Consider the following 57671-nt stretch of genomic DNA (forward strand, 5'->3'; position numbering starts at 1 on the left):
CTTGACGAGCTGCGTGATCTGCCGCCGTCCTGCTGCTGCGGGTGTCGGTGACCGACAAGTCTTCGCCGACAGTGAAACCGGCGTTATGCGCGTCCTCGACGGCGTACAGCACCCTACGCTTGGCAGCGTCGATGTCGCCCGCCCCGCGGCGGGCGATCCCGGATGCCTCACGTAGTTGGTCCGACTTGCCGCTAGCCGTCGCCTTGTCGGCGGTGGTCCGGTTGAGCAGCGCATCGTGCGCTTGCCCTTCCCAGTTCATCGAAGCCGACTGGTGCCACACCTGCCAGAATGCGTCGTCCCACCGATCAGCGGTGGCCGTCCAGTGATCAGCTGCTTCAATGAGATGGGCTGTGTCCCATGCTCGAATCTCCGAGAGAGTCGGCAATTCGACGGTGGCTAGCATTACGCCTCCAGCGCCGTGGCTATGTCATCCAGTTTGGTCGCTGCTGCCGCGTCTTGGGCGGCGTACACGGTGGCCGCAGCGGCGGTCTTGATTGCTGTGATCCGTATGCGTGCCGCGAATGCCTGCTCGGTTACAGCCGCACCGGCGTGTATCTCGTTGACAACTGCGGCGCTGGCCTGACTAGAGGCAGCCGGAACATCGGGTGCAGCACCTACTATGTCGCCTGCTACGTCGTGCCACCGGGCCGCTATGACCCGAAGGTCGTCCTCATTCACTCGCAGCGGCTTCATGGCGGCAGTATAGAAGCGCTTCGCATTGTTCAGTAGTTGGTCGGACAGGTATGAGGCAGTCGTAATGAACGCTGCCGGCCGCCACCGGGGCTTGCGGCGGCGGGGAGGGGCGCGGTCGATACGGGTGAGCCCGCGTCCGCGGGGCGGGGTTTGCGGCGGGCGTCGGGGACTTGGGCAATCAGCCGACCAAACCACTGCTGCTTCTCAACCTCGCCGTGCGCTTCCACTGAAACCTCCGCAAAGCCTCGGTATTGCGACGACCGCTGGAATCCGCCCATGCCGTTGACACTTGGTGCCCGCAAGCCCGCCGAGACCGTCGTCTTGAGGGCAGTGCGCTCCTTGTTCAGCTCTCTGACCAGCACTTTTCTAGTGGAGCTGCCGGGAATCGAACCCGGGTCCTACGGCATACCCTCAAGGCTTCTCCGTGCGCAGTTCGCTATGCCCTTACTCGGATCTCCCGGTCACGCGAACAAGCCGGGACGGCGATCCCAGTCGCTGTTGGTGTCCCGATGAGTCCCGCGACCGAGCTCATCGGCGCAGCCCTCTAGCTGATGCCAGGGTCCGGGTCGAGGGCGGTCCCGGCCTGACAGACTAGCCGTCGCTTAGGCAGCGAGGGCGTAGTCGCGCTGTGTAGAAACGGCGCTTATTTGTTCGCAACGACGCTTACGGTGGTCTCTTGCCTGCACCGGCACGCTTCCCTTGATTCGATGCGCGAAGTCGAAACCTTTCAGCCCCTCGCATCCCCGCCGACTTTCGGCGGGCATATCAATGGTACGCCGAAGGTCTCAACAGCGGGTCACCGCTGAAACATTCCCACCGGCGACCACCGGCGACCGGTCAGATCACGTAATTGAGGTGCTCGACGATGCGGGTGGCGACCTGGCGGTCGCCGCCGAGTGTGACGCCTTGCAGGCTTTGTGTGCGTCCGCCAACGAGCCGCGTGAATAACAGCCCGTCCAGGCTAATCGTCACGGTCGGCTGCTGACCGCCGAAGTCGTTGACCACCCGCCCGCGGCCATCGACGACGACGCAGATGGTGCGCGCCAGCGGCCCGGTCAGCTCGATGGCCACCCGGGATCCCTCAGGCGCCTGGCCGAGTTTGCCCACGACATAGCCCATGCTGGCCGCGACCTCGTCCAGGGCGAGGCCCGCCGCGGGGGTACGAAGATCGTCGGCGGTCGGTGGCCGTCCCAGCGCGTCGCGGATGTCGTGTTCATGCATCCAGCAGTCGAAGGTCCGCACCCGCATGAACCGCCCGTAGCTGTCCGGGCCCGCGGGCGTCTGAGTCACGGCGTTCCAGTCGCGGTCGGACATGCCGGCCAGAAACGTGCGACGACCGGCGGTCACGGCCCGGAACCGGGCGAGCAGTTCGGCGCCCGGCTCGTCACGAAGATGGCGTACCCAGCGCTCGTTCATCGCGCCGACATCGTTGCGGACATGCTCAAGTGAGTGCACGTCGATGTCGGCGTCGGGTGCGGGAATCCCGGCCAGTGCCGACTCGGTGCCGATCAGGTGCGACACCACAGCGTGCACGTCCCATCCGGGCAGCGGGGTGGGCACCCGCCAGCCGGCTTCCGGCAGTCCGTCGAGCAACCGGCAGATCGCGTCCCAGGAAGCGAAGAGGCCCGAAAGCACCTCAGACTTGTCGAGTTCGGTGAGCGGGCGGGTCACCCGTCTGATCCTAGGCGGCAAGTCATCCGGCGATCATCGCGACCGACACCGCGGCTAACCCCATACCGACCGCCTGCCAGCGGGTGACCCGCTCGCGCAGCACGATGACGGCCAGCACCACCGTGGTCGCCGGATACAGCGAGATCAAGATGCTGGCCAACGACAACAGCCACTTCTGCAAGGCCAGCAGCATGGTGACGTTGGCGCAGGTGTCCAGCAGCGCGACGACCACCGCCAGCCGCAACGGTGTACGTGGAGGCAGCTGCAAGTTGCCGCTGATTGCGGCCATCACGAAGACCAGCACCGTGGCCGAGGTGCGCGCGAAAAACAGCGGCCAAAGGCGGGACTCCACGGGCGCTTGATGAAGCAGCACGAAATCGAGCCCGAACGCTACACCGGAGGCCGCCGTCAACCATGCCACTTTGGTGGTGAACCGGTGGGTCCGCACGTCGGCGTCGTCGGGCGACTCCCGGCCCACCAGGATCACGGCGACCATGGCTAACACCACGCCGACTGAGGCCACATCCCCGGGTCGCTCGCCCAACGCGACTCCTACCGCAACCGGGACGGCCGCATTCAGCACTGCCGCCAGCGGTGAGACCACCGAGATCGGGCCGGCGGCCATCGCTCCGTAAAACAACCACACGCCGAACGCCTGACTGACCCCATACAACGACCCCCAATAGACAGCGCCGGGATGCACCGGGCCGCCCGCGGTCAGCGCCACCGCCCCCAGCAACACCGCCGCAACCGGATAGGAAACCAACATCACCCGCAGCGCGGCAGCGCGCCGCACTGCCATTCCCCCCACGAAATCACTGACGCCGAAGCTGACCGCCGACAACTGGGCGTACGCGGCACCGATCAGCGCATGCCCCTGGTGCGCCGTCCCATCTCGCGCAGCACTTCCCGTTGGGCGTCACGGCGGGCGATGTCTTGCCGTTTGTCGTATGCCCGCTTACCGCGCGCCAGCGCAAGTTCCACTTTGACCCTTCCCCCGGAGAAGTACAGCGACAACGGCACGAGCGTGAGGTTAGCATCCCGGACCTTGCCGACGAGATGGTCGATCTGACGGCGGTGCAGCAACAGCTTCCGGTTGCGCCGGGGGTCATGGTTAGTCCAGCTGCCATGGTGATACTCCGGGATGTGCACGTTGCGCAGCCACACTTCACCGTCGTCGACGGTGGCAAACGCATCGGTCAGAGACGCTCGCCCCTCCCGCAGGCTTTTCACCTCGGTGCCCACCAGCACTACTCCGGCCTCGAATACCTCGATCACCGAAAAGTTGTGCCGGGCCTTGCGATTGGTGGCAATCACGTGCCGGCCGCCGGTCGCGCCGGCGCCCCGTTTCGATCGCCCGGCCCCTCCTCGCGCCGCTGTACGGCCGGAATCGTCGCGCCGCGGGTTTTTGGCCACAGCTACCGTCGCACGTACACACGCAGCGTGACGTATGCGGTGACACCGGCCATTGCCACCCCCACCAGCAGCAGGATCGGCGAAATATACAGGACGTCGGCGTAATCGATCCTGGCAATCAGATGCGCTTGGTAGAACTGGTTGAGCGCGTTGTCGAGGAATAGTGCCCGCACCACGATCAGCCCGATGACGGCGATGATGACGCCCACGGTCGCGGCCAGCATCGCTTCGACCAGAAATGGCAGCTGGGTGTACCAGCGGCTGGCGCCGACCAGCCGCATGATGCCCACCTCGGTGCGGCGGGTATACGCGGCGACTTGAACCATGTTGGCGATCAACAGTATTGCCCCAATGGCTTGTACTAGCGCGACCGCGAACGCGGCATTGCTCAAGCCATCCAGCACAGCGAAAAGCCGGTCGATCAGATTTTTCTCGTTGAGGACGCTGAGCACTCCCGGCTGGCCCCGCATAGCGTCGTCGAACTCCTTGTTCTGCTCGGGGTTTTCCAGCTTGATGATGAACGACGCGGGAAAGGAGTCCTTGCCGGCGACGTCCTTGAACTCGGGAAACTTGCGGATGGCGTCATCGTAGGCATTGTCGCGGTTGACGAAGCGCACCGATTTGACGTCGTTACGCGCCTCGATCTTCTCCCGTAGCGCCTTGCACGCCTGGCTGGTGCACGTCGGGTCGTTAGCGGAGATGTCGTTGGTCAGAAAGACCTGCGACTCGACCCGGTCCAGGTAGATGCTGCGGGAGTGGTCGGCCAACCGGACCACCAGCAAACCACCGCCGAACAGACCGATCGAGATCGCCGTCGTCAGGATCATCGCGACGGTCATCGTGACATTGCGGCGCAGGCCCGTCAGGACCTCGTTGAACAGGAAACCGAAGCGCACTTAGCGGTCCACCCCGTAAACGCCGCGCTGTTCGTCGCGGACCAGCCGGCCCAGTGACAGTTCGACCACACGCTGGCGCATGGAGTCGACGATGTGATGATCGTGGGTGGCCATCAACACGGTGGTGCCGGTGCGGTTGATTCGCTCCAGCAAATCCATGATGTCTTTGCTGGTTTCCGGGTCAAGGTTACCGGTCGGCTCATCGGCCAGCAGCACCAGCGGCCGGTTGACGAACGCCCGCGCGATCGCGACCCGCTGTTGTTCACCACCGGAAAGCTCATTGGGCAGCCGGTTGGCCTTCCCGGCCAGGCCAACCATGTCCAGCACATCGGGTACCACCCGGTTAATCACCTCGGTGCGCTTGCCGATCACCTCCAGTGCGAAAGCGACATTTTCGAACACCGTCTTTTTTTGCAGCAGCCGGAAATCCTGAAAAACACAGCCGATCACCTGACGCAATTTCGGGATGTGGCGGCCCGGCAGTGTGTTGACGTGAAACTTCGACACCCGGATATCGCCGCGTGTCGGTGACTCCTCGGCCAGCAGCAGTCTCATGAATGTCGACTTACCCGACCCGGACGGGCCGATCAGGAAAACGAACTCCCCCTTGTCGATCTTGACAGTGATATCGTCCAACGCCGGGCGCGCCGACGATTTGTACTGCTTGCTGACGTGGTCGAGGGTGATCATCACGGCTCGCCAGTGTAACCATGCGTGTCCCCGGGGCACGCCGACACCGCGTGCCGCGAACCGGCACAGCACACCGACACTGCGTGCCGCCAGATGGTGCGAGCACGGGCGGTGCCGAGGAGGGATTCACGAAGAGCCCGATGACGTCACGGCGCCGGGCCGGGCCCGGGCGGTGCAGTGGTCGGAGGTGGCGGCGGGCCGAACGGCGGGGGGAGCATCAACGGCGGCGGAGCCGGCACCGGTGAGCTGGTCGAGGGCGTCGGCGACACCGTTGTGGGTGCAGTGGTAGTGGGCGTCGTGGTGGGTGTCGTAGCCGGCGCCGTCGTCACCGTGACCGTGACGGGTGGCTGCTGCAACCTGCTGCGCGGCACCCACGTGTAGTTGGGGTCGGGAATGAAACCCGGTGGCACCACCTGGGTAGCCGGTGGTCGCGGGGGCCTTTCCGGCGAGGGGCGGTAACTGTCATAAAGCCACCACACCGCCAGGAACGCGACGACCAACAGCACAGTTGAGGTGCGGACGTGGCCGCCGAACAGATACCCGGGCCAGCGTCGCGCGGCGTCGCTGGGCGGCTTCAGCCAGTTCAGAGTGAACCTCACCGCGGCGGCCCCGGTCCCTGGGTTTCGTCCTCCGCGCCGCCGGCGGTGGCCGGGTGCACGATCGCCCCTACCGCCGGAGGAGCGTCGGCGGCAGTCACGACGCCGGCGCGGGAGAGCGCATGGACCACCAGCGCCCGCAACCGCCGGCCCGCCTCGAACTGCTTGCCGGGCAGGGTGCGGGCCACCAGCTGCAAATTCACGGTGTCAACCTCGATGCTTTCCACCCCCATGACCGTGGGCGCATCCAGCAACAGCGCGCCGAGCACCTCGTCGTCGCGGGCCCGTTCACACTCCTGGTGCAGCACCTCGTTCACCAGGTTGAGGTCGGCGCCGGTCGACACCGGGACGTCGACAACTGCGCGTGCCCAGTCCTTGGACAGATTGACCGATTTGACGATCTGGCCGTTGGGCACGGTGAACACCTCGCCGTCCGGAGAGCGCAGCTTGGTCACCCGCAACGTCACGTTTTCGACGGTGCCGGCCGCATCGGTCGCAGACCCCGCGATGGTGAGCTCGACCAAATCGCCGAACCCGTACTGTTTTTCAGCGATGATGAAAAAGCCTGCCAGCAAGTCTTTGACCAGCTGCTGAGCCCCGAAACCCAGTGCGGCGCCCAGCACGGTGGCGGGTGCGACCAGCCCACGCACGGGAATTTGCACAATATCGGTGATTTGCACGACGACCACGACCCCGATCAGCACGATCGACACCCAGGAGATCACCGCCGCCACCGCCTGGCGGTGCTTAGTGGCCTCCGAGCGCACTAACGCGTCGCTCTCGGTGAACCGCATGTCGAGTCGCCGGGTGATCTTTTGTGCGGCCCAGTTGACGAACCGCGCCGCCAGCACCGCCCCGATCAGCAGCAACATGATGTGCAGTCCTTTGGTGACGACCCAGTCCCGGACATCACCGCGCCAGATATCGTGCCAAGGCTGGGCGAAGGACACGAAAAGTTTTGGTTCAGTTGTCATCTCGCCTGTTGCGCCAACGGATCCCGGCTTCCAGGAACCCGTCGATATCGCCGTCTAACACAGCCGCCGGGTTGCTCACTTCGTAGTCGGTACGCAGGTCTTTGACCATCTGATACGGGTGCAAAACGTAGGAACGCATCTGGTTTCCCCATGAGCTGCCGCCCTCACCCTTCAATGCGTCCAGCTCCGCACGTTCTTCTAATCGTTTGCGTTCCAACAACCTTGCTTGCAGAACCCGCAACGCCGAGATCTTGTTCTGCAGCTGCGATTTTTCGTTTTGGCAGGTCACGACGATACCGGTGGGGATGTGTGTGAGCCGAACAGCCGAGTCCGTGGTGTTCACCGATTGGCCGCCGGGTCCGCTGGACCGGTAAACGTCGACACGGATGTCGCCCTCGGGGATATCGATATGGTCGGTGGTTTCCACTACCGGCAGCACCTCAACCTCGGCGAACGACGTTTGGCGGCGGTGCTGGTTGTCGAACGGGCTGAGCCGCACCAGCCGGTGGGTGCCCTGTTCGACCGACAACGTGCCGTAGGCGAAGGGGGCGTGCACAGCGAAGGTCGTGCTTTTGATGCCGGCCTCTTCGGCATAGGAGGTGTCCAGCACCTCCACCGGGTAGTTGTGCTTCTCGGCCCAGCGGATATACATCCGCATGAGCATCTCGGCCCAGTCGGCGGCGTCCACCCCGCCCGCACCGGAGCGGATGGTGACCAGCGCCTCGCGTTCGTCGTACTCGCCCGAGAGCAGCGTGCGCACCTCCAGCGCCTCGATGTCGGCGCGCAGCGACTTCAACTCGGCGTCGGCCTCGGCGAGCATGTCGGCGGCCCCCTCTTCGGCCGCGAGTTCGTAGAGCACCGGCAGGTCATCGAGGCGCCGGCGCAGCTCCTCGACACGGCGTAATTCACCCTGCCGATGCGAGAGCTCGCTCGTCACCTGCTGCGCGCGGGCCTGGTCGTCCCACAGGTGCGGATCGGATGCCTGGTGCTCGAGCTTTGCGATGTGCGCCCGCAAACCGTCGACATCGAGCACCTTCTCCACGGTGGTGAGGGTGGAGTCAAGGGCGGCGATGTCGGCCTGGCGGTCGAGTTCCACAGCTGCCCACGTTACCGGCGCCCCCTAAGCCGGGCGACGATGCGCCCGCGCGCCGGGGACTATTACGTTGGCTATTACGTTCCACTGTACCTTCCACTACGGTGCACTACGTTCCAACCGGACGACCAGAAAGCTCGCGTATGCGCCCCTACCACGTCGCGATCGTCGGCTCGGGTCCGGCGGGATTCTTCGCTGCGGCGTCGCTGCTGAAGGCCGCGGATACCACCGACCAGTTCGAGGTCGCCGTCGACATGCTGGAGATGCTGCCCACGCCGTGGGGGCTGGTGCGCTCCGGGGTGGCACCGGATCACCCCAAGATCAAATCGATCAGCGCGCAATTCGAAAAGACCGCCGGCGATCCCCGCTTCCGCTTCTTCGGGAATGTGGTGGTCGGCGAGCATATCCAGCCCGCCGAACTCGCCGAGCGCTACCATGCGGTGATCTACGCGGTCGGCGCGCAAACCAGCCGTATGCTGAACATTCCCGGTGAGGACCTGCCCGGCAGCGTGGCCGCGGTGGATTTCGTGGGCTGGTACAACGCGCACCCGCACTTCCGGCACGTGTCGCCGGACCTGTCCGGTGCCCGCGCAGTCGTCGTCGGCAACGGCAACGTCGCCCTCGACGTCGCGCGCATTCTGGTCACCGATCCCGACGTGCTCGCCCTGACCGATATCGCCGATCACGCGTTGGAGTCGCTGCGCCCGCGCGGTGTCGAAGAAGTGGTGATCATCGGTCGGCGCGGGCCGTTACAAACCGCGTTCACCACGCTGGAGCTGCGCGAGCTGGCCGACCTCGACGGGGTCGACGTGGTGGTTGATCCGGCGCAGCTGGAGGGCATCAGCGACGAGGACGCGGCCGCGGTGGGCAAAACCTGTAAGCAGAACATCAAGGTGTTCCGTGACTATGCGGCCCGCCGGGCCCGCCCCGGGCACCGTCGCATCGTGTTCCGGTTCTTGACCTCCCCGATCGAGATCAAAGGCGACGGCAAGGTGGAGCGCATTGTGCTGGGCCGCAACGAGTTGGTCACCGACGGCAGCGGACGGGTGGTGGCCCGGGACACCGGGGCGCGTGAGGAGCTGCCCACCCAGTTGGTGGTGCGCTCGGTCGGCTACCGCGGAGTACCGTTACCGGGGCTGCCGTTCGACGAGCGCAGCGGAACAATTCCCAACACCGCCGGCCGGGTGCAGGGCAGCCGCAACGAATACGTCGTCGGCTGGATCAAGCGCGGGCCGACGGGTGTCATCGGCACCAACAAAAAAGACTCACAAGACACCGTCGACACGCTGCTGGCCGACTTGGACGCCGCGCAAGACTCCGGGCCGGCGGATTTCCCGGACAACCATGCCGAGCAGCTCGCCGACTGGCTGGTCTCGCGCCAGCCAGAGCTCATCACCGATGCGCACTGGCAGGCCATCGACCGTTTCGAACGGGCGCTGGGCGAGCCACACGGGCGTCCCCGCGTCAAGCTGCCGACCGTCGACGAACTACTCCGAGTCGCGCACGGCTGATCAGCTGTCGATGAGGACTCCAGGGTTGAGGATGCCCGCCGGGTCCAGCGCCGACTTTGCCGCGCGCAGGGCCGCCGCGAACGGGTGGGGCCGTTGCCGGTCATACCAGCGGCGGTGGTCACGGCCCACCGCGTGGTGGTGGGTGATGGTGCCGCCCGCAGCGATGATGGCCTCGGACACCGCGGCTTTGATCTCATCCCACTGCGCGACCAGCGATTCCCAGCGGCCGGACGCGTACACCCCGTAATACGGTGCCGGGCCGTCGGGGTAGACGTGGGTGAATCGGCAAGTCAACGCCCCGGTCCCGCAGATCCGCTCGACCGCCTCCCGGGCGGCTGCGGTGATCGAGGCATGCAAGATGTCGAATCTGTCCCAGGTGCAAGCGGTTTCGAAAGTCTCGACGATGACGGACCGCCGGGCGAGCGCGTCGCGCCGATACGGCATCCGCAGAAACGCCGAACGCCAGTTGGCGGACGCGTCATTAGGTGATGCGGTGTCGCGGCTGCGCCGCGCGATCACGGCGCCGCGGTGTTCGGCCGTGATCTCCAGCGCGCGGTCCAGCCACGGATCGACCGGGTGGTCAGCCGACTCGAAAGCCAGCACCAGCAGCCCGCCCGCGACGGTGGTGCCGGCGTTCAGGAAGGCTTCGCTCGCGTCCAACAGCCGACAGTTCGCCGGGTAGAGCCCGGCCTGTGCGATCATCCGGGTCGCGGCGACCGCGGAATCCCAGTCCTGGAACGCCACCGACGCGGTGACCTGCCAGCGCGGCCGGTCCTGTAACCGCATCCACGCCTCGGTGATGACACCCAGCGCACCCTCTGAGCCGAGAAACAGCCGGTCCGGTGACGGGCCGGCACCGGATCCGGGCAGTCGGCGAGATTCGCTCACACCGGCCGGGGTGACCACACGCAGCGACTCGGTGAAATCGTCGATGTGGGTGTACAGCGTGGCGAAATGTCCGCCCGAGCGGGTCGCCAGCCAGCCGCCGAGGGTGGAGAACCGAAACGACTGCGGGAAGTGCCGCAGCGTAAGACCGTGCGGGCGCAGCTGGTCTTCGATCACCGGGCCGAGCGCACCGGCCTGAATCCGGGCGGCCCGGCTGACCCGGTCGATCTCGGCGACCGCGCCCATACCGGTGACGTCGACCGTCACCGCGGGCCCGTCAAAGCGGGGCTCGACCCCGCCGACCACCGAGCTGCCGCCGCCGTAGGGGATGACCGCGATACCCTCGTGCGCACACCAGTCCAGCAGGTCGATCACCTCCTGCTCACGGGTGGGCCGCGCGATCAGGTCGGGCACGTGGTCGAGCTCGCCGCGAAGGTTGCGCACGACATCGCGATACGCCTTACCGCGCGCATGCCCGGCCCGGTCGACCGGATCGGTCGAACACAGCGCGGCCAGTGCGGCGGGCGGGGCGATCCGCGGTGCGGGCAACCCGAGCTGCGCCGGGTCCGGCGGCGGGTGATCGGTCAGGTCGTGCCCGGGCAACAGCGTCGCCACCCCTGACTCCAGCTCCCGTATCTCGTGCTCCGAGAGCGCCTCCTGGAGCCTGCCCCAGCCCCACCACGACCGCGTCATCGGCGCCTCCCGTTGATCGGTGTTACTTTCCGGTCACCCGAATACCAGCAGAGAATCGTGGCGCTGGTACCCCAACGTAGGGGATCTGGCCCGTAGCGCCGATGTGACCACCGTTGTCCAGTCGTGGTCGCCGCCCGCCCGGCTTCGGAAAAAACCCGGCACCGACACGTTTACCGATGCCGATCGGTGGTATGACAGATACCAGGGCGCATGCGAAATCAGGGCAGCAGCCCAGGATCCATCACCCGATCCGACCGGGACGTCTCGCTTCTTCCGATCGGTGCAGAAGGCCTCGCACGACATCCGCGGAAGCGTCCGGAGGCGATAGCGAAGTGGTTGACACGGCACAACCGAAAACACGGCCGTCACCCAACGAGCCCCACGCCGATCGCCCTGGCGGCGGCCGGCCACCACCGGCCCGCCCCGCACCACGCGACTACCTGGCCCCGCTGCTGCCCGGCGGCGAGCCTGTTGAGGCGCTGTTGCGCAAGGCCCAGTTCTTCACCGCGGGAACACCGACCCCGGATCATCGCGAGGTGCACCGCCGCGGCGGCCGCAACGCTGAAGAGTTCTACCGGGATCGCTGGCGTCACGGCAAGGAAGTCCGCTCCACGCACGGGGTCAACTGCACCGGTTCGTGCTCCTGGAAGGTCTACGTCAAGGAGGGCATCATCGCCTGGGAGACCCAGGAGACCGACTACCCTTCGGTGGGCCCGGACAGTCCCGAATACGAGCCGCGAGGCTGCCCGCGCGGCGCGTCGTTTTCCTGGTATACCTATTCCCCCGCGCGGGTGCGCTACCCGTATATCCGCCAGCCGCTGCTGGAGATGTGGCGCGAAACCCTTGCGCGCGTGGGTGATCCGGTCGCGGCGTGGGCGGAGATTACCGCCGACCCGGAGCGCGCCGCGCGGTACAAGCAGGCCCGGGGCAAGGGCGGTTTTTTGCGTTCGACCTGGGACGAGGTCAGCGAACTGATCGCGGCCGCGCATGTACACACCATCAAAACCTACGGCCCGGACCGGGTGGTGGGGTTTTCGCCGATCCCGGCGATGTCTCAGGTGTCCTATGCGGCGGGAACCCGGTTTTTGTCGATGATCGGCGGCACCATCCTGTCGTTTTACGACTGGTATGCCGATATGCCGTGCGCCTCACCGCAGGTCTTCGGTGACCAAACCGACGTGCCGGAATCGGGTGACTGGTGGAACGCCGCGTATCTGATCATCTGGGGCACCAACCTGCCGATCACCCGCACCCCGGACGCGCACTTCATGGTCGAGGCCCGCTACCGCGGGCAGAAGGTGGTTGTGGTCAGCCCCGACTACTCCGATCACACCAAGTTCGCCGACGACTGGCTGGCCGCTGCACCCGGCACCGACGGCGCGCTGGCGATGGCGATGGGCCACGTGGTGCTATCCGAGTTCTTCCGGGATCGGCAGGTGCCCTACTTTCAGCAGTATGTGAAGACCTACACCGACCTGCCTTTCCTGATCACCCTGCGTGAACGGGGCGATGCGTATGTGCCGGACCGGTTTCTGACCGCCGCGGATCTGGGCTGGCACAACGAGCATGCGGTGCACCAGACGGTGGTGCTGGACGCGGCGAGCGGGCAGCCCGCCGTCCCCAACGGCACCATCGCCGATCACTTCTCCGAACTCGGGAAGGGCAAGTGGAACCTGGAGCTCGGCGATCTCGACCCGGCGCTGACGCTTTATGGCCGGGTTGCCGACGCGGTCGCGGTGGACCTGCCGCGCTTCGACGTCGGCGACACCGAGGGCGGCAGCGTGATCCGCCGGGGCGTGCCGGTGCTGCGGTTAGGTGATCGCCTGGTCACCACGGTGTTCGACCTTGTGATGGCCCACTACGCGGTGCGCCGCGACGGGTTGCCCGGCCAGTGGCCCACCGGCTACGAGGACCCCACCCAGCCCTACACCCCGGCGTGGCAGGAGGCGATCACGTCGGTGCCGGCCGTGGCCGCCGCGCGGGTGGCTCGCGAGTTCGCCCGCAGCGCCGAGCTGTCCGGGGGTCGCTCGATGATCACGATGGGCTCGGGCACCAACCACTGGTTCCACGCCGATCAGATCTATCGCACCTTTTTGACGTTGACGATGCTGTGCGGCTGCCAGGGCGTCAACGGCGGCGGCTGGGCCCATTACGTGGGGCAGGAAAAGGTGCGGCCACTCGTCGGCTGGCAGCAGATTGCCTTCGGGCTGGACTGGCAGCGGCCCACTCGGCACATGACCGGGACGTCGTTTTTCTACCTGCACACCGACCAGTGGCGCTATGAGCAGTTCGGTGCCGACGAATTGGCCACACCGCTGGGCCGCGGGCTGTTTCGGGGCAAGGCGATAGTCGACGCGCTGGCCCAGGCAACACGCCTGGGGTGGACGCCGTCGTATCCCACCTTCGACCGCAACCCGCTGGATATCGGCGATGCGGCGCGGCAAGCGGGGAAAAGCGTCGCAGATTATGTGGTCGACGAATTACGCTCCGGCCGAATGCATTTCGCTGGTGAGGACCCGGACAATCCGGTGAACTTTCCGCGGGTGCTGACGGTGTGGCGGGCCAACCTGTTGGGCTCGTCGGGCAAGGGCATGGAATACTTCATGCGCCACCTGTACGGCACCCACCATGCCGTACGGGCCGCCGAGACACCGGAGCGGCTGCGGCCCACCGAAGTCTGCTGGCGCGATGCGGCGCCGCACGGCAAGCTCGACCTGGCTGTGGCGATCGACTTCCGCATGACCAGCACCTGCAGCTACTCCGACATCGTGCTGCCGGCGGCGACCTGGTATGAAAAGCACGACCTGTCCACCACCGACATGCACCCGTTCGTGCACTCGTTCAACCCGGCGATTCCGCCGCCGTGGGAGGCGCGGACGGACTTCGACGCGTTTGCCACCATCGCGCGCGACTTCTCCCGGCTGGCCGGCAAACACCTGGGCACCCGCACCGATGTGATCGCGGCGCCGCTGATGCACGACACCCCCGACGAGCTGGCCCAGCCGCGTGGTGTGGTGCGCGACTGGCGCCACGGCGACTGTGAGCCGATACCCGGCCAGACCATGCCGAAGCTGATCACCATCGAACGCGATTACCCCGCGGTCGCCGAGAAGATGGCCGCGCTGGGCCCGCTGGTTGAGACGCTGGGAACCCCGGTGAAAAGCGTGACCTGGGCACCCGCGGCCGCCGTCGACTACCTCGCGCACCGCAACGGCACGGTGCGCGCCGGTGTGGCACGCGGCCGGCCGTCGCTGGCGCGCGATGTGCACATGGCCGAGGCGATCCTGGCGCTTTCCGGCACCACCAACGGCGATGTCGCGATGCAGGGCTGGCAAGCGATGGAGGAGCGTACCGGGCTGCGGCTGGCCGACCTGGCCGAGGAGCGCGCCGGTGAGCAGATCACGTTCGAAGACACTCAGGTTCAGCCCCGCACGGTGATGACATCGCCGGAGTGGTCGGGCAGCGAGGCCGGGGGACGGCGCTATTCACCATTCGTCATCAACGTGGAGCGCAAGAAACCCTGGCACACGCTGACCGGGCGGATGCACTTTTTCCTCGACCACGACTGGTTCGCTGAATACGGTGAGTGGCTGCCGGTGTACCGTCCGCCGCTGAACTACGCGCGGCACTTCGGCGACCAGCAGATCAGAGACGATAGCCGGCCCGAGATCACGGTACGCTACCTCACCCCGCACTCGAAGTGGTCGATTCACTCCGAATACCAGGACAACCTGCACATGCTGCGGTTGTTCCGCGGCGGGCCGGTGATCTGGATGAGCCCCGGCGACGCGGCCGCCATCGGCGTGGCCGATAACGACTGGATCGAGGCCTACAACCGCAACGGCGTGGTGGTCGCCCGCGCCGTCGTCACCCACCGGATGCCCCAGGGCACGGTGTTCATGTACCACGCCGTGGACCGGCACTTGATGACACCAAAGTCGGAGATCTCGGGCTGGCACGGCGGCGGCGACAACTCGCTGACCAAGGTGATGGTCAAACCGACGCATATGGTCGGCGGCTATGCGCAACTGTCCTACGCATTCAACTACTACGGCCCGACCGGCAATGACCGCGATGAGATCACCGTCATCCGCCGCCGCTCCCAGGAGGTGCAGTACTGATGCGGGTGATGGCGCACGTGGCGATGGTGATGAACCTGGACAAGTGCATCGGCTGCCACACCTGCACCGTCACCTGTAAACAGGTGTGGACCAACCGCCCGGGCACCGAATACGTCTACTTCAACAACGTCGAAACCAAGCCCGGCATCGGCTACCCGAAGCGCTACGAAGACCAGGAGCAGTGGAAAGGCGGCTGGACCCTGGACCGAAAGGGACGCCTCGCACTCAAGGGGGGCGGGCGGCTGCGCAAACTGCTGTCGATCTTCTACAACCCCGACCTGCCCAGTATCGACGACTACGGCGAGCCGTTCACCTACGACTACCAGACCGTCATCGACGCCCCGCTGGGCACCGCCAACCCCAGCGCGCATTCCATCTCCGCGCTCACCGGACGCGATATGACGGTCAACTGGGGCAGCAACTTCGACGACGACCTGGCCGGGGCGCCCGAGCTGGCGGTCCACGATCCGGACCTGGCGGGGCTGCAAGACCGGGTGAAGATGCAGTTCGAGCAGGTGTTCATGTTCTACCTGCCGCGCATCTGCGAACACTGCCTGAACCCGTCCTGTGTCGCCTCCTGCCCCTCGGGGGCGATGTACAAGCGCGCCGAGGACGGCATCGTGCTGGTCGACCAGGACCGCTGCCGGGGCTGGCGGTTTTGTGTGTCGGGCTGCCCCTATAAAAAGGTGTACTTCAACCACCGCACCGGTAAAGCGGAAAAGTGCACCTTCTGCTACCCCCGGGTCGAACACGGGCAGCCCACGATCTGCTCGGAGACCTGTGTCGGCCGGCTGCGCTATCTCGGGCTTTTCCTCTACGACGCCGACCGGATCCTGCCGGCCGCGGCGACACCCGAGCCCCGCGACCTCTACCAAGCCCAGCTGGAGGTGTTTCTCGACCCGCACGACCCGGACGTGCAGGTCGAGGCGGCGCGGGCGGGCATCCCGCATGACTGGATTCAGGCGGCGCAGCGTTCACCGGTCTACGAGTTGGCGGTGCGACACCGGGTCGCGCTGCCGCTGCATCCGGAATACCGCACACTGCCGATGGTCTGGTACATCCCGCCGCTGTCACCGGTGGCCGACGTGGTCAATGCCGGTTACGACGCGAACAATCCCGACAACGTGTTCGCTGCCATCGACGCGCTGCGGATTCCGATGGAGTATCTGGCCAACCTGTTCACCGCCGGTGACGCGGAGGTGATACGCGCGGTGTTGCGCAAGCTGGCCGCGGTGCGGGCCGTGCAGCGCCACCAGCAGCTCGGGCTCGACGTCGACGAGAGCCTGCCGGCCTCGGTTGGGGCCAGCGCCGAGGACCTCGACGACCTCTACCGGCTGCTGGCGATCGCGAAATACGAGGATCGTTACGTCATTCCGCCTGCTCACACCGAGGAGGCCGGGCGGCTGATGGGCCAGCATGAGCAGTTGTTCTGCAGCCTGGACACCGACGGCGGCCCGGGTATGGGCGGCTACGGGCCACCCGGGCCGCACGGGATCAGCTCCTACCGGCCGGGCGACGGGCAGCGGCGGTTCAACCTGCTGAACTGGAACGGACGCGACCGGGTCCCGGGCATGTTCCCGAAAGCAGGCCGGCGATGAACACCCAGACCGTCAAGCTGGCGTCGGTGCTGCTGCAGTACCCGACGACCGCGCTGTTCGACGGGCTGGACACGCTCGACGCGTTTGCGGCGAACACCGGCCCGAAGCCGGCGCGCGAGTCGTTCGAGCGGTTCCTGGGCTGGCTGCGCACCACCCCCCCGCATGAGGTTGGGCAACACTATGTGCAGACCTTCGACCTGCGCCGCCGGTGCTCGCTGTATCTGACCTACTACCGCTACGGCGACACCCGCAAGCGCGGCATGGCGATGGTGCTGATCAAAACCGCCTACCGCGACGCCGGTTTCGTGCCCTCCGACGACGAGCTACCCGACTACCTGCCGATGGTGCTGGATTTCGCCGCGCTGTCTCCCCGCGGCGAGCGGCTGCTCTACGGGCATCGCACCGACCTGGAGTTGCTGCGCCGCGCCCTGATCAAGGCAAAGTCGCCGTACGCCGACGTGGTTGCCGCAGTGATAGCCGACCTGCCCGGTCTGGGCAGACGCGAGCTGGAACAGGTGAGGCTCGCCTGGGAATCCGGCCCGCCCCGTGAAGACGTCGGGCTGGAGCCGTTCGCGCCGCCGAACTACCTGACCGGCTACGGATCGAGGCCACAGCCATGAGCACGTTGAGCACATGGAACATCTGGTGGTGGGTGATCCTGCCGTATACGGCCCTCGTCGTGTTCGTGGTCGGCCACATCTGGCGCTGGCAATACGACCAGTTCGGCTGGACCAGCCGCTCGACCCAGCTGCAGGAACGCCGCCTGCTCAAATGGGGTTCACCGCTGTTTCATTACGCCACCTTCGCCGCGATCGCCGGCCATATCCTGGGCATCTTGGTGCCTAAGTCGTTCACTGACTGGCTCGGCATTCCGGAGACCTGGTACCAGGACTTCTCCGCCGTCGCCGGGTCCACCGCCGCGATCGGCATCCTGATCGGCGCCGCCATCTTGACATTTCGCCGCACCGCCATCCCGCGGGTGCGCGCCACCACCAGCGCAGTGGACTACCTGGCGCTGATCCTGCTGGGCGTCATCGTGTTGCTGGGAATCTTTTTGACCCTGGGGATCGAGGACACGTCGCATTACGAGTACCGCAGCACCGTCGGGGTCTGGTTTCGCAGCCTGTTCGCGCTACACCCCAATGTCAGGGCGATCACCAGCGCACCGTTCCTCTACCAGCTGCACGCGGTCGCGGCGTGGGCGATCTTCATCGTCTGGCCGTTTAGCCGCCTGGTGCACGCGTGGAGTTACCCGCTGTGGTACTTGTGGCGGCCTTATATTGTGATCCGCAGCCGCGTCGCCGCTCGACCGCAGGAGCCCGGCACCAGCGGGCGCCGGTGGCGCAGAATCGGCGTCCCTTACTGAGAGGGCCTCGTGTGGAACAAGACACCGGCCAGGTAAGCAGTCAGGCGGGCGGCCATCTCGGGCGGGTCGCCGCTGCGATGGCGGATAAGGATGTTCGTGTCAACAAGTGCGGTGAACGGCGATCTGCAGCCCGAGCGGTCTTTATTCGGGCCGACTGGTGATAGTTGCAATACTGGTGCTGCGGCTTCGATTTCGAAACACCGACACGTCACGGTGCCTCTTCCGCGACAACAGGCAGGTCAGCCAGGTGCCATTCGAGCATGCCGTCATGTAGGCGAATAGCCCGACGGCCCTTGGCGGTCAGCAGCCGTACCGCCTCATAGGCGAGCACGCAGTACTCACCACGGCAGTACACGACGATGCCGACATCGACTGGCAGCTCGTTGATCCGATCGTTGAGCTCCTCGACCGGGATGGACAGCGCGCCCGGGATGTGACCTGCGCGGTATTCCTCCGGTGGCCGTACGTCGAGTACGACGGTCGTGCCCTCGCTGATTCGGACAAGCAACTCCTCGCGGGTGATCGCTTCTGACGTCCCGCCGGCCCGTAGATAAGCATCACGGGCTGCGGGCACCTCGGCCTGATGCGTCTCGGCCACTTTCCGTAGCATCGCAAATAGCTGTGCTACGTCCCGACCGGCGAGTCGGTAGTAGATCCGCACCCCATCGCGACGGGTCGCCACGAACCCAGCGCGTTTGAGCGTCTGCAGATGTGCCGACGCAGTCGTGAGGTTCAGCCCGGCCGCCTTGGCCAGTGCTTCCACGGTGCGTTCCCCCTGACTGAGCAAGTCCAGCAACTCCAGCCGGGCGGCGTTGGACAAAGCCTTCCCACTTGCCGCGAACGCGTCGTACAACCGCGCCTTGGCCGGCGACTTCGCAATCACCTGCATGGTCTGCCTTCCATAGCGCACGGTACGTGGTTGTCAGGACCGCGGGGGGCACTCAACGTCAGTATTCTAATAATCCATGTAATATAGTACTAGTTGTGATCGGCTCGCGCGCACAGCAGGACTCTGACCGGCACCGCCCTGACGGCCACCTCATCAGCAGCGCGGCTGAGCAGCCGCCGTTGGGGTTGAGCGCCAACCTGGCCCAGTTCAGCCTGCTGATTGCGGTGAATGCTCTGATCGGCGGCACCCTGGGGCAGGAACGCACCGTGCTGCCTTTGCTGGCGGAACGCACCTTTCATCTGATCGGCTACACCTTTTTGCTGACCTACGTGCTGGCGTTCGGGATCACCAAAGCCGCCACCAACTACCTGGCCGGGCACTGGGCGGACCGGTTCGGCCGCAAACCAGTCCTCGTGGCGGGCTGGCTGATCGCGCTGCCGGTGCCGCTCATGTTGATCTGGGCGCCAAACTGGGGCTGGGTCGTCGCCGCCAATGTGCTGCTGGGGATCAACCAGGGCCTGACCTGGTCCACCACCGTGATCATGAACATCGATTTGGCCGGTGCGGCGCGACGTGGCCGGATGATGGGCCTCATCGAGGCCGCCGGCTACAGCGGGCTCGCGCTGACCGCTATGGCCACCGGGCATCTGGCTGCCCGATACGGACTACGGCCCACCCCGTTTCTGCTGGGCGCCGCCTACATCATTGTGGGACTGGGTCTTTCGGTCTCGGTTGTACGCGAGACCATGGAGCACACCCGCCTGGAAGCCGCCCAGCACAAGCCCCGCGCCGACGGCCGCCACGATCACCTGCATGCCGAGCTGACCCACCGGCAGATCTTCACCCACACCAGCCTCCGCGAACCTGCCCTATCGGCAGCCAGCCAGGCCGGGCTGGTCAACAACCTCAAAGACGGCCTGGCCTGGGGACTATTTCCGATCCTGTTCGCCGCCGCGGGGCTGTCGGTGTCGGGCATCGGCATGCTGGCCGCACTCTATCCCGCGGTGTGGGGCATCGGGCAACTGTTCACCGGCGCACTGTCGGATCGCTGGGGGCGCAAACGACTCATCACCGTCGGCATGCTCACCCAAGCCGGCGCGCTGTCGCTCATCGCCCTAGCCGACACCTTCGCGGTGTGGGGGGTGGCGGCTGCGCTGTTGGGGGCCGGCACCGCATTGGTGTACCCCATCCTGCTGGCCGTCATCGGTGACGTGGCCCACCCGGCCTGGCGGGCACGGGCGGTCGGGGTGTACCGATTATGGCGCGACGGTGGATTCGCCGTCGGGGCGATCGTATCCGGTCTGGTCGCCGACCGGTGGGGCCTACGCGCCGCAGTGTGGGCGGTCGCCGCTATCACCACCGCCTCCGGCCTGATCGTCGCGGCCCGCATGTATGAAACCCACACCCGCCCAGACCAATCCGCCGCCGAGCAGACGCCATGACTTCGGCTGGCGCGATCATGTAGGAAGGATTCGGCTGTGCGCCATTTCGATAGTCAGCACACAACCCATAGCATGCCGAGTTCGGCCCCCAGTCGTGATCTTCCGGCCGCGCAGCGCCGCCATTGGCAGCACACCTACGCCCAGTATCCGGAAATGTACGGCCAGAACCCATCGGCCGCCGCGGTGCATGCTATGCGGCGGTTTCGCGCCGTGTCGGCGAGAACAGTGGTGGAACTCGGGGCCGGACACGGGCGTGACACCGTTTATTTCGCCCGCAGTGGGCTGCAGGTGCTAGCGCTGGATTTCAGCTCGACCGGCCTTGAGCAGTTGCGCACGGCGGCAGCACGCGCCGGCGTGGGACAAGCGGTCACCACCGTTGTGCATGATGTGCGTGACTCACTGCCGGTGGCTTCCGGTTCGGCAGACGGGGTGTTCGCGCACATGCTGCTGTGTATGGCGTTGTCCACCAATCAGATTCGGGGCGTGGTCGCCGAGGTCGCCCGGGTGCTACGGCCCGGCGGAGTGTTCGTCTACACCGTTCGCCATATCGGTGACCCACACTACGGCGCCGGTGTGGCTCATGGCGATGACATCTTCGAACACGGTGGTTTTGCCGTGCACTTTTTTAGCCGTGACTTGGTCGATGAGCTCGCCGCGGGCTGGGACGGTGTCGAGGTTCACGCGTTCGAGGAAGGCGAGCTGCCGCGCCGGTTGTGGCGGATCACCCAGTACCATCCGAGCCGACTAGCGGCGGCGCGGAATTCACCCCACAAAAACCCGCTCGCGTCAGCCTGACCAGTTCGCCCTGGGCTGGATCCAGTGTCGGCCCAGGCGGCTGGCGATCGAGAGCTCTGGGCGGCGTGGGCGTGGGGCAAGTGGCACACAGATTTTGCTGCCTCCACGGCCGGTCCCGGTGGAGGGGTAGCTTCGTGACATCTCAGCCTGCGAGCCAGCGTGATAGCGGCCAGAAAAGCGTTAAGCGGCGGAGGGCTCGGGCGGCGCGAACACCCACCGGTCGGGGTTTCGCTGCGAGTACACCACCGGCAGCAGTTGACCGATGCTCGGCCAGTCGTCGACGTCGACGGCCATCCGCCGATACACGGTGTGCTCGTCGACGGTGGGCCCGGTGATGACACCGGTGATGGTCACGAACTGCTCACCGGTGGCGGCAGGCCGCGGGCTGACACCGGTCACCAGCAGTGTGCCCGCGACGGCGTCGGCGCCCGGTCCACGGTTGAGGAGCCGCGGCACCACGAACACCGCCAGCGTCGCGATCAAAATGAGCAGCACACCAATCTCCCACACGCCGCCATGGTAGGACTGCTGCCATGGGTCTCGACGACGCCGATCCCGGCCGGACCGCGCACTGGCGCCGATGAGCCGCGATGATCTCGCGTTCGCCCTGGCGTTGGCTGACCGTGCCGACGCGCTGACCCGGGCCCGGTTCGGCGCCCTGGACCTGCGCGTGGACACCAAACCGGATTTGACGCCGGTCACCGACGCCGATCGGGCGGTGGAATCCGAATTGCGCGCCGAGCTGGCCCGTAACCGTCCCGGCGACCGTGTGCTCGGCGAAGAGTACGGCGGGCCAACAACTTTCAGCGGAAGGCAATGGGTCGTCGACCCGATTGACGGCACCAAGAATTTCGTGCGCGGAGTACCGGTGTGGGCCAGCCTGATCGCGTTGCTGGACGACGGGGTGCCCTGTATCGGTGTGGTCAGCGCGCCGGCGCTGCGGCGGCGGTGGTGGGCGGCCCAGGGCCGGGGTGCTTTCACAACGGTCGACGGCTCGTCCGCTCGTCAGCTGTCGGTGTCCTCGGTGGCCGAACTGGGGTCGGCGAGCCTGTCGTTTTCCAGCCTGTCCGGGTGGGCGAACCGTGGTTTGCGAAACCGGTTTCTGGATCTCACCGATGCCGTGTGGCGGGTCCGCGGCTACGGCGACTTTTGGTCCTACTGCCTGGTGGCCGAGGGCGCCGTCGACATCGCCGCGGAACCCGAGGTGTCGGTGTGGGACCTGGCCGCGCTCGACGTCCTGGTGCGCGAGGCGGGCGGGGTGTTCACCAGCTTGGACGGCACACCCGGCCCGCACGGCGGCAGCGCTGTGGCGACCAACGGGCTGCTGCACCCGCACGTGCTGGCCAGGCTCGCCGGCGAGCGGCGGTAATGCGGGCCGGGACGGCAGCGCCGCGGATTCGGCTAGCCTGAACATCGGCGAACTCCGTTATGAGCTGCGACGACCTGTTCACGACCGCGACGAAGTACTGGCACCGCCTCGACGACGGCCGCATCCAGTGCGACGTGTGCCCGCGCGCTTGCAAGCTGCACGAGGGCCAGCGCGGGCTGTGTTTTGTGCGCGCCCGGCTTGACGATCAGATCGTGCTCACCAGCTACGGGCGTTCCAGCGGATTCTGCGTCGACCCGGTGGAGAAAAAGCCGCTGAATCACTTCCTGCCCGGGTCGGCGGTGCTGTCGTTCGGCACCGCCGGATGCAACCTGGCCTGCAGGTTCTGCCAGAACTGGGATATCTCCAAATCCCGCGAGGTCGATACTCTCGCCAGCCGGGCCACTCCCGACGACATCGCTCGGATTGCTGACGAATTAGGTTGTCGCAGCGTGGCTTTCACCTACAACGACCCGACGATCTTCTGGGAGTACGCCGCCGATGTTGCCGATGCGTGTCACCAGCGGGGCATCAAGGCCATCTCGGTGACCGCCGGCTACATGTGCGCGGCGCCGCGTGCGGAGTTCTACCGGCATATCGACGCCGCCAACGTCGATCTGAAAGCGTTCAGCGAAGACTTCTACCGCACAATCTGCGTCGGGCACCTGCACGATGTGCTCGACACCGTGGTGTACCTGCGGCACGAGACGGATGTGTGGTTGGAAATCACCACCTTGTTGATCCCGGGCCGCAACGACGCCGATGCCGAGATCAGCGCCGAATGCGAGTGGATCCGCGACAACCTGGGCGTGGATGTGCCGGTGCATTTCACCGCGTTTCACCCCGACTACAAAATGACGGACATCGCGCCTACCCCGCCGGCCAGCCTCACCCGTGCCCGCGACATCGCTCTCGGCGAAGGCTTGCGGTTTGTGTACACCGGCAACGTGCACGACACCGAGGGCGGCACCACGTTTTGCCCCGGCTGTGGTGCGGCGGTCGTGGTCCGCGATTGGTATGCGCTGCGCCGTTATGCCCTGACCGACGACGGCCGCTGCCAGGTGTGCGGCTGGCGGCTGGCCGGGGTCTATGACGGTCCGGCCGGACGGTGGGGGCGACGGCGGCTGCCTCTGCTGGGCAACCTGTCCGGCGGTGTGAAGTAACTAACAGTCAACGGATCTTACTCTGGAGTAAGATCGTGGTATCCACCCGTTTCACCGACTGAGGCTGCTATGACAAATACCTTTGCTCCCAACGGCTCCCGGGCGCGGCTCAAGCGCACCGGCCGCAAATCCGCCGTCGGGGAGCACAAGCACAAGCGGACCGGGATCGACGTCGCGCTGGGCCTGCTCACTCCGATCGTGGGCCAGGAGTTCCTCGACAAATACCACCTGCGCGATCCGCTCAACCGCACTTTGCGCTACGGGGTCAAAACCGGTTTCTCCGTCGCCGGCGCCACCACCCGCCAGTTCCAGCGGATCCAGGGCTTGCGCGGTGGACCGACCCGGCTCAAGGCGAGCGGGCGCGACTACTTCGACCTCACACCCGACGACGACCAGAAGATGATCGTCGAAACCGTCGAGCAGTTCGCCCGCGAGATCTTGCGCCCGGCGGCACCCGAGGCCGACGAATCCGCCGCCTACCCGTCGGACCTGATCGCCAAGGCGGCCGAGTTGGGCATCACCGCCGTCAACGTTCCAGAGGACTTCGAGGGCATCGCGGCGCACCGCTCCAGCGTGACCAACGTGCTGGTGGCCGAAGCGCTGGCCTACGGGGACATGGGACTGGCGCTGCCGATCCTGGCCCCGGGCGGGGTGGCCTCGGCGCTGACCCACTGGGGCAGCGCCGATCAGCAGGCCACCTATTTGCGGGAATTCGCCGGGGAGAATGTGCCGCAGGCCTGCGTCGCGATCGCCGAGCCGCAGCCGCTCTTCGACCCGACGCGTTTGCACACCAGCGCGGTGCGCACCCCCAGCGGGTACCGGCTAGACGGGGTCAAGTCGCTGGTCCCGGCGGCCAGAGATGCCGAGTTGTTCATCGTCGGCGCACAGCTGAACGGCAAACCGGCGCTGTTTATCGTCGAATCCTCGACCCAGGGTCTGACTGTGGCGCCCGACCCGAGCATGGGCATCCGGGCCGCCGCGCTGGGTCAAGTCAAGCTGGATCATGTGTCGGTCCCGCTGAGCGCGCGCCTCGGTGAGGATGACGCGACCGACGCCGATTACTCCGAGGCGATCGCGTTGTCCCGGTTAGGTTGGGCGGCATTGGCGGTCGGCACCTGTCACGCGGTGCTGGATTACGTCGTACCTTACGTGAAGGAACGCGAGGCCTTCGGCGAACCGATCGCCCACCGTCAGTCGGTGGCATTCATGTGTGCCAATATCGCGATCGAACTCGACGGGCTGCGGCTGATCACCTGGCGCGGCGCGGCCCGCGCGGAGCAGGGCCTGCCGTTCGCCCGGGAAGCGGCCCTGGCCAAGCGCCTCGGCGCCGACAAGGGTATGCAAATCGGCCTGGACGGCGTGCAACTGCTGGGCGGGCACGGCTATACGAAGGAACACCCCGTCGAGCGCTGGTATCGCGACCTGCGAGCCATCGGTGTCGCCGAGGGTGTCCTGGTGATCTAACTCTTCGACTCCGAAAGACCAGTCATGGCAATCAATCTGGAACTCCCGCGCAAGATGCACGCGGTGATCGACAAGGCTCATCAGGGCGCCGCGGAGATGATGCGGCCGATCGCGCGCAAATACGACCTGAACGAACACGCCTACCCGGTCGAGCTTGACACCCTGGCCAGCCTGTTCATGGGTGCCGCCGAATCCAAGACGTTGGGGCTCACCGGTGCCGAGGCGTTCCGTGACGGCGAAGAGCAGGAAGAAAACCGCAACGGCCCCAATATGGCCGCGGTACTGCAGACCATCGAGGCCAGCTGGGGCGACGCCGCGATGATGCTGTCGATGCCCTATCAAGGTCTGGGCAACGCGACGATCTCCGGCCTGGCCACAGACGATCAGCTCAAACGCCTGGGCACGGTGTGGGCCGCGATGGCGATCACCGAACCGGGATTCGGCTCGGACTCCGCGGCGGTTTCCACAACCGCCACGCTGGACGGTGACGAGTACGTGATCAACGGCGAGAAGATCTTCGTCACGGCCGGTTCGCGGGCCAGCCACATCGTGGTGTGGGCGACGCTGGACAAGTCCAAGGGCCGCGCCGCGATCAAGCCGTTCATCGTGCCGCGCGACCATCCGGGTGTCACCGTCGAGCGGCTGGAAAAGAAGCTCGGCATCAAAGGCTCCGACACCGCCGCGATCCGCTTCGACAACGTCCGCATCCCCAAAGAAAACCTGCTGGGCAGCCCAGAGATCGATACCAGCAAGGGTTTTGGCGGCGTGATGGAGACGTTTGACAACACCCGTCCGATCGTCGCCGCGATGGCCATCGGGGTCGCGCGCGCCGCACTGGAAGAGCTGCGCACCATCCTCACCAACGCCGGGGTGGAGATCTCCTACGACAAGCCGTGGCACGCCCACAGCGCCGCCGCGTCCGAGTTCCTGCGGATGGAGGCCGATTGGGAGGCGTCTTATCTGCTGGCGCTGCGCGCGGCGTGGCAGGCCGACAACAACATTCCCAACTCCAAAGAAGCGTCGATGAGCAAGGCCAAGGCCGGCCGGGTGGCCAGCGACATCACCCTCAAGGCCGTCGAATTGGCCGGCACGACTGGCTATTCCGAGCAGACATTGCTGGAAAAGTGGGCGCGTGACTCCAAGATCATGGACATTTTCGAGGGCACCCAGCAGATCCAGCAGCTGGTGGTCGCCCGCCGGTTGTTGGGGTTGTCGTCATCTGAGCTCAAGTAACAGCGCCCCGGCCCGATTCGGCGGCGGCCTGAACCGGCCAACGCCGGGCTTGGCCCCACCGGGCGCAGCAACCGCATACGTCGCTGCAGGAGAGCGGGTGGACGTCCCCGACGTGATCGCTTATGCGATATCACACTGCTGATGACGGTTATGCGCGTCTGGCGGCGCCGACGGGGCCGGTGTGCTCACCGTGCCATCAGCAGTGTCCACAGCAGTATCGAGCGACGAACAGACCTCGAAACGGTCGAGATAGCGCCCGATGAACGCGTGGACCGCGGCGTGGCCGCGATCAATGCCCAGACTCTGCTCGAGCAGCATGATGCGCGCAAGGCTCGTCAGGATCATCGACATCACTACCGGTGGGAACTCCGTCATGTCGACGCCGTGGGCCCTCATGGCCTCGGCCAGGGCGGCGGCTTCCATGTCCCCATACCGCTGGGCATATGCCGCGATTTCACGGCGAATGGCCTTGCGGTGGTTGGCCAAAGCCATGAACTCGAGCATCAGTTGCGCGCCCTGCGTGCTGTTGAGCCGCCACAGCGCGTGCAGCGGCTGGTCGCCGGCCAGGGCCTGACGCTGACGCTGCAGCGTTGTCTCCGCCCCGGCCCGCAGCACCGCCACGAACAGGTCGTCCATGCTGGGGAAGTAGTAGTGCACCAACCCCGGCCGGACGCCTGCCCTGGCGGCCACCCGCCGCGATGTCGCCGCGGCGTAGCCCTCGTCGATCATGATCTCGGCCGTGGCCCGAATCAGCGCCCGCCGGGTCTCCAAATCGCGGGCACCAACCCTTGACTGACCGCCGGATGAGCTGCTAGACATGCGCTCAGCCTAGTAATTGGGCGTTCGCCCAAACAAGTGGGAGGAACACATGGCGGGCCGGATGGCAGACCAGGTCGCGGTCATCACCGGCGCAGCGCGCGGGCCGGATGGCAGCCATGCGGTCCGGTTGGCGCACGACCGGGGCGCCGTCACTGCCGAAACCGGTATGCCGACTGCCTGAAATAGCGCTCAGCACAGGGGAAACCCCATGACAACGGCCCACGACACCGACGTCTACTACGACCCCTACGACGTCAACATCGTCGCCAACCCCTACCCGGTGTATGCCCGGCTGCGGGAGGAGGCGCCGCTCTACTACAACCAGCGCTACAACTTTTGGGCGCTCTCCCGGCACGCCGACGTGGAAAAGGCGCTGGTGAATTGGGAGACGTTCTCCAGCAGCCGCGGCGACATCCTCGAACTCATCCAATCAGATTTCGACATGCCGCCCGGTGTCATGATGTTCGAAGACCCGCCGATGCACACCATGCTGCGCGGGCTGATGTCGCGGGTGTTCACTCCGCGCCGCATGGCCGCCATCGAGGACCAGATCCGCCGGTTCTGCGTGCGTTGCCTGGATCCGCTGGTCGGCTCGGACGGATTCGACATCATCGCCGAGCTGGCCTCGATGATGCCGATGCGGGTGATCGGGATGCTGCTGGGCATCCCGGAAGACGACCAGATCAGCGTGCGTGACGCCAACGACGCCAACCTGCGTACGCGGCCCGGCGCACCGATGAAGGTAACCGACCCGGATGCGATCGCCGACGGGCGCATCTATGCCGACTACATCGACTGGCGCGCCAAGAACCCCTCCGACGACCTGATGACCGCGTTGCTCAACGTGGAGTTCGACGACGAGCACGGGGTGAGGCGCACACTGACCCGCGACGAGGTGCTGCGCTACACCCAGGTCGTCGCCGGTGCGGGCAATGAGACCACCGGACGGCTCATCGGCTGGCTGGCCAAGGTGTTCGCCGAACATCCCGACCAGCGCCGCGATGTCTACCGGGACCGCTCATTGCTGACGCGCGCCGTCGACGAGACACTGCGGTTCGAGCCGACCGGCCCGCACGTGGCACGATGGATGGCAACCGATTTCGAGTGCTACGGCACCACAGTGCCAGCCGGCAGCGCGATGCTGCTGCTCTTCGGCGCGGCCAACCGCGACCCGCGCCGATTCACCGATCCCGACACGTTCAACATCCACCGCAACGACGGCGCGCACCTGACCTTCGGCAAGGGGCTGCACTACTGTCTCGGGGCGAACCTGGCCCGCCTGGAGGGCCGGGTCGCGCTCGACGAGTTGCTCAACCGCTGGCCGGACTGGGACATCGACTACGACACCGCGCAGCTCGCGCCGACCTCAACCGTTCGGGGCTGGGAGCGGCTGCGCATCGTATTACCGTGAGCAGCTTGCCGCGTCGTCGTGGCCCGGTGAGGCCGCACCGCGACCGCCGGCGAGACAAAACCTCACCGCCGTGTGCCCGGGCGCCTCAGCCGTACTATCCGGCGACGGCGTTCAGCTGCTCGCGGATCTCCTCGCCCAGTTCGATACCGGCGACGGCCATGTTCTCCTCCAGGTGTCGCACCCGCGAGGTACCCGGGATCAGCAGGATATTGGGCGCCACGCTCAGCGTCCAGGCCAGCGCGATCTGCGCAGGCGTACACCCGAGCCGGCCAGCGGCCTGCTGCACCAGCTCGTTGCCCAGCACCGGATTTGGTCGCGCGAACCCCGAGCCCAGCGGGAAAAACGGCACGAACGCGATGCCGCGCGCGGTGCACTCGTGCAGAACCGGCGCCGACGACCGGTCGGCGAGATTGAAAGCATTTTGCACACAAGCGATTTCTGTGTACTGCAGCGCATAACGCAGATGCTCGAGGGTAACGTTGCTCAGCCCTATACCGGCGATCAACCCCGCATCGCGAGCAGCGGTCATCACCGAAAGCTGCTCGTCGAAGCGTTGGTCCGGCCGCGCACTATCGATGAGCCGCAAGTTCACCACAGCAAGTTGATCGACACCGAGCGTGCGTAAATTGGCTTCGATATCGGTGCGCAAGTCCGCCGGGTCGGCGAGAGGCAGCCAGGCGCCGGCTTCATCGCGGCGCGCCCCGACCTTGCTGACCAGCGCCAGGCCGGGCGGATAGGGGTGCAGGGCCTCGCGGATCAGCTCGTTGGCGACATCCGGCCCGTAAAACTGCGCGGTGTCGATGTGGTCGACGCCGAGCTGGACCGCCCGCCGCAACACCGCCAGCGCTTCGTCTCGATCCCGCGGCGGCCCGAACGCTCCCGGCCCGGGAAGTTGGATAGCCCCGAAGCCGACGCGCGCGACGGAGACCGCACCGAGTGAAAAACGCTGCACGGTCTGAGACTAGCGTCGAAGGCATGGACACCTTTCGCGCCCTCATGGCACACCAAACCGGGGATCGGATCACCACCGCGGTCGAGACGCTGAGGCTGTCGGACCTGCCGCCGGGTGAGGTGACCATCCGGGTGCTGTATTCCAGCGTCAACTTCAAGGACTCGCTGGCTCTGACACCGGGGGGCGGTGTGGTCCGCAACTACCCCGTCGTGCCCGGTATCGACCTCACCGGCGAGGTCGTCGAGTCGCGCTCACCGGAGTTCCAGCCCGGCGACAGGGTGCTGGCCCATGGCTACCAGATCGGAACCGGCCACCACGGCGGTTACGCCGAATATGCCCGGCTGCCCGCTGATCAGGTGGTGCCGCTGGGGACGCTGAGCCCGCGCGACGGGGCGGCGATCGGGACCGCCGGCTTCACCGCTGCGATGAGCGTACATGCCCTCATCGACTGGGGCGTCGGCACCGATGCCGGTCCTGTCGTGGTAACCGGCGCGTCCGGCGGAGTCGGGTCGATCAGCGTGGATTTGCTCGCGGCCGCCGGCTACCACGTGGTGGCGTCGACCGGCAAGCCGCACGCGGCCGGGCAGCTGAAAACCCTTGGCGCCGCAGATGTTATCGGTCGTCTTCCAGCCGATCCGGACGCCAAGCCGCGGCCCCTGGCCAAGGCCCGCTGGGCAGCCGGGGTGGACTGTGTGGGTGGCGCCACGCTGGCCGACGTGCTCAGCTCCGTTGCCTACGGCGGCGCGGTGGCCTGCAGCGGGCTGACCGGGGGCGCGGAGCTGCGCACCACGGTGATGCCGTTCATCCTGCGTGGAATCGCGCTGCTGGGCATGGAGTCGGTCCAAATGCCCATCGGCCCGCGGCGGGACCTGTGGGCCCGTCTCGGCGATGCGATGCGGCCACGCCATCTCGAGTAGATTACCACCGAGGTCGACATCAAAGACGTCATCGGGGTCCTCGACCAGGTGCGAGCGGGGGCGTTTTCCGGACGGGCGGTGGTGCGGGTCGCCGGCGGGTTCTGACCGGTCCTCCTGCCCGGATCGGGCCGCCAGTAGGCTGGTGAACCGCTGGTCGACGACGGAGGTGGCATGCGCGCGGTACGGGTGACTCGGCTGGATGGCCCCAACACAGTCGAGGTGGCGGAGGTCGACGAACCCGCAAACGACGGCGTGGTCGTCGAGGTGCACGCGGCGGGGGTGGCATTCCCGGACGTGCTGCTCACCCGCGGGCTCTACCAGTACAAGCCCGACCCGCCGTTTGTGCTGGGGGCCGAGATCGCGGGCGTGGTCCGATCCGCACCCGCCGGCGCCCCTGTGCGTCGCGGCGACCGAGTCGCCGGGCTGACGATGCTCACCGGCGGGATGGCCGAGGTCGCCGCGCTGGCCCCGGAGCGGGTGTTCAGGCTGCCCGACACCGTCACCTTCGAAGCGGGTGCGGGTTTGCTATTCAACGACCTGACCGTGTATTTCGCGCTGACCGTGCGCGGCCGGCTGCGGCCGGGTGAGACGGTGCTGGTGCACGGGGCAGCCGGCGGGATCGGGACGTCGACGCTGCGGCTGGCGCCGGCGCTCGGCGCCTCCCGCACCATCGCGGTGGTCAGCACGCAAGAAAAGGCCCAAACCGCAAGGGCAGCAGGCGCGACCGATGTGGTGCTGGCCGACGGATTCAAGGACGCGGTGAAGGACTTGACCAGCGGCCGCGGCGTGGACATCGTGGTGGACCCGGTCGGCGGCGATCGGGTTACCGACTCGCTGCGGTCGCTTGCTCCGGCGGGACGGTTGCTGGTGATCGGCTTCACCGGCGGCGAGATCCCCACTGTGAAGGTAAATCGGCTGCTGCTCAACAACATTGACGTGGTCGGCGTCGGCTGGGGCGCCTGGAGCGCGCGGCACCCCGGCGCGCTGGCCGAGCAGTGGGCCGGACTCGAGCGGCTGCTCACCTCCGGTCAGCTGCCTCCTCCGCAACCGGTGGTCTACCCGCTGGAGGAGGCCGCCGCCGCGATCGCGTCCCTGGAAAATCGCACCGCTACCGGGAAAGTCGTTTTGCGCGTGCGCGGTTAACGCTGCGCGCCCGGAGCCGTTCATGGATCGCAACCGCCGCAAACTACGCGATGTTCAGCGACGATGCCCAGCCGGCCGATGAGATGGAGCCGGCGATGACTCCCGCCGGCGCGCTGGACGGCATCCGGGTGCTCGAGCTGGGCACCCTGATCGCGGGGCCGTTCGCCGGCCGGCTGCTCGGCGACATGGGTGCTGACGTCATCAAGATCGAGGCGCCCGGCGCCCCCGATCCGTTGCGCACCTGGGGCCAGGCCGAGCTCGACGGGCACCATTTCTTCTGGACCGTGCACGCCCGCAACAAGAAAGCGGTCACTCTCGACCTGCGTAAGAGCCGCGGACGCGAGCTGTTCCTCGAGCTGGTCGCGGTATCCGACATTGTCGTGGAGAACTTCCGCCCGGGCACCCTGGAGAAGTGGAATCTGGGCTACGACGTGCTGGCCGACCGCAATCCCGGGATCATCGTGGTGCGGGTCTCCGGCTACGGACAGACCGGACCGGACGCCCACAAAGCCGGCTACGCGTCGGTGGCCGAGGCGGTCAGCGGGCTGCGCCACCTCAACGGCTTTCCCGGCGGGCCGCCGCCGCGGCTGGCGCTATCACTGGGTGACAGCCTGGCCGGGATGTTCGCCGCCCAGGGAGCGCTGGCGGCACTTTACCGGCGCACCCGCACCGGCAGGGGCCAGGTGGTCGATACAGCGCTGACCGAATCCTGTTTGGCCATCCAGGAATCCACAATTCCCGACTATGACGTCGGCGGCGTGGTGCGCGGCCCGTCCGGCACACGGCTGGAGGGTATCGCGCCCTCGAACATCTACCGCGCCGCCGACGGGACCTGGGTGGTGATCGCCGCGAACCAGGACACCGTGTTCGCGCGGCTGTGCAAGGCCATGGGCCAGGCCGACCTGGCCACTGACGACCGGTTCGCCACCCACGCTGCCCGCGGGCGCAACCAGGATGAACTCGACACGATCATCGCCGAGTGGGCCGGGCAGCGCCAACCCGACGACATTATCGAAACCCTTTCCGCCGCCGGGGTGATCGCTGGACGCATCAACACGGTCGCCGACGTGGTGCGTGATCCGCACCTGCGGGCCCGCGGCATGATCGCCCCACACTGGGATGAGCGGGTCGAACGCGCCGTTTTGGGGCCGGGGATCGTGCCGCTGCTCTCGGAATCCCCGGGCAGCATCCGCAATGCGGGGCCCGCGCACCCCGGGCAGCACAATGACGAGATCTACCGCGGACTGCTGGGTAAGACCGGTGAGGAGCTCGACGCGCTACGCGCGGAGGGGGTGCTATGACCAAACTGCCATCGCATGTGGACATCCGCGAGGTGTCCCTGCGCGACGGATTGCAGATCGAGTCGCCAATCGGATTGTCGGCCAAGCTGGACCTGCTGGGCGCGGTGGCGGCCACCGGGGTGCGTGAGGTCGAAGCCTGCGCGTTCGTGTCACCGTCGAAGGTACCGTCGATGGCCGACGCCGAGCAGCTGGCGGCCCACTTGCACCGCTTCCCCGGTATCGGGTTTTCCGCCCTGGTGGCCGGCACGGGCGGCGCCAGACGGGCGATGGCCGCCGGGATGCGCGCTATCGAGTACGTGGTCGCGGCCTCTGACGCGTTTAGCCGCGCTAATTCCGGGCGCAGCAGCGCGGAGGCGACCGCGCAGATCGGTGAGATCGTCGCCATCGCCCGTGACAGCGGTGCCGTCGTCGAGGTGATGATCGCCACCGCATGGGACTGCCCGTTCGACGGGCCCACCCCGCCGCAGCGAGTCTTCGACATCGCCGCAGCCGCCCGCGATCAGGGCGCCGACCGGATCGGGATCGCCGACACCATCGGCACCGCCACGCCGGGGCGGGTCAGTGCGCTGATCGCCGGGCTGCGCCCGGTGATCGGCGGCATCCCCCTCAGCGGGCATTTCCACAACACCCGCGGCGCGGGACTGGCCAGCGCCTATGCGGCGGTCTGCGCCGGGGTGAACCGGCTGGACGCCTCGGTCGGCGGGCTGGGGGGCTGCCCGTTCGCGCCGGGTGCCAGCGGCAATATCGCCACCGAAGACCTGGTCTACCTGCTCACCGACAGCGGAATCGACGTCGATATCGATCTGAAAGCCGCCATCGCCGCCGCGAAGGTCGCCGAATCGGTTGTCGGCCACGATCTTCCCGGGGCACTGTTACATGCCGGCGACCGGATTCGCCACTAGGCGGGCGATGCGCGGCGGTCACGGCAGCACTCTGGCCGCGACAACGACGCCACCGCGGCATAGCCGACGATATGCAGGAAAACCCGATATGGAGCCGCGGCGCTAGCGAAAGAGGAGTGATCACCGTGGATTTTACTCTGCCAGAACATCTTCCGCGACTGCTGGCCGAGATGGACGCGTTCATCGAGGCCGAAATAGCCCCGCTGCAGGCCGAGTACATCCAGTACTTCGACCATCGGCGCGAGTTTGCGCGCACCGATCTGCACAACGGCGGAATACCGTCGCGGGAGTGGGAGGATCTGCTCGCGGAAATGCGGCGGCGCGCCGATCGGGCGGGCTGGCTGCGCTACGGGCTGCCGGCTTCGCTCGGAGGCCGCGACGGCAGCAACCTGGACATGGCCGTCATCCGTGAACATCTGGCGCACAAGGGACTTGGCTTGCACAACGATCTGCAGAACGAGTCGTCGATTGTCGGCAACTTCCCCCAGGTGATCATGATGGAGCGGTTCGGCACGCAGGCGCAGCGACAAGAATGGTCCGAGGCGCTCATCACCGGCGAACGCTCAATGGCGTTCGGGTTGACCGAGCCCGCACATGGATCGGATGCGACCTGGATGGAGACTCGCGCCCAACGCGACGGCGACGGCTGGGTAATCAACGGCGCCAAGCGGTTCAATACCGGCGTGCACCGCGCCACCCACGACCTGGTCTTCGCCCGCACCTCCGGCGAGCCCGGCCAGGCGCAGGGCATCACCGCGTTCCTGGTGCCCACCGACGCCGAAGGGTTCACCGTCCCGTTTTACTGGTGGACGTTCAACATGCCCACCGACCACGGGGAGGTCGAGCTGCACAATGTGCGGGTGCCCGCCGACGCGGTGCTCGGAGAAGTGGACCACGGCCTCGAGGTGGCGCAAACATTCTTGCACGAGAACCGCATTCGGCAAGCAGCCAGCAGCCTGGGCGCGGCACAATACTGCATCGACCGCGCCGCCGAGTATGCCCGAAAACGGGTCGTCTTCGGTAAGCCGCTGGCGGTCAACCAGGCTGTGCAATGGCCGCTGGCCGAGCTGCAGACCGAAGCCCAGATGGTGCGGCTGCTGGTGTATTACGCAGCCTGGCATCTCGACCGCAACCACCACATGGAGGTATCGGACAAGGTGTCGATGGCCAACTACCGCGCCAACCGCCTGGTCTGTGACGCCGCCGATCGCGCCATGCAGATCTTCGGCGGGCTGGGCTATAGCCGGCACGAGCCGTTCGAGCACATCTACCGCCACCACCGTCGCTACCGCATCACCGAGGGCGCCGAGGAAATCCAGATCCGCCGGGTAGCACAGCGGCTGTTCAGCTTCGGCAAGAAATGACGGCCACCCGGCAACTGCAGGACGGCCTGGCCGCGGTGCTGCGCCCCGAATTGGGCACGCAGGTGAGAATCGACAACTTGCGGATCCTCACCGGCGGGGCCAGCCGCAGCACCTGGGCGTTCGACGCCGTCACGCCGACCGGGCGCCGCGCGCTGATCCTCCGCATCGGGCCACCCGACGATGTCCATGCTTCGATGGAGCTCGAAGCACGCGTCCAGGCGGCCGCAGCAGCGGCCGGCGTGCCCGTCCCGCATATCCTGGTTGCCGACAATTCGCCGGCGGCACTGGGTCATCCGTTTTTGATCTGTGACGAGATCAAAGGCGAAACCATCGTCCGGCGCATCGAACGCCAACTCGACTCGGCGGGCGGGGACACCGCCCGGTTACGGCTGCTGCGCCGCTGCGCGCACGCGTTGGCCGCCATTCACCGCGCTGACACCACTGGACTGGATCTGGCCTGCGAGGACCAGCTCCTCCAATGGCGGCGCCGGCTGGACGCCATGGGCGACACCACCGCCACCTTTGAATGGGCGTTCCGCTGGCTTGGCGCCCACCGGCCCCCGCCGACGCCCACGTGTTTGGTGCACGGTGACTATCGGATGGGCAATCTCATCGTCGACGGACCCGAGCTGGCGGCCATTCTCGACTGGGAACTGACACATCTCGGCGAGGCCTACGAAGACCTGGCCTGGTTCTGCATCCGGGCGTGGCGGTTCGGCGCACCGCCCGAGCGGGGCGCCGGCGGGCTGGGCAGCATCGACGAGTTTCTCCACGAATACGAAAAAGCCAGTCAAACCGCGCTCGACCCGGCGACGTTTCGCTGGTGGCGTGTCCTGGCCACCTTGCGCTGGGGCATCATCTGCCGCTACCAGGCGCAGCGGCATCTGAGTGGACAGGTGAGGTCGGTGGAGTTGGCGACGATCGGCCGACGGGTCTGCGAAACCGAGTGGGATCTGCTCGACTTGCTCGACGAACCTGCCGCCGATCCCGGCGGGGCGGCCCCGCAGCACAAAGAGGGTTGGCCAGATTCCAGCACAGCGGCGGCCCAGCCCGGCCTGCACGGTCGGCCGACCGCGGCCGAGCTGGTCGCTGCGGTCGCCGAATTCCTGGAGACCGACGTTCGCCCGGCGACCAGCGGGCGGGTCAACTTTCATGCCCGGGTGGCCGCCAACGCGCTGCGCATCGTCGAGCGCGAACTACTGGCCGCTGACGACAGCCCAACGCGAGCGGCGCTTGCCAGGCTCGGCTGCACCGGGGAGGCCGAGCTGGCCGCCGCGATCCGCGCCGGTGATCTTGACGACAAGACGCACGATGTGCCGTCGTGTCTGCGCGCGCTGGTCACGCATCGGTTGGCGGTTGCCCACCCCGGATACGAGCGGGCTGAACACACGACCGGGTAGGCGCCGACCCATTGCCTGAACGCGTGTCGACATCACTTGTTGCGCAGACGATTAGGGTCGGAGCGCAGGCCGACCCGGCCAGCCCCGGCCGGTCCGTCGGCGTCGTGCAAGCTCGCCTGTAGGCGCGGCCGCGAAAAGGGGTATCCGATATGCGAGTACCGAGTTCGGCATCGACAGATAATCAACGGAGAACCGCTTATGGGCAACGTGGACATCGCCGTTCTGCTTGCGTTAAGCGCTGCACTGTGCGTGGCGATCGGCGAGGTACTCCAGCAACGTGCGGCGCACCGGATCACCGACCCCTCGGTCGGCCTCATTGGTCTGTTGGCCAAGCTGATACGGGACCGACGGTGGCGGTGGGGCTCTGTGGTCCTGCTCGCCAGCATCGGGTTACAGGCGGGCGCGCTGGGCCAGGGGTCGGTGCTTCTCGTCCAGCCGTCGCTGACCCTCTCCCTGCTGTTCGGGCTGCCGATTAACGCGAGGTTGTCGGCGCGCACGCTCAGCCGCCGAGAGTGGCTATGGGCGGGGTTACTGACGGCTGCGGTCGTCGTAATCGTCACGATCGGCAACCCGCAGGCCGGTCGTTCCAGCGCCCCGCTTCACACCTGGATCAGTGTGGCGCTCGTGTTCGGAGTGCTGCTGGCGGGATGTGTCGTGGCTGCGGAAATTCGGGGCGGCGCCCTCGGCGCGGTGCTTTTCGCCGTGGTCTCGGGTTCACTGTGGGGGGTCTTTGCGGTCCTCACTAAAGAGATCGTGTACCGGCTCGGCCACGATGGCTGGGCCCTGCTTGCCACACCTCAGCTGTATGCCTGGCTGCTCATCGCCCTAGGGGGATTTGTGTGGGAGCAGGCCGCGTTCCGCACCGGGCCGCTCACCGCGTCGATGCCGACGCTGCAGGTAGCGCAGCCGGTCGTGGCAGCCGTGCTGGGTGTTGTCGTCCTCGGTGAGACACTGAGCACCGGCCGCGCCGGGATGATCGCGCTGGCGGTCGCGGCGCTGGTGATGGCGGCGGCCATTGTCGAGCTCGCGCGCGGGGACGCTGCCGCAACGCGCGACCGGGTCCGCGCTCGCGTCGATGAGAAGCTGCGGGACGCGCTCAGCGTGCGGCTACCAACGCGGCGACGCGGCTGATCGCAACACCGGGCGGGGCGCCGCCGGCACCGACGCCCAGACCGCGTTCGTCACTGACAATCCGGCCGGCGAATCGGGCCGGCCTAACGCGCGACGACAAAAACAGAGCTTGCCGCTACTTGCCGCTCAATGCGTCGAGACTCTCTATCCGGGCAAGCCGTGGACAGAGCTGGACTATCTGTGCGGTCCGATCACCTGCCTGCCGCTATCTCAGCAACCTTCAGAGCGCTGTTGGCCGCCGAACGCCGACTCGACGTGCGTGACGCAAGCATCTTGGCGGTTTCGTGATCAATCCCCGACAGCTCCGACAGGTTTTCGCGGGCTCAGGCGACCGCCAGCTGTTCCCCAACGGCCGCGTCCCAGCAGCAGGTCCGGCACACCACCGGCCGCGATGCCGGATCGATCTCCATGCGCGTGTGCATCGTGATTAAGTTGAGTGTCGACGCCCTGATCAGCCGCATCGACGAGTACTTCGACCCGGCCGGGCTCGCCCCGCCGATGAGCTAGCGGAGCACTGCGCGGAGGTGCTGATGACCACGCTGGAGACCTTGCTGAGCGATCCGGACACCGTGGGGGTGTGGAACCTCATCCCCGAGCGGTCGACCATCGCGTTCCGCACCAAGAACATGTGGGGGCTGATGAGCGTCACAGGTCAGTTCACTGAGTTCAGCGGCGATGGGCAGCTTACCCGCAAGGGCGCGGTTTTCGGGCGTGTCGACATCCAGGCGGCGTCGCTGCGTACCGGTATCCGCCGTCGCGACGAGCATCTGCGCTCAGCCGACTTCTTCGACGTGGAGCACTTCCCGGAGATCAGTGTGGTCGTGACCGGCCTGCAGCCGACCACCGACGGCGGTGCTGACCTGCGGGCCAGCTTCACGGTCAAAGGCATCACCGCGTCGCTGCCGCTGCCGGTGACGATCACCGAGCTCGCCGATGGCTCGGTGCGGATATCGGGGACAACCCAGGTCGACCGAGCCCAATTCGGGCTCGGCTGGAACAAACTCAACATGATCGCCAAGACCACGACCGCATCGGCCGACGTCATCTTTGTGCGCGCGCCCTAGCAGCCCGACTCCTGCCCGCCCGGCCACACGGCTGCCCTTGGGCCGGGCAGTAGCATCTGCTGCGTGCCTGCCTCCACCGATGCCCTGCGGATCCTGGTGTACAGCAGCAACCCCAAAACCCGTGAACAGGTGATGCTGGCATTGGGCAACCGTCTGCACCCCGATCTGCCCGAGCTGAGCTACGTCGAGGTGGCCACCGCGCCTATGGTGCTGCGCCAGATGGATGCCGGCGGCATCGACCTGGCCATTCTCGACGGGGAGGCGACACCGGCCGGTGGGATCGGCATCGCCAAACAGCTCAAAGACGAGCTGGCAGACTGCCCGCCGATCGTCGTACTCATCGGGCGCGAAGACGACGCGTGGCTGGCCAACTGGTCGCGCGCGGAGGCCGCCGTGCCCCATCCGGTCGACCCCATCGTGCTGGCCCGGACAGTGCTCGGACTGCTCCGCGCGCCGGTGCAATGAGCGCCGCCGCAACCGGCCGACATCCTCACCGCGGGATCTGAACGCGTCAACGAGCAAGCCGCCGTTGGTTGTTCGCAGCAGTCCGGTTGGTGCTCGATGACGACACGCGGTACGCGGCAACCCGGTGCCGCGCACCGTCCTGCCGTGGTTGAGTGCTGTGGTTGAGCTCACAGCCAGACCCCTGAGCGAACCTGTGGACGAGATCGCTAGGCTGTGGTTGACCTCACAGCAGTCGACGACGACAACATCGAGGGAGCGGCCGCGCAGGATGAACGTGTATGTACCCATCCTGGTGTTAGGGGGGCTGGCGACCGTTTTCGCCGTGTTCTCAGTGGTTGTGGCAAATGTTGTCGGCCCGTCCCGCTACAACCGGGCGAAGCTGGAGGCTTATGAGTGCGGGATCGAGCCGGTGCAATCGGCTGCGGCGCGAACCACCAGCGGGCACCGTTTCCCGGTGAAGTACTACTTGACCGCCATGTTGTTCATCGTGTTCGACATCGAGATCGTGTTCTTGTATCCCTGGGCGGTCAGTTACGACATGTTGGGGGTTTTCGCGCTGGTCGAAATGGCGGTTTTTGTGCTCACGGTGTTCGTGGCCTACGCGTACGTGTGGCGCCGCGGCGGCTTGACCTGGGATTGAGGGTAGGACGTGGGTCTTGAGGAGGCGCTGCCCGGCGGAATCCTGCTATCGACTGTGGAAAAGGTAGCAGGATATGTGCGCAAGAATTCGTTGTGGCCGGCGACCTTCGGGTTGGCCTGCTGCGCGATCGAGATGATGTCGACGGCCGGGCCGCGCTTTGATATCGCACGTTTTGGCATGGAGCGGTTTTCGGCGACACCACGGCAAGCGGATCTGATGATCGTGGCCGGCCGGGTCAGCCAGAAGATGGCGCCGGTGCTGCGTCAGATCTACGACCAGATGGTTGAACCGAAATGGGTTTTGGCCATGGGTGTGTGCGCATCCTCGGGGGGCATGTTCAACAACTACGCCGTCGTGCAGGGCGTGGATCACGTGGTGCCGGTGGACATCTACCTGCCGGGTTGCCCGCCGCGCCCGGAGATGCTGCTGCATGCCATTCTCAAGCTGCACGAGAAGATCGCCGAAATGCCACTCGGGGTTAATCGTGAGCGCGCCATCGCCGAAGCTGAACAGGCGGCGCTGGCGGCCACGCCGACGATCGAAATGCGCGGACTGTTGCGATGAGTTCACCGGAGCACCAACCGCACCCGGGCACCGGCCGGTTCGAGCAGGAAGTGATCGATGTGCGCCGCGGCATGTTCGGCGTTCGCGACACCGGCGACACCTCCGGCTACGGGCGCCTGGTGCGGCAGGTCGCACTGCCCGGTAGCAGCCCGCGCCCCTATGGCGGCTATTTCGACGAGGTCGTCGACCGGCTAGCCGAAGCGCTGAACCGCCACGGCATCGAATTCAGCGATGCTATCGAGAAAGTCGTGGTGTACCGCGACGAACTGACCCTGCATGTCCGCCGGGAACTGCTGCCCCAGGTCGCCCAGCGGCTCCGCGACGAACCGGCCCTGCGGTTCGAACTGTGCCTGGGCGTCAACGGTGTGCACTATCCGCACGAGACCGGCCGCGAGCTGCACGCCGTCTACCCGCTGAGGTCGATCACCCACAACCGTCGTATCCGGCTGGAAGTGTCTGCGCCCGATGATGATCCGCATATTCCGTCGTTGTTTTCCGTCTACCCGACCAACGACTGGCATGAGCGCGAGACCTACGATTTCTTCGGCATCATCTTCGACGGGCACCCCTCGTTGACCCGCATCGAGATGCCCGACGACTGGGTGGGGCATCCGCAACGCAAGGATTATCCGCTCGGCGGCATCCCGGTCGAGTACAAAGGCGCGCAGATCCCGCCACCCGATCAGCGGAGGGCCTACAACTGATGAGCGAATCTACCCGCACGCCCGGGGATTCGGGTGACAGTGTTGTCGCCGTCGTCGGCGGACAGGACTGGGACCAGATCGTCGAAGCCGCCCGCAACGTCGATCCCGGTGAACGCATTGTGGTCAACATGGGCCCCCAGCACCCCTCCACCCACGGAGTGCTTCGGTTGATCCTGGAGATCGAAGGCGAAACGGTCACCGAAGCGCGGTGCGGAATCGGCTATCTGCACACCGGGATCGAAAAAAACCTGGAATACCGCTACTGGGCGCAGGGCGTGACATTTGTGACCCGGATGGACTATCTGTCACCGTTTTTCAACGAAACCGCCTATTGCCTGGGTGTAGAGAAGTTGCTGGGCATCACCGAGGAGATTCCCGAGCGCGCCAACGTCATCCGGGTGATGTTGATGGAGCTCAACCGGATCTCGTCACATCTGGTGGCGTTGGCCACCGGCGGTATGGAACTGGGCGCCATGACGGCGATGTTTCTCGGCTTTCGGGAACGTGAACTGGTGCTCAACATCTTCGAGACCATCACCGGGCTGCGAATGAACCACAACTACATTCGGCCGGGCGGACTCGCGCAAGACCTGCCGCCACAGGCCGTCAACCAGATCCGGGAATTTTTGCAGCTGATGCCCCGCCGGCTGCGCGACATGGAGAATCTGCTCAACGACAACGACATCTGGAAGGCACGCACCTGCGGCATCGGGTTTTTGGATCTGACCGGGTGTATGGCGCTGGGTGTCACCGGCCCCGTTCTGCGCGCGACCGGGCTGCCCCACGACCTGCGCCGGGCCGAGCCGTACTGCGGGTATGAGAACTATGAATTCGACGTTGTTACCGAAAACACGTGTGATGCTTACGGGCGCTACATGATTCGCGTTAACGAAATCAAAGAGTCGCTGAAGATCGTCGAGCAGTGCCTGGACAAGTTACGGCCCGGGCCCGTCATGGTCACCGACCGCAAGATCGGCTGGCCGGCCGACCTGAAAGAGGGCCCGGACGGCCTGGGCAACTCACCGCAGCACGTCGCCAAGATCATGAGCAGCTCGATGGAAGCGCTGATCCACCACTTCAAACTGGTCACCGAGGGTATCCGCGTGCCGGCCGGCCAGGTGTACGTCGCGGTGGAATCACCGCGCGGCGAGTTGGGCGTACATATGGTCTCCGACGGCGGCACCCGCCCCTACCGGGTGCACTACCGGGATCCGTCGTTCACCAACCTGCAAGCAGTGGCCGCGATGTGCGAGGGCGGCATGGTTGCCGATGTGATCGCCGCGGTCGCCAGCATCGACCCGGTTATGGGCGGGGTGGACCGATGACCGGCGAGCCGGTGTTTGTGCGTCTCGGACCACCACCCGAAGAGCCCGGCCAGTTCGTGGTCGACGGCGCCCCACACTCATATCCTCCGCAGGTGCGGGCGCGCCTGGAAGTCGATGCCAAGGAGATCATCAGCCGCTACCCCAATCCACGCTCAGCGATTTTGCCGCTGCTGCATCTGGTGCAGGCCGAAGACTCCTACCTGACGCCGGCGGGTCTGCAGTTCTGCGGTGAACAACTGGGACTGACCGGAGCCGAGGTGGCGGCGGTGGCCAGCTTCTACACCATGTTCCGGCGCGCGCCCACCGGCGAGTATCTGGTCGGGGTTTGCACCAACACGCTGTGCGCCATCATGGGCGGGGACGCCGTATTCGACGCGCTGGTCAACCACCTGGGCATCCGCCACGACCAGACCACACCCGACGGCAAGATCACCCTGCAACACATCGAATGCAACGCGGCCTGCGATTACGCGCCGGTGGTGATGGTGAACTGGGAATTCTTCGATAACCAGACACCCGAGTCGGCACGCGAACTCGTCGATGCCCTGCGTAGCGGCACCCCCCCCACACCGACTCGCGGTGCCCCGCTGTGCCCATTCCGCCGCGCATCGCGGATTTTGGCGGGCTTCCCCGACCCCCGCCCCGACCAGGGCCAGGGCGGTGCGGGCGCGGCCACGCTGGCCGGTCTGCGGATAGCGCAGCGCCAAGACATGCAGGCGCCACCGCCGCCCGCCGCAGCTGCCGAGGAGGACAAGAAATGACGGTGGCGACACCCTTGACACCGGTGCTGAGCCGTTACTGGGACGATCCGGAATCATGGACGTTGCAGACCTATCGCCGCCACGACGGTTATCGCGCGTTGCACAAGGCTCTCGCGATGGAACCCGACGCGGTGATCAAGACCGTCAAGGATTCCGGGCTGCGCGGCCGCGGCGGTGCCGGTTTCTCCACCGGCACCAAATGGTCGTTCATCCCGCAAGGTGACACCGGCCCCGGCGCCAAACCGCACTATCTGGTGATCAACGCCGACGAGTCCGAACCGGGCACGTGCAAGGACATCCCGTTGCTGCTGGCCACCCCGCATGTGCTCATCGAAGGCGCTGTCATCTGCGCGTATGCGATTCGGGCCAGCCACGCGTTCATCTACGTGCGCGGGGAGGTGATCCCGGTCCTGCGGCGGCTGCAGAACGCGGTGGCCGAAGCCTACGCTGCGGGCTACCTGGGTCGTGATATCGCCGGGTCGGGCTACAACCTGGAGATGGTGGTGCACGCCGGCGCGGGCGCCTACATCTGCGGCGAGGAGACCGCGCTGCTCGATTCGTTAGAAGGCCGGCGCGGTCAGCCGCGGCTACGCCCGCCGTTTCCGGCGGTGTCGGGCCTGTACGGGTGTCCGACGGTGATCAACAACGTCGAGACCATCGCCAGCGTGCCGGCGATCATTCTGGGCGGCGTGGACTGGTTCCGGTCCATGGGCAGCGAAAAATCGCCGGGATTCACGCTGTATTCGCTGTCTGGGCATGTGACCCGCCCGGGCCAATACGAGGCCCCCCTGGGTATCACGTTGCGCGAGCTGCTCGATTACGCCGGTGGCGTGCGGGCCGGGCACCGGTTGAAGTTCTGGACGCCGGGCGGATCGTCGACACCGATCCTGACCGAGGAGCACCTCGACGTGCCGCTGGACTACGAGCATGTCGGGGCGGCCGGCTCCATGCTGGGCACCAAGGCGCTGCAGATTTTCGACGAGACCACCTGTGTGGTGCGCGCGGTGCGGCGCTGGACCCAGTTTTACAAACACGAATCCTGCGGCAAATGCACGCCGTGCCGCGAAGGCACCTTCTGGCTGGACCAGATCTATGAGCGGCTGGAAACCGGCAGGGGCACCGACGAGGATCTGCAGAAGCTGCTCGACATCAGCGACATCCTTTTCGGAAAATCGTTCTGCGCGTTGGGTGATGGTGCGGCTATGCCGGTGGCCTCGTCACTGAAGTACTTCCGCGACGAGTATGTCGCCCACATCGAAGGCGGCGGCTGCCCGTTCGATCCGTTCGAGTCGATGCTCACGACGAACGGAGGACACGCGTGACGCTGCACGCTGACGCGGAAAACAAAGTAGCCCAGCCCGAGATGGTGACGCTGTCGATCGACGGCGTCGAGGTGAGTGTTCCCAAGGGCACGTTGGTGATTCGCGCTGCCGAGTTGGCGGGAATCGAGATTCCGCGGTTTTGCGACCACCCGCTGCTGGACCCGGTGGGAGCCTGCCGGCAGTGCCTGGTCGAGATCGAGGGCCAGCGCAAACCAATGGCGTCGTGCACCACCGTCGCGACTGAGGACATGGTGGTGCGCACCCAGCTCACCTCCGAGGCCGCCGACAAAGCCCAGCAGGGGGTGATGGAGCTCCTGCTGATCAACCATCCGCTGGACTGCCCGATGTGCGACAAGGGCGGTGAGTGCCCGCTGCAGAACCAGGCGATGTCGGCCGGCCGCCCCGATTCCCGGTTCACCGACGTCAAACGCACGTTCGCCAAACCGATCAGTATCTCCTCGCAGGTGCTGCTGGACCGCGAGCGCTGCATCTTGTGCGCTCGCTGCACCCGGTTCTCGCAGCAGATCGCCGGCGACCCGTTCATCGAAATGCTGGAACGCGGTGCGCTGCAGCAGGTTGGCATCTACACACGCGAACCGTTCGAATCCTATTTTTCGGGCAACACCGTGCAGATCTGCCCGGTGGGTGCGTTGACCGGGATGGCCTACCGATTCCGGGCCCGCCCGTATGACCTGGTGTCGACCCCGAGTGTGTGTGAGCACTGCGCCTCCGGATGCGCGCAGCGCACCGATCACCGTCGCGGCGTGGTGTTGCGTCGGCTGGCCGGTGACGACCCGGAGGTCAACGAGGAGTGGAACTGCGATAAAGGCCGGTGGGCGTTCACCTACGCCGCCCAGCCCGACCGGATCACCACTCCCCTGCTCCGCGACGGTGGTTCGCTGGTGCCGGCGTCGTGGCCGCAGGCGCTGGAGGCCGCGGCCGAGGGGCTGAGGGCGGCCCGCGGGCGCACCGGCGTGCTGATCGGTGGCCGGCTGACCGTGGAGGACGCTTACGCCTACGCGAAGTTCGCGCGGATCGCGCTGCACACCAACGACATCGACTTTCGCGCCCGCCCGCATTCACGCGAGGAGGTCGAGTTCTTGGCGGCTCGTGTCGCGGGGCGGCCGATGGCGGTGACCTATTCCGACCTGGAAACCGCCCCGGTGGTGCTGCTGGTCGGATTCGAGCCCGAAGACGAGTCACCGATCGTGTTTTTGCGGCTGCGTAAGGCGGTGCGAAAACATGGGCTCCGGGTCTATGCCGTCGCCGCGTTCGCCAGCAGGGGGCTGCAGAAGATGTCGGGCCGGCTGATCAAAACCGTTCCCGGCGCCGAGGCGGCGGTGCTGGATGGGCTCGCGATGGGCGAGGTGGGAGATCTGCTGAGCCTGCCCGGCGCGGTCATCATGGCGGGAGAACGGCTCGCCAGCGCACCTGGCGCATTGTCCGCGGCGGCCCGGCTGGCCGACACCACCGGAGCCAGGCTGGTGTGGGTGCCGCGGCGCGCCGGGGAACGCGGCGCGCTGGAGGCAGGGGCGCTGCCGGTGCTGTTGCCCGGCGGGCGCCCGCTGACCGACCCCACCGCGCGTTCCCAGGTGTGCACGGCGTGGCATATCAGCGACGTGCCTGCTACCCCGGGGCGGGACACCGACGGGATACTCGCCGCGGCCACCGACGGGACGCTGGGTGCGCTGCTGATCGGCGGTGTCGAGCCCGCCGACTTGGCTGATCCGCACGCCGCGCTGGCCGCACTGGACGCCGCTGGTTTCGTGGTCAGCCTGGAGCTGCGGCACAGCGCCGTCACCGAACGCGCCGATGTCGTCTTCCCGGTCGCCGCGGTGGCCGAGAAGCCTGGCAGTTTCGTCAACTGGGAAGGCCGGTATCGCAGTTTCGGTGCCGCGCTGCCGGAGAGCATGACGCCCGACCTGCGGGTGCTGGACGCACTGGCCGAAGAGATGGGCGTCGATTTGGCGCTTCCCAGCGCCGACGCCGCCCGCGCCGAGCTCAGCCGGCTGGGCTGCTGGGACGGACCGCGTCCCACCGACCCCGACGTCCGGGCCGCCCAGCCGCCGCGGCCCGGTCCGGGCGAGGCTGTGCTGGCAGGGTGGCGGACGCTGCTGGACTGTGGTCGCCTGCAGGACGGTGAACCGCACCTGGCCGGTACCGCCCGCACACCGGTGGTGCGGCTGTCGGCCGACACCGCGGCCGAGATCGGCGCCGCCGAGAACGACCCGGTGACCGTCAGCACGAGCCGCGGCTCGATCACCCTGCCGCTGACCGTCACCGATATGCCCAACCGGGTGGCCTGGCTGCCGCTGAACTCACCGGGTTCGGCGGTACACGAATCGCTCGGCGTCACAACCGGCGGGGTGGTGCGACTGGGAGCGGGCTCATGAGCGGTTTCGGGCACGACACCTGGTGGCTGGTCGCGGGCAAGGCGATCGCCGTCTTCGGGTTCCTGGTGCTCACCGTGCTGGCCGCGATCCTGCTCGAACGTAAGCTGCTGGGCCGCATGCAGATGCGGTACGGCCCCAACCGGGTTGGGCCGCACGGACTGTTGCAGAGCCTGGCTGACGGTATCAAGCTGGCGCTCAAGGAGGGCATCGTGCCGGCCGGCGTCGAGCGCCCGGTGTACCTGCTGGCGCCGATTATCTCGACCATTCCGGCCATCACCGCGTTTGCGTTTATCCCGTTCGGTCCCCAGGTCTCGGTTTTGGGTCACCGCACACCGTTGCAGATGACCGATCTGCCGGTGGCGGTGCTGTTCATCCTGGCGCTGTCATCGATCGGGGTGTATGGGATCGTGCTCGCCGGGTGGTCGTCGGGGTCCACCTATCCGCTGCTGGGTGGGGTCCGCTCCACCGCCCAGGTGATCTCCTATGAAGTCGCGATGGGGCTGTCGTTCGCCACGGTATTCCTGTATGCGGGCACCATGTCCACCTCGGCGATTGTGTCCGCCCAACACGGCGTGTGGTATGTGTTTTTGCTGCTGCCCTCGTTTCTGGTTTATCTCATCTCCATGGTGGGTGAAACCAACCGCGCCCCTTTCGATCTGCCCGAAGCCGAGGGCGAGCTGGTGGCCGGTTTTCACACCGAGTACTCGTCGCTGGAGTTCGCGATGTTTTATCTGGCCGAGTACATCAACATGACCACGGTGTCGGCGCTGGCGGCGACCCTGTTCTTCGGCGGCTGGCACGCGCCGTGGCCGGTGAACATGTGGGCCGGCGCCAACAGCGGCTGGTGGCCACTGCTGTGGTTCACCGCCAAGGTGTGGGGCTTTTTGTTCGTCTACTTCTGGCTGCGGGCCACCCTGCCGCGGCTGCGCTACGACCAGTTCATGGCGCTGGGGTGGAAGATCCTCATCCCGGTGTCGCTGATGTGGACGATGATCGCGGCGGTCATCCGCACCGCACGCGATCAGGGTTATGCGCATTGGACGGCCGCCCTGGCGGTCAGCAGCCTCGCCGTCGCCGCCGTGCTGCTGCTGAGTTTGCGAATGCCTTACGGCGCCTTGAGTACTCGCCGCCTCGAGCGGGAGCTGCGCGAGTGGGCACGCCGAAACGCCGTCGCCGGCGCTGGATTCCCCACACCGCCGCTGCCCGGGGAGGGCCTGCCGCGGCCACAACCGGCCACGGTGACCAAGGAGGACGCAGATGGCTAAATTCCTCGACGCCATCGCCGGATTCGGTGTCACGTTATCGGCGATGTTCAAACGCCCGGTCACCGAACAGTATCCGGAGAAGCCGGGCCGGGTGGCGCCGCGCTATCACGGCCGCCATCAGCTCAACCGCTATCCCGACGGCTTGGAGAAATGCATCGGCTGCGAGTTGTGCGCGTGGGCCTGCCCGGCCGACGCGATCTACGTCGAAGGCGCTGACAACACCGACGAGGAGCGGTATTCGCCGGGGGAACGCTACGGCCGGGTGTATCAGATCAACTATCTGCGCTGCATCGGTTGCGGTTTGTGCGTCGAAGCCTGCCCGACCCGGGCCCTGACCATGACCAACGACTACGAAATGGCCGACGACAACCGCGCTGATCTGATCTATGAAAAAGACCGGTTGCTGGCACCCCTGGAACCCGGGATGACCCCGCCGCCGCATCCGCGGGCCCCGGGCGCCACCGATCGCGACTACTACCTGGGCAATGTGACCGCAGCGGGGCTGCGCGGCACACAGACGGCAGGCACCCGATGATGACCGTGCACCTGACCGCCCAACTGGCCGCGGACACGCTGAGCCGAACGTCCAGCGGTGAGGCGATCGCGTTTTGGGTCCTGGGTGCACTCGCGGTGATCGGCGCGCTGGGGGTGGTGGCCGCCGCCAACGCCGTGTACTCGGCGATGTTTCTGGCGATGACGATGATCATCCTGGCGGTGTTCTACCTGGTCCAGGATGCGCTGTTTTTGGGCGTGGTGCAGGTCGTGGTCTACACCGGCGCGGTGATGATGCTGTTTTTGTTCGTGTTGATGCTGATCGGTGTGGATTCGGCGGAGTCCCTGGTGGAGACGCTGCGCGGGCAGCGGGTGGCCGCGGTCGCGGCCGGTGTCGCGTTCGGGGTGCTGCTGATCGCGGTCATCGGCTCGACCACCACCACGTTCAGCGGGCTGAGCAAAGCCAACGCCGGCGGCAACGTCACCGGTTTGGCGGTGCTGATCTTCTCCCGCTACCTGTGGGCGTTCGAGCTGACCAGTGCCCTGTTGATCACCGCGGCCATCGGGGCGATGGTGCTGGCGCACAAGGAGCGTTTCGAACGCCGCAAAACACAGCGGGAGCTGTCGGTCGAACGTTTCCGGCCCGGCTCGTACCCCACCCCGCTGCCCAGCCCCGGTGTCTACGCCCGCCATAATGCGGTCGACATGGCCGCGCGGCTGCCCGACGGCTCCTACTCACCGTTGTCGGTTCCGCGGGTACTGCAGCGTCACGGCAGCGGCGGTGCGGTCAACGGCGCAAGCAGTGAGGACGGCGCGTCATGAATCCCGCGAACTACCTGTATTTGTCGGCGCTGTTGTTCACCATCGGCGCGGCCGGTGTGTTGTTGCGGCGCAACGCGATCGTGATGTTCATGTGCATCGAGCTGATGCTCAACGCGGTCAACCTGGCGTTCGTCACGTTCGCCCGGATGCACGGCAACCTGGACGGACAGATGATCGCGTTCTTCACGATGGTGGTAGCTGCTTGTGAGGTCGTCGTCGGTTTGGCGATCATCATGGCGATTTTCCGCACCCGCAAATCGGCGTCGGTGGACGACGCGAATCTCCTGAAAGGCTAGACGCGCCACGATGACACTCTTCACCTGGCTGCTCGTCGCGTTGCCGGCAGCGGGTGCGGCGATCCTGCTGCTCGGGGGCCGGCGCACCGACCGGTGGGGACATCTGCTGGGTTGTGCGGCCGCGACGGCGTCGTTCGGTGTGGGCGTGCTGCTGCTCGCCGAGATGCTCAGCCGGCCCGCCGGCGCGCGGGTCATCCACACCACGGCGTTCAGGTGGGTCCCGGTCGGCGCACTGCAAGTCGACTTCGGTTTTCAGATCGACCAGTTGTCAATATGTTTCGTGCTGCTGATCACCGGCGTCGGGTCGCTGATCCACATCTATTCAGTCGGCTACATGGCCGACGACCCTGATCGGCGCCGGTTTTTCGCCTACCTCAACCTGTTTCTGGCCGCGATGCTGTTGTTGGTGGTTGCCGACAACTATCTCGGGCTGTATGTCGGCTGGGAAGGTGTGGGCCTGGCGTCGTACCTGCTGATCGGTTTCTGGTACACCCGGCCCTCGGCGGCGACTGCCGCCAAAAAAGCGTTCGTGATGAACCGCGTTGGCGACGCCGGGCTTTCACTGGCGATGTTTGTGATGTTCGTCCAGTTCGGCACCCTGTCGTTTTCCGGGGTGTTCGCCGGGGCCCCGGCTGCGGGGCCGGCGGTGCTGACGGCGATGGGGCTGCTGATGCTGTTGGGTGCGTGCGCCAAGTCCGCGCAAGTGCCGCTGCAGGCCTGGCTGGGGGATGCGATGGAGGGCCCCACTCCGGTGTCAGCGCTGATTCACGCCGCCACCATGGTGACCGCCGGGGTGTATCTGATCGTGCGCTCGGCCCCGGTGTTCAACCTAACCCCGCAAGCGCAGCTGGCCGTGGTCGTGGTGGGTGCGGTGACGTTGTTGTTCGGCGCGATCATCGGTTGCGCCAAAGACGACATCAAGCGCGCGCTGGCCGCCTCCACGATCAGCCAGATCGGGTACATGGTGTTGGCCGCCGGATTGGGTCCGGCCGGTTACGTGTTCGCGATCATGCATCTGCTCACCCATGGGTTCTTCAAAGCGGGCCTGTTTTTGGGATCCGGTGCGGTGATTCACGCGATGAACGACGAGCAGGACATGCGCCGCTACGGGGGGCTGCGCGGCGTGCTGCCGATCACGTTCGCCACCTTCGGGCTGGCGTATCTGGCGATCATCGGGGTACCGCCGTTCGCCGGCTTCTTTTCCAAGGACGCCATCATCGAGGCCGCGGTGAACGCCGGAGCGGTGCGCGGCCCGATTCTGGGTGGTGCGGCACTGCTGGGCGCGGGTATCACCGCGTTCTACATGACCCGAGTCATGCTCTTGACGTTCTTCGGTGACAAGCGTTGGGCGTCTGACGCGCATCCGCACGAAGCCCCGGGCGTGATGACCTGGCCGATGATCCTGCTGGCCGTCGGTTCGGTGTGCGCGGGGGGGCTGCTGGCGATAGGCGGCACCTTACAGCACTGGCTCGAACCGGTCGTGGGGATCCGCGAAGCCCCTCAGCTTGCCCCGGTGTGGGTGACTACGACCGTCACCCTGGCCGTGGTGGGCATCGGCGTCGCGGTGGCGGTGCGGATGTACGCCGCAGCACCCGTTCCCGAGGTGGCCCCTGACGACGTGTCGGTGCTGACCAAAGCGGCGCGCCGAGATCTCTACGGCGATGCCTTCAACGAGGAGGTGTTCATGCGCCCGGGTGCGCAGCTGACGCGCGGATTGGTCGAGATCGATAACGCCGGCGTGGATGGCTCAGTCAACGCGCTGGCCGCGCTGGTGAGCCGGGCCTCAGATCGCCTGCGGGGGTTGCAGACCGGCTTCGCCCGCAGCTACGCCCTGTCGATGCTGGCGGGCGCGGCCCTGGTGGCCGCCGCGATCCTGGCGGTGCACCTATGGTGAGCACCGTCCCGTGGCTGAGCATGCTGTGGCTGGTACCGCTGGCCGGCGCGGTCATGATCATCCTGATGCCCGCTCCGCTGCAGCTGCTCGCCAGGTGGGCGGGGCTGGCGGTCAGCATCGCGGTGCTGGTGGTGGCGATTGTGGTCACCGTCCGGTTCGACAGCGGCGGCGCCCGCTATCAATTCGTCGAAAACCATTCCTGGATACCCGCTTTCGGTGCCGGTTACACGCTGGGTGTAGACGGGATCGCAGTGGTGCTGGTGTTGCTCACCGCGGTGTTGGTGCCGTTGCTGATGCTGGCCGGCTGGCACGACGGCGGCGAACATCCCCGCGGCCCACAGGCTTACATCGCGTTGACGCTGACCGTCGAGTCGATGGTGCTGATTTCGCTGGTCTCGCTGGACGTGTTGCTGTTCTACGTGTTCTTCGAGGCCATGCTGATCCCGATGTATTTCCTTATCGGTGGCTTCGGCCAAGGACCGGGACGTTCGCGTGCAGCGGTGAAGTTCTTGCTGTACAACCTGTTCGGCGGCTTGATCATGCTGGCCGCGGTCATCGGACTATATGTGGTGACCGCGCAGCACATCGGCGGCACCTTTGACTTCCGCGAGATCGTCGCTGCGGTCTCCTCCGGGCGGCTGGGCGTGCAGCCTGCGGTCCTGAAAACCCTGTTTTTGGGTTTCATGTTCGCGTTCGCGATCAAGGCCCCGTTGTGGCCGTTTCACCGCTGGCTTCCCGATGCCGCGGTCGAGGCCCCGCCGGCAACCGCGGTGTTGATGATGGCGGTGATGGACAAGGTCGGAACCTTCGGTATGTTGCGCTATTGTCTGCAGTTGTTCCCCGGCGCCTCAACATATTTCCGGCCAGCCATCGTGGTGCTGGCGGTCATCGGCGTGGTCTACGGCGCGGTCGTGGCGATCGGCCAGACCGACATCATGCGCCTCATCGCCTACACGTCGATCTCCCACTTCGGGTTCATCATCCTGGGCATCTTCGTGATGACCAGCCAAGGCCAGAGCGGGTCGACGCTGTACATGGTCAACCACGGCCTGTCCACCGCGGCGGTGTTCCTGATCGCCGGCTTTTTGATCGCGCGGCGCGGCACCCGCGCCATCGCCGACTACGGCGGGGTGCAGACGGTGGCGCCCGTGCTGGCCGGGACATTCCTGGTCGCGGCACTGGCGACGCTGTCGCTGCCCGGTTTGGCCCCGTTCATCAGCGAATTCCTGGTGCTGATAGGCACGTTCAGCCGCTACTGGCTGGTCGCGGCGTTCGGTGTCACTGCCCTGGTGCTCTCGGCGATCTACATGCTCTGGCTTTACCAGCGGATGATGACCGGCCCCGTCCGGGACGGTAACGAAACCATCCGGGACCTGATGCCGCGCGAAGCGCTCGTCGTCGCGCCACTTATCGCGTTACTGCTGGTGCTGGGAATCTATCCCAAACCGGTGCTGGACCTCATCAACCCCGCGGTTTACCACACCATGACCACCATCGGCGAGCACGATCCCGCGCCCCGCGTGGTCGTGTCAGGCACAGGACCACAGCGATGAGCATGCCGACTCCCAGCGTCGAATACGCATCGCTGAGCCCGACACTCATTGTCTTCGGGGCCGCGGTGCTCGGCGTGCTGGCAGAAGCGTTCCTGCCCCGGCGTTCCCGCTACCCTGCCCAGGTGACGCTGGCTCTCGGCGGGCTGGCCGCCGCGTTCGCCGCGGTGGTCACGCTCGGCACCAAGATCCGCGGAGCCGGTCACACGGCAGTTCTCGGCGCGATGGCCGTGGACCGCGTCACGCTATTTCTGCAAGGCACCGTGGTACTGGTCGCGATCATGGCCGTCATGTTCTTCGCTCAACGTCGTATCGGCACGCCGGGCCCGGGCGCAGCCACCGCGACCGCCGGGACGGTCAGCACCGGCCCGGGCCGCCCAATCATGCCGCGGTTTCCCGGTTTGGACTCCTTTACACCGCAGGCGTCCGCGGCACCCGGCAGCCAAGCCGAACAGCAGGCGATCCGGGCGGGCGTGGCCCAGACCGAGCTGTTTCCACTGACGATGCTGGCCGTCGGTGGGATGCTGGTGTTCCCGGCCGCCAACGACCTTGTGACGATGTTCGTGGCGCTGGAAGTCCTGTCGCTGCCGCTGTACCTTTTGTGCGGGCTCGCGCGTCACCGCCGGCTGCTGTCCCAAGAAGCGGCGCTGAAGTATTTCCTGCTGGGCGCATTCTCGTCAGCGTTCTTCCTCTACGGGGTCGCACTGCTCTACGGGGTGACCGGCACGCTGACCCTGTCCGGCATTCGCGAGGCGCTGGCCGCACACGGGGCCAGCTCGATGGCGCTGGTCGGCGTGGCGCTGCTCGCGGTCGGCCTGCTGTTCAAAGTCGGTGCGGCGCCGTTCCATTCGTGGATTCCCGATGTCTACCAGGGTGCGCCGACTCCGGTCACCGGCTTCATGGCGGCGGCCACCAAGGTTGCGGCGTTCGGCGCGCTGCTGCGGGTGGTCTACGTCGCGTTGCCCCCGCTGCATGATCAGTGGCGGCCGGTGTTGTGGGGGATCTCGATCCTGACCATGGCGGTCGGCACCGTCACCGCGATCAACCAAAGCGATGTCAAACGGATGCTGGCGTATTCGTCGGTGGCGCATGTCGGCTTCATCCTCACCGGCGTGATCGCCGACATTCCGGCCGGCGTGTCCGCGACGATGTTCTACTTGCTCGCCTACAGCTTCAGTACCGTGGGCGCGTTCGCCGTCGCGGGCCTGGTCCGCGGCGCAGATGGTCGAGAGGACGCCGACATGGCGCACTGGGGCGGGCTGGGGCGGCGCTCACCCATTGTGGGCGTGATGTTTTCGATGTTTCTGTTGGCTTTCGCCGGCATCCCTCTGACCAGCGGGTTCGTCAGCAAATTCGCGGTGTTCACAGCGGCCATCGAGGGCGGGGCGGCGCCGTTGGTGATCGTCGGGGTGGTGGCCAGCGGTGTGGCAGCGTACTTCTACGTGCGAGTGATCGTGCTGATGTTCTTCACGGACCCCTCCGCCAACACCCCGCACATCGCGGTGCCCGGCGTGATGAGCAAGGCCGCCATCGCGGTCTGCGCCGCCGTCACCGTCCTCTTGGGGATCATCCCGCAGCCGGTACTCGATCTGGCCGACCACGCCGCACAGCTGGTGCACTGACTCACTGGGCCCGCGTTTAGCATCCGACGCAAGCCCACCGGAATACTGGGTGAATGACACGGACCATCGCGTTGGAGGAGCACTTCTGGACACCCGAATTAGCCGCGCCGGCGGGGACGGGGGTTCTCAACATCCCGGGGTGGGGCCGGCGGCTTGGTGACCGATTGGCCGATCTCGGGCAATTACGGTTGGCGGACATGAACTCCGCCGGGATCGATATGCAGGTAATTTCCCATACCACACCGGCGGCTCAGGGTTTGCCGCCTGCGGAATCGGTGATCCGTGCCCGCGAGGCCAATGACCGGCTGGCCGCAGCGGTGCGCGCCCACCCGGACCGGTTCGCCGGCTTTGCCACCCTGCCGACCGCCGATCCGGCTGCAGCCGCGGATGAGCTGGAGCGTGCGATCACCGAACTGGGGTTCGTCGGCGCCATGATCAACAGCACCCTGGGCAGCAACGGGGTCTTTCTCGACGACGCGCGCTTCGAGCCGCTTCTGGAGCGCGCAGAACACCTCGACGTGCCGATCTACCTCCACCCCTCGTTTCCCCCGGCCAGCGTCGCCGACGTGTTCTACCAAGGGTTGCCGCAGCTCACCGCGATGGCCATTGCCACCGGCGCCTGGGGCTGGCACGCGGAGGCCGGTCTGCATGCGCTGCGGCTGGCGGTGACCGGTGTGTTCGAGCGTCATCCCCGGCTTCGGCTCATCCTGGGCCATTGCGGCGAAATGATCCCGTTCATGCTGGGGCGCATCGACACCCTGCTGCGCCCGGAGTTGACGGGCCTGAAACCACCGTCGGAGTACTTGCTGCGACACGTGTGGATCACCACCAGCGGAATGTTCAGCCTCGCACCCCTGCGCTGCGCCCTGGAGGTGTTCGGTGTCGATCGGGTGCTGTTCAGCGTTGACTACCCCTACAGCGACAACACTTCTGGCCGCGCCCTTTTGGACCAGCTCGACAAGCTGCCGCTCAGCGCCGAAGAGCGGGGCAAAATCGCCGGAGGGAATGCCGGGCGGCTACTGAATCTGTAGCCCGCCGCGGCGCGGTGTCGCACAGCCAGCCCCGGCCAGACACCTCACCCTCAGCGCCGGCCCACGCAACCCCGATCGGCGGGGCCGGACCCCCAGCTAGCCCATACTCTCGTCGCCGTGCGGTGTGCTGAGACTCGTCAGCTCCTCCTCAGCCCGACGCTCGACCAACAACGGGACGAAGTCCCGCACACGAGCGCCATCGAACCGGGCATAGGCATGTTGAATAGCCACCGCAATCTGCTTACGTGGCAACGTCGCATACCGCTGGGCAAGCCGCCGCTCGAGCGCCTCGATCAACACCCCCTCTTCTTGAGGCATCTTCGCATTGTTCGCGGCGAATCCGCCCGCCGTCAATAGGGTGTTCACGAGACCAGCACTTGCCATCAGCGCGGACACGGTGCCGCCAGGCCCCGGGCCAGCGGCTGTGCGTCAAACCGCAACCCCGGGTCTGGTCACCGCAGATAGGGACGGGTGGCCAACGCATAGATCCCGAAGAGTGTCGGCGGTGCCGCCAGCGGTAGCCACGGCAACTGCAGCGGAAACGATGTCGCAACCACCCCCACGAAGGTAAAGCCCACCGCGGCGATCACGGTCGGCACGGTCACGACATCGGCGGGTGTGCGCACCGCATGACGCGCCGCCAGGTAGCCGGTGGCCGACAGTCCCGACAGGGCGGCAAGTACGGGCGAAACATCGGCGAGCGTGAGCACCGACAGGCTGAGCAGCACCGCAAGCGTCGCGGCGGGACGCACCACGATCCCGGCCACGACCGCGACCACGGCCAGCGCTGCCCCGACAAGTACCGGTCCGCGGGCCCCGGCAGCGGCCGGCACCACCATCAGCAGCCCCGCCGCCGTCGAAACGATCCGGGTACCCGGTTGCGCGGCGACAGTCATCTCGTCACCGCCCGGGGCACCTGACGGCGACGATCGGGCACCAGACGCATCGACTCATCCAACGCGCGATCCTCTCGCCAGGCCACCACGTCGACGCCCACCGTCGCCATATCGCGATACATCGCCGAGCGCTGCAGCTCCCACATCCGCTCGACGAGGGGGTCTTGCTGTTCCTCGAACGGGGAACGGTCGAGGACATCGACGGCGACCACGACGTGGCCGCGTTTGCGCAAGTCGATCAGCGCCAGCGCGAATTCGGTCTCCAGCAAAGTGGAGAACGCGACGACGATCGCCCCCGGGGGGACGGCGGCGCGCGGCGCCAGTGTCCCAGTGGTCGTTTCGAAGACGTCGCCGGCGCCGATCACGGTATCGAGCACCCGGTAGAACTGCCGCTGGCCGATGTCGGCGCCGAGCCAGCGCGGGCGGCGTCCGCCGAGCGCCACAATGCCAGCGCGATCGCCGCTGCGCAGCGCAGTTTGCACGACTTGGGCAGCACCGCGGGCGATCCGCTCAGTGGCCCGCGTGGCCGGACCGGGGGCCTGGGCATAGGTGTCGATCAGCACCACCACGTCGGCGGCGCGGTCGCTTAACCGTTGTGTCACATGCAACTTCGCCCGTCGCGCACTCACCGGCCAGTTGACGGTGCGCAGTTGATCGCCGGGCACGTAGG

At 66.5% G+C, this 57671-nt stretch carries 53 protein-coding genes, 1 other RNA gene and 2 pseudogenes (2 of these 56 only partly in view); 37 read left to right on the forward strand and 19 right to left on the reverse strand.

Features of this window, described 5'->3' with window-relative positions:
• The 11 genes from G6N08_RS00525 to prfB form a co-directional block, all read right to left on the reverse strand.
• Window positions 1-403, reverse strand: partial view of a hypothetical protein gene (locus G6N08_RS00525; protein ID WP_163753259.1) — the 5' portion only. 509 nt of this gene lie to the left of the window's left edge; the window shows 403 of its 912 coding nt (coding positions 1-403); its start codon is at window positions 401-403; its stop codon lies off the left edge, out of view.
• Complete coding sequence (locus G6N08_RS00530) at window positions 403-693, reverse strand: hypothetical protein (protein WP_163753261.1); 291 nt, start codon at window positions 691-693, stop codon at window positions 403-405. Before G6N08_RS00530 ends, G6N08_RS00525 begins: the two co-directional genes overlap by 1 nt.
• Window positions 694-1060: 367 nt before the next feature.
• Window positions 1061-1428, reverse strand: a transfer-messenger RNA (tmRNA) gene (ssrA, locus tag G6N08_RS00535).
• 102 nt (window positions 1429-1530) lie between these two features.
• Window positions 1531-2364 (reverse strand): maleylpyruvate isomerase family mycothiol-dependent enzyme, encoded by an 834-nt coding sequence (locus tag G6N08_RS00540; RefSeq protein ID WP_163753263.1) that lies wholly within the window; start codon window positions 2362-2364, stop codon window positions 1531-1533.
• Window positions 2365-2386: 22 nt separating this feature from the next.
• On the reverse strand, window positions 2387-3232 hold the full coding sequence (locus G6N08_RS00545) for an EamA family transporter (RefSeq protein WP_443093833.1): 846 nt from the start codon (window positions 3230-3232) through the stop codon (window positions 2387-2389).
• A complete protein-coding gene (gene smpB / locus G6N08_RS00550; protein ID WP_163753276.1) occupies window positions 3229-3681 on the reverse strand; it encodes an SsrA-binding protein SmpB in 453 nt (150 codons plus the stop codon). The genes G6N08_RS00545 and smpB overlap by 4 nt, the downstream gene beginning before the upstream one ends.
• Window positions 3682-3782: 101 nt before the next feature.
• Complete coding sequence (gene ftsX, locus G6N08_RS00555; RefSeq protein ID WP_163753279.1) at window positions 3783-4676, reverse strand: permease-like cell division protein FtsX; 894 nt, start codon at window positions 4674-4676, stop codon at window positions 3783-3785.
• Window positions 4677-5366 (reverse strand): cell division ATP-binding protein FtsE, encoded by a 690-nt coding sequence (gene ftsE / locus G6N08_RS00560; RefSeq protein WP_163756481.1) that lies wholly within the window; start codon window positions 5364-5366, stop codon window positions 4677-4679.
• A 146-nt stretch (window positions 5367-5512) separates the two neighbouring features.
• Complete coding sequence (locus G6N08_RS00565) at window positions 5513-5965, reverse strand: Rv3103c family proline-rich protein (RefSeq protein ID WP_163753281.1); 453 nt, start codon at window positions 5963-5965, stop codon at window positions 5513-5515.
• Complete coding sequence (locus G6N08_RS00570; protein ID WP_163753282.1) at window positions 5962-6936, reverse strand: mechanosensitive ion channel family protein; 975 nt, start codon at window positions 6934-6936, stop codon at window positions 5962-5964. The genes G6N08_RS00565 and G6N08_RS00570 overlap by 4 nt, the downstream gene beginning before the upstream one ends.
• Window positions 6926-8032, reverse strand: coding sequence for a peptide chain release factor 2 (gene prfB / locus G6N08_RS00575; RefSeq protein ID WP_163753284.1), 1107 nt, complete (start codon window positions 8030-8032; stop codon window positions 6926-6928). The genes G6N08_RS00570 and prfB overlap by 11 nt, the downstream gene beginning before the upstream one ends.
• Window positions 8033-8172: 140 nt before the next feature.
• On the opposite strand from prfB, the gene G6N08_RS00580 reads away from it, so the two are divergent.
• A complete protein-coding gene (locus tag G6N08_RS00580) occupies window positions 8173-9540 on the forward strand; it encodes an FAD-dependent oxidoreductase (protein ID WP_163753286.1) in 1368 nt (455 codons plus the stop codon).
• On the opposite strand, the gene G6N08_RS00585 is transcribed toward G6N08_RS00580, so the two are convergent.
• A complete protein-coding gene (locus G6N08_RS00585) occupies window positions 9541-11118 on the reverse strand; it encodes an FAD-binding oxidoreductase (protein WP_163753288.1) in 1578 nt (525 codons plus the stop codon).
• Window positions 11119-11558: 440 nt separating this feature from the next.
• On the opposite strand from G6N08_RS00585, the gene G6N08_RS00590 reads away from it, so the two are divergent.
• Genes G6N08_RS00590 through narI form a run of 4 tightly spaced genes read left to right on the forward strand, consistent with a single transcriptional unit; the run spans window position 11559 to window position 18203 of the window.
• Complete coding sequence (locus G6N08_RS00590; RefSeq protein ID WP_163756482.1) at window positions 11559-15239, forward strand: nitrate reductase subunit alpha; 3681 nt, start codon at window positions 11559-11561, stop codon at window positions 15237-15239.
• Entirely contained in the window at window positions 15239-16837 is a 1599-nt protein-coding gene (gene narH / locus G6N08_RS00595) for a nitrate reductase subunit beta (protein WP_163753290.1), read from the forward strand. The genes G6N08_RS00590 and narH overlap by 1 nt, the downstream gene beginning before the upstream one ends.
• Entirely contained in the window at window positions 16834-17457 is a 624-nt protein-coding gene (narJ, locus tag G6N08_RS00600; RefSeq protein WP_163753292.1) for a nitrate reductase molybdenum cofactor assembly chaperone, read from the forward strand. The genes narH and narJ overlap by 4 nt, the downstream gene beginning before the upstream one ends.
• Window positions 17454-18203, forward strand: a complete 750-nt coding sequence (gene narI / locus G6N08_RS00605) for a respiratory nitrate reductase subunit gamma (RefSeq protein WP_246216559.1) — start codon at window positions 17454-17456, stop codon at window positions 18201-18203. The genes narJ and narI overlap by 4 nt, the downstream gene beginning before the upstream one ends.
• A 208-nt stretch (window positions 18204-18411) precedes the next feature.
• Here narI and G6N08_RS00610 read toward each other — a convergent pair whose 3' ends face one another.
• Window positions 18412-19092, reverse strand: coding sequence for an ArsR/SmtB family transcription factor (locus G6N08_RS00610; RefSeq protein ID WP_163753293.1), 681 nt, complete (start codon window positions 19090-19092; stop codon window positions 18412-18414).
• A gap of 152 nt (window positions 19093-19244) precedes the next feature.
• On the opposite strand from G6N08_RS00610, the gene G6N08_RS00615 reads away from it, so the two are divergent.
• Entirely contained in the window at window positions 19245-20534 is a 1290-nt protein-coding gene (locus G6N08_RS00615; protein WP_163756484.1) for an MFS transporter, read from the forward strand.
• Between the two features lie 72 nt (window positions 20535-20606).
• Window positions 20607-21329 carry a class I SAM-dependent methyltransferase gene (locus G6N08_RS00620; RefSeq protein WP_163753295.1) on the forward strand — a complete coding sequence of 241 codons (723 nt, stop codon included), beginning with the start codon at window positions 20607-20609 and terminating at the stop codon, window positions 21327-21329.
• A gap of 180 nt (window positions 21330-21509) precedes the next feature.
• Here the strand turns inward: G6N08_RS00620 and G6N08_RS00625 are convergent, their stop codons facing one another.
• Window positions 21510-21839 carry a hypothetical protein gene (locus tag G6N08_RS00625; RefSeq protein ID WP_163753297.1) on the reverse strand — a complete coding sequence of 110 codons (330 nt, stop codon included), beginning with the start codon at window positions 21837-21839 and terminating at the stop codon, window positions 21510-21512.
• Window positions 21840-21909: 70 nt separating this feature from the next.
• Here G6N08_RS00625 and hisN point away from each other — a divergent pair, with 70 nt between their 5' ends.
• The 4 genes from hisN to G6N08_RS00645 all read left to right on the forward strand — a co-directional run bounded on the left by hisN (window position 21910) and on the right by G6N08_RS00645 (window position 26555).
• Window positions 21910-22698 (forward strand): histidinol-phosphatase, encoded by a 789-nt coding sequence (gene hisN / locus G6N08_RS00630; protein ID WP_163753299.1) that lies wholly within the window; start codon window positions 21910-21912, stop codon window positions 22696-22698.
• Window positions 22699-22757: 59 nt separating this feature from the next.
• Entirely contained in the window at window positions 22758-23858 is a 1101-nt protein-coding gene (amrS, locus tag G6N08_RS00635; protein WP_163753301.1) for an AmmeMemoRadiSam system radical SAM enzyme, read from the forward strand.
• A gap of 69 nt (window positions 23859-23927) precedes the next feature.
• Window positions 23928-25322: an acyl-CoA dehydrogenase family protein gene (locus tag G6N08_RS00640; protein ID WP_163753304.1), complete on the forward strand. Its 1395-nt coding sequence runs from the start codon at window positions 23928-23930 to the stop codon at window positions 25320-25322.
• A gap of 24 nt (window positions 25323-25346) precedes the next feature.
• Window positions 25347-26555, forward strand: coding sequence for an acyl-CoA dehydrogenase family protein (locus G6N08_RS00645; protein ID WP_163753306.1), 1209 nt, complete (start codon window positions 25347-25349; stop codon window positions 26553-26555).
• Window positions 26556-26675: 120 nt separating this feature from the next.
• Here G6N08_RS00645 and G6N08_RS00650 read toward each other — a convergent pair whose 3' ends face one another.
• Window positions 26676-27374, reverse strand: coding sequence for a TetR/AcrR family transcriptional regulator (locus tag G6N08_RS00650; RefSeq protein WP_163753308.1), 699 nt, complete (start codon window positions 27372-27374; stop codon window positions 26676-26678).
• Window positions 27375-27582: 208 nt separating this feature from the next.
• Between G6N08_RS00650 and G6N08_RS00660 the strand changes: the two genes are divergently transcribed.
• Window positions 27583-28785, forward strand: a complete 1203-nt coding sequence (locus G6N08_RS00660; protein ID WP_163753310.1) for a cytochrome P450 — start codon at window positions 27583-27585, stop codon at window positions 28783-28785.
• A 94-nt stretch (window positions 28786-28879) separates the two neighbouring features.
• Here G6N08_RS00660 and G6N08_RS00665 read toward each other — a convergent pair whose 3' ends face one another.
• On the reverse strand, window positions 28880-29737 hold the full coding sequence (locus G6N08_RS00665) for an aldo/keto reductase (RefSeq protein ID WP_163753312.1): 858 nt from the start codon (window positions 29735-29737) through the stop codon (window positions 28880-28882).
• A gap of 23 nt (window positions 29738-29760) precedes the next feature.
• On the opposite strand from G6N08_RS00665, the pseudogene G6N08_RS00670 reads away from it, so the two are divergent.
• The 25 genes and pseudogenes from G6N08_RS00670 to G6N08_RS00790 all read left to right on the forward strand — a co-directional run bounded on the left by G6N08_RS00670 (window position 29761) and on the right by G6N08_RS00790 (window position 56105).
• Window positions 29761-30759: pseudogene (locus G6N08_RS00670) on the forward strand (acrylyl-CoA reductase family protein).
• Window positions 30760-30825: 66 nt separating this feature from the next.
• Complete coding sequence (locus G6N08_RS00675; RefSeq protein WP_163753314.1) at window positions 30826-31797, forward strand: NADPH:quinone oxidoreductase family protein; 972 nt, start codon at window positions 30826-30828, stop codon at window positions 31795-31797.
• A 95-nt stretch (window positions 31798-31892) separates the two neighbouring features.
• On the forward strand, window positions 31893-33098 hold the full coding sequence (locus G6N08_RS00680; protein WP_163756485.1) for a CaiB/BaiF CoA transferase family protein: 1206 nt from the start codon (window positions 31893-31895) through the stop codon (window positions 33096-33098).
• 5 nt (window positions 33099-33103) lie between these two features.
• Complete coding sequence (locus tag G6N08_RS00685; RefSeq protein ID WP_174813269.1) at window positions 33104-34000, forward strand: hydroxymethylglutaryl-CoA lyase; 897 nt, start codon at window positions 33104-33106, stop codon at window positions 33998-34000.
• A 125-nt stretch (window positions 34001-34125) separates the two neighbouring features.
• Entirely contained in the window at window positions 34126-35364 is a 1239-nt protein-coding gene (locus G6N08_RS00690) for an acyl-CoA dehydrogenase family protein (RefSeq protein WP_163753318.1), read from the forward strand.
• Window positions 35361-36764 (forward strand): phosphotransferase family protein, encoded by a 1404-nt coding sequence (locus G6N08_RS00695; protein ID WP_163753320.1) that lies wholly within the window; start codon window positions 35361-35363, stop codon window positions 36762-36764. The genes G6N08_RS00690 and G6N08_RS00695 overlap by 4 nt, the downstream gene beginning before the upstream one ends.
• Window positions 36765-36962: 198 nt before the next feature.
• On the forward strand, window positions 36963-37895 hold the full coding sequence (locus G6N08_RS00700; protein WP_163753323.1) for a DMT family transporter: 933 nt from the start codon (window positions 36963-36965) through the stop codon (window positions 37893-37895).
• A gap of 360 nt (window positions 37896-38255) precedes the next feature.
• Window positions 38256-38402 (forward strand): annotated as a pseudogene (locus G6N08_RS00705) (nuclear transport factor 2-like protein); the annotation flags it as partial.
• Between the two features lie 23 nt (window positions 38403-38425).
• Window positions 38426-38959: a YceI family protein gene (locus G6N08_RS00710; protein WP_163753325.1), complete on the forward strand. Its 534-nt coding sequence runs from the start codon at window positions 38426-38428 to the stop codon at window positions 38957-38959.
• Between the two features lie 63 nt (window positions 38960-39022).
• On the forward strand, window positions 39023-39424 hold the full coding sequence (locus G6N08_RS00715) for an Rv3143 family two-component system response regulator (protein ID WP_163753326.1): 402 nt from the start codon (window positions 39023-39025) through the stop codon (window positions 39422-39424).
• Window positions 39425-39692: 268 nt separating this feature from the next.
• Window positions 39693-40064, forward strand: a complete 372-nt coding sequence (locus tag G6N08_RS00720; protein ID WP_163753328.1) for an NADH-quinone oxidoreductase subunit A — start codon at window positions 39693-39695, stop codon at window positions 40062-40064.
• A gap of 9 nt (window positions 40065-40073) precedes the next feature.
• On the forward strand, window positions 40074-40628 hold the full coding sequence (locus G6N08_RS00725) for a NuoB/complex I 20 kDa subunit family protein (protein WP_163753330.1): 555 nt from the start codon (window positions 40074-40076) through the stop codon (window positions 40626-40628).
• Window positions 40625-41332 carry an NADH-quinone oxidoreductase subunit C gene (locus G6N08_RS00730; protein ID WP_163753332.1) on the forward strand — a complete coding sequence of 236 codons (708 nt, stop codon included), beginning with the start codon at window positions 40625-40627 and terminating at the stop codon, window positions 41330-41332. The genes G6N08_RS00725 and G6N08_RS00730 overlap by 4 nt, the downstream gene beginning before the upstream one ends.
• Window positions 41332-42657, forward strand: a complete 1326-nt coding sequence (nuoD, locus tag G6N08_RS00735; RefSeq protein ID WP_163753334.1) for an NADH dehydrogenase (quinone) subunit D — start codon at window positions 41332-41334, stop codon at window positions 42655-42657. The genes G6N08_RS00730 and nuoD overlap by 1 nt, the downstream gene beginning before the upstream one ends.
• Window positions 42654-43418, forward strand: a complete 765-nt coding sequence (gene nuoE, locus G6N08_RS00740) for an NADH-quinone oxidoreductase subunit NuoE (protein WP_163753337.1) — start codon at window positions 42654-42656, stop codon at window positions 43416-43418. The genes nuoD and nuoE overlap by 4 nt, the downstream gene beginning before the upstream one ends.
• Window positions 43415-44740, forward strand: a complete 1326-nt coding sequence (gene nuoF / locus G6N08_RS00745) for an NADH-quinone oxidoreductase subunit NuoF (RefSeq protein ID WP_163753339.1) — start codon at window positions 43415-43417, stop codon at window positions 44738-44740. Before nuoE ends, nuoF begins: the two co-directional genes overlap by 4 nt.
• A 41-nt stretch (window positions 44741-44781) precedes the next feature.
• Window positions 44782-47133 carry an NADH-quinone oxidoreductase subunit G gene (locus tag G6N08_RS00750; protein WP_371868979.1) on the forward strand — a complete coding sequence of 784 codons (2352 nt, stop codon included), beginning with the start codon at window positions 44782-44784 and terminating at the stop codon, window positions 47131-47133.
• Entirely contained in the window at window positions 47130-48398 is a 1269-nt protein-coding gene (nuoH, locus tag G6N08_RS00755; RefSeq protein ID WP_163753344.1) for an NADH-quinone oxidoreductase subunit NuoH, read from the forward strand. Before G6N08_RS00750 ends, nuoH begins: the two co-directional genes overlap by 4 nt.
• Window positions 48391-48933 (forward strand): NADH-quinone oxidoreductase subunit NuoI, encoded by a 543-nt coding sequence (gene nuoI / locus G6N08_RS00760; RefSeq protein ID WP_163753345.1) that lies wholly within the window; start codon window positions 48391-48393, stop codon window positions 48931-48933. Before nuoH ends, nuoI begins: the two co-directional genes overlap by 8 nt.
• Before the next feature lie 11 nt (window positions 48934-48944).
• Window positions 48945-49712: an NADH-quinone oxidoreductase subunit J gene (locus G6N08_RS00765; protein ID WP_163756486.1), complete on the forward strand. Its 768-nt coding sequence runs from the start codon at window positions 48945-48947 to the stop codon at window positions 49710-49712.
• A complete protein-coding gene (gene nuoK, locus G6N08_RS00770; RefSeq protein ID WP_163753347.1) occupies window positions 49709-50008 on the forward strand; it encodes an NADH-quinone oxidoreductase subunit NuoK in 300 nt (99 codons plus the stop codon). The genes G6N08_RS00765 and nuoK overlap by 4 nt, the downstream gene beginning before the upstream one ends.
• A 10-nt stretch (window positions 50009-50018) precedes the next feature.
• Window positions 50019-51902, forward strand: a complete 1884-nt coding sequence (nuoL, locus tag G6N08_RS00775; RefSeq protein WP_163753349.1) for an NADH-quinone oxidoreductase subunit L — start codon at window positions 50019-50021, stop codon at window positions 51900-51902.
• Entirely contained in the window at window positions 51899-53455 is a 1557-nt protein-coding gene (locus G6N08_RS00780) for an NADH-quinone oxidoreductase subunit M (protein ID WP_163756487.1), read from the forward strand. The genes nuoL and G6N08_RS00780 overlap by 4 nt, the downstream gene beginning before the upstream one ends.
• Window positions 53452-55074 (forward strand): NADH-quinone oxidoreductase subunit NuoN, encoded by a 1623-nt coding sequence (nuoN, locus tag G6N08_RS00785; protein WP_163753351.1) that lies wholly within the window; start codon window positions 53452-53454, stop codon window positions 55072-55074. Before G6N08_RS00780 ends, nuoN begins: the two co-directional genes overlap by 4 nt.
• 53 nt (window positions 55075-55127) lie before the next feature.
• On the forward strand, window positions 55128-56105 hold the full coding sequence (locus tag G6N08_RS00790; protein ID WP_163753353.1) for an amidohydrolase family protein: 978 nt from the start codon (window positions 55128-55130) through the stop codon (window positions 56103-56105).
• Between the two features lie 96 nt (window positions 56106-56201).
• On the opposite strand, the gene G6N08_RS00795 is transcribed toward G6N08_RS00790, so the two are convergent.
• The 3 genes from G6N08_RS00795 to G6N08_RS00805 all read right to left on the reverse strand — a co-directional run.
• Complete coding sequence (locus G6N08_RS00795; RefSeq protein ID WP_163753355.1) at window positions 56202-56423, reverse strand: three-helix bundle dimerization domain-containing protein; 222 nt, start codon at window positions 56421-56423, stop codon at window positions 56202-56204.
• 134 nt (window positions 56424-56557) lie between these two features.
• On the reverse strand, window positions 56558-57001 hold the full coding sequence (locus G6N08_RS00800; RefSeq protein ID WP_163753357.1) for a hypothetical protein: 444 nt from the start codon (window positions 56999-57001) through the stop codon (window positions 56558-56560).
• On the reverse strand, window positions 56998-57671 hold the 3' portion of the coding sequence (locus tag G6N08_RS00805) for a DUF58 domain-containing protein (RefSeq protein ID WP_163753359.1). It continues 592 nt past the right edge of the window; 674 of the gene's 1266 nt are visible here — the last part of the coding sequence; its start codon lies beyond the right edge, outside the window; its stop codon occupies window positions 56998-57000. The genes G6N08_RS00800 and G6N08_RS00805 overlap by 4 nt, the downstream gene beginning before the upstream one ends.

It is taken from the genome of Mycobacterium botniense (assembly GCF_010723305.1).
GTDB lineage: Bacteria > Actinomycetota > Actinomycetes > Mycobacteriales > Mycobacteriaceae > Mycobacterium > Mycobacterium botniense.

Bases quoted from the DNA above. Each gene is read 5' to 3' on its own strand.
- narH (WP_163753290.1), top strand. From the start codon at position 15,239: ATGCGGGTGATGGCGCACGTGGCGATGGTGATGAACCTGGACAAGTGC.
- narI (WP_246216559.1), top strand. From the start codon at position 17,454: ATGAGCACGTTGAGCACATGGAACATCTGGTGGTGGGTGATCCTGCCG.
- G6N08_RS00610 (WP_163753293.1), bottom strand. From the start codon at position 19,092: ATGCAGGTGATTGCGAAGTCGCCGGCCAAGGCGCGGTTGTACGACGCG.
- G6N08_RS00675 (WP_163753314.1), top strand. From the start codon at position 30,826: ATGCGCGCGGTACGGGTGACTCGGCTGGATGGCCCCAACACAGTCGAG.
- nuoK (WP_163753347.1), top strand. From the start codon at position 49,709: ATGAATCCCGCGAACTACCTGTATTTGTCGGCGCTGTTGTTCACCATC.
- amrS (WP_163753301.1), top strand. From the start codon at position 22,758: ATGAGCTGCGACGACCTGTTCACGACCGCGACGAAGTACTGGCACCGC.
- G6N08_RS00710 (WP_163753325.1), top strand. From the start codon at position 38,426: ATGACCACGCTGGAGACCTTGCTGAGCGATCCGGACACCGTGGGGGTG.
- nuoF (WP_163753339.1), top strand. From the start codon at position 43,415: ATGACGGTGGCGACACCCTTGACACCGGTGCTGAGCCGTTACTGGGAC.
- G6N08_RS00790 (WP_163753353.1), top strand. From the start codon at position 55,128: ATGACACGGACCATCGCGTTGGAGGAGCACTTCTGGACACCCGAATTA.
- ftsE (WP_163756481.1), bottom strand. From the start codon at position 5,366: ATGATCACCCTCGACCACGTCAGCAAGCAGTACAAATCGTCGGCGCGC.
- nuoE (WP_163753337.1), top strand. From the start codon at position 42,654: ATGACCGGCGAGCCGGTGTTTGTGCGTCTCGGACCACCACCCGAAGAG.
- G6N08_RS00730 (WP_163753332.1), top strand. From the start codon at position 40,625: ATGAGTTCACCGGAGCACCAACCGCACCCGGGCACCGGCCGGTTCGAG.
- G6N08_RS00660 (WP_163753310.1), top strand. From the start codon at position 27,583: ATGACAACGGCCCACGACACCGACGTCTACTACGACCCCTACGACGTC.
- G6N08_RS00530 (WP_163753261.1), bottom strand. From the start codon at position 693: ATGAAGCCGCTGCGAGTGAATGAGGACGACCTTCGGGTCATAGCGGCC.
- G6N08_RS00720 (WP_163753328.1), top strand. From the start codon at position 39,693: ATGAACGTGTATGTACCCATCCTGGTGTTAGGGGGGCTGGCGACCGTT.
- G6N08_RS00795 (WP_163753355.1), bottom strand. From the start codon at position 56,423: ATGCCTCAAGAAGAGGGGGTGTTGATCGAGGCGCTCGAGCGGCGGCTT.
- hisN (WP_163753299.1), top strand. From the start codon at position 21,910: ATGAGCCGCGATGATCTCGCGTTCGCCCTGGCGTTGGCTGACCGTGCC.
- G6N08_RS00570 (WP_163753282.1), bottom strand. From the start codon at position 6,936: ATGACAACTGAACCAAAACTTTTCGTGTCCTTCGCCCAGCCTTGGCAC.
- G6N08_RS00700 (WP_163753323.1), top strand. From the start codon at position 36,963: ATGGGCAACGTGGACATCGCCGTTCTGCTTGCGTTAAGCGCTGCACTG.
- G6N08_RS00695 (WP_163753320.1), top strand. From the start codon at position 35,361: ATGACGGCCACCCGGCAACTGCAGGACGGCCTGGCCGCGGTGCTGCGC.
- G6N08_RS00620 (WP_163753295.1), top strand. From the start codon at position 20,607: ATGCCGAGTTCGGCCCCCAGTCGTGATCTTCCGGCCGCGCAGCGCCGC.
- G6N08_RS00650 (WP_163753308.1), bottom strand. From the start codon at position 27,374: ATGTCTAGCAGCTCATCCGGCGGTCAGTCAAGGGTTGGTGCCCGCGAT.
- nuoL (WP_163753349.1), top strand. From the start codon at position 50,019: ATGACACTCTTCACCTGGCTGCTCGTCGCGTTGCCGGCAGCGGGTGCG.
- G6N08_RS00680 (WP_163756485.1), top strand. From the start codon at position 31,893: ATGACTCCCGCCGGCGCGCTGGACGGCATCCGGGTGCTCGAGCTGGGC.
- nuoH (WP_163753344.1), top strand. From the start codon at position 47,130: ATGAGCGGTTTCGGGCACGACACCTGGTGGCTGGTCGCGGGCAAGGCG.
- nuoN (WP_163753351.1), top strand. From the start codon at position 53,452: ATGAGCATGCCGACTCCCAGCGTCGAATACGCATCGCTGAGCCCGACA.
- G6N08_RS00585 (WP_163753288.1), bottom strand. From the start codon at position 11,118: ATGACGCGGTCGTGGTGGGGCTGGGGCAGGCTCCAGGAGGCGCTCTCG.
- nuoI (WP_163753345.1), top strand. From the start codon at position 48,391: ATGGCTAAATTCCTCGACGCCATCGCCGGATTCGGTGTCACGTTATCG.
- G6N08_RS00800 (WP_163753357.1), bottom strand. From the start codon at position 57,001: ATGACTGTCGCCGCGCAACCGGGTACCCGGATCGTTTCGACGGCGGCG.
- narJ (WP_163753292.1), top strand. From the start codon at position 16,834: ATGAACACCCAGACCGTCAAGCTGGCGTCGGTGCTGCTGCAGTACCCG.
- nuoD (WP_163753334.1), top strand. From the start codon at position 41,332: ATGAGCGAATCTACCCGCACGCCCGGGGATTCGGGTGACAGTGTTGTC.
- G6N08_RS00640 (WP_163753304.1), top strand. From the start codon at position 23,928: ATGACAAATACCTTTGCTCCCAACGGCTCCCGGGCGCGGCTCAAGCGC.
- G6N08_RS00645 (WP_163753306.1), top strand. From the start codon at position 25,347: ATGGCAATCAATCTGGAACTCCCGCGCAAGATGCACGCGGTGATCGAC.
- G6N08_RS00580 (WP_163753286.1), top strand. From the start codon at position 8,173: ATGCGCCCCTACCACGTCGCGATCGTCGGCTCGGGTCCGGCGGGATTC.
- G6N08_RS00750 (WP_371868979.1), top strand. From the start codon at position 44,782: ATGGTGACGCTGTCGATCGACGGCGTCGAGGTGAGTGTTCCCAAGGGC.